The sequence below is a fragment of the Prosthecobacter algae genome (assembly GCF_039542385.1).
Classification (GTDB): Bacteria; Verrucomicrobiota; Verrucomicrobiia; order Verrucomicrobiales; family Verrucomicrobiaceae; genus Prosthecobacter; species Prosthecobacter algae.
In genome coordinates, this window is record NZ_BAABIA010000010.1 from 1 (window position 1) to 57157 (window position 57157).

Annotated in this window: 50 protein-coding genes and 1 tRNA gene (1 of these 51 cut by a window edge); 23 read left to right on the top strand and 28 right to left on the bottom strand. The window is 58.3% G+C overall.

Annotated features, from left to right (window positions below; genetic code table 11):
- On the top strand, window positions 1-328 hold a 328-nt coding region (locus ABEB25_RS20570), incomplete at its 5' end, for a hypothetical protein (RefSeq protein WP_345738324.1).
- 426 nt (window positions 329-754) lie between these two features.
- Here the strand turns inward: ABEB25_RS20570 and ABEB25_RS20575 are convergent.
- From ABEB25_RS20575 to carB, 3 genes are all read right to left on the bottom strand, one after another.
- A complete protein-coding gene (locus ABEB25_RS20575; RefSeq protein WP_345738325.1) occupies window positions 755-1762 on the bottom strand; it encodes a DUF262 domain-containing protein in 1008 nt (335 codons plus the stop codon).
- Window positions 1759-2382, bottom strand: coding sequence for a hypothetical protein (locus tag ABEB25_RS20580; RefSeq protein ID WP_345738326.1), 624 nt, complete (start codon window positions 2380-2382; stop codon window positions 1759-1761). The genes ABEB25_RS20575 and ABEB25_RS20580 overlap by 4 nt, the downstream gene beginning before the upstream one ends.
- A 73-nt stretch (window positions 2383-2455) precedes the next feature.
- Window positions 2456-5785 (bottom strand): carbamoyl-phosphate synthase large subunit, encoded by a 3330-nt coding sequence (carB, locus tag ABEB25_RS20585; protein ID WP_345738327.1) that lies wholly within the window; start codon window positions 5783-5785, stop codon window positions 2456-2458.
- An 844-nt stretch (window positions 5786-6629) separates the two neighbouring features.
- On the opposite strand from carB, the gene ABEB25_RS20590 reads away from it, so the two are divergent.
- The gene (locus ABEB25_RS20590) at window positions 6630-7169 is read left to right on the top strand and encodes a Uma2 family endonuclease (RefSeq protein WP_345738328.1); all 540 of its coding nucleotides are present in this window, start codon (window positions 6630-6632) and stop codon (window positions 7167-7169) included.
- Window positions 7170-7756: 587 nt separating this feature from the next.
- Here the strand turns inward: ABEB25_RS20590 and ABEB25_RS20595 are convergent.
- The gene (locus tag ABEB25_RS20595; protein WP_345738329.1) at window positions 7757-8584 is read right to left on the bottom strand and encodes a hypothetical protein; all 828 of its coding nucleotides are present in this window, start codon (window positions 8582-8584) and stop codon (window positions 7757-7759) included.
- A gap of 117 nt (window positions 8585-8701) precedes the next feature.
- Here ABEB25_RS20595 and ABEB25_RS20600 point away from each other — a divergent pair, with 117 nt between their 5' ends.
- Window positions 8702-9589: an EamA family transporter gene (locus ABEB25_RS20600; RefSeq protein WP_345738330.1), complete on the top strand. Its 888-nt coding sequence runs from the start codon at window positions 8702-8704 to the stop codon at window positions 9587-9589.
- A 264-nt stretch (window positions 9590-9853) separates the two neighbouring features.
- On the opposite strand, the gene ABEB25_RS20605 is transcribed toward ABEB25_RS20600, so the two are convergent.
- Entirely contained in the window at window positions 9854-10912 is a 1059-nt protein-coding gene (locus tag ABEB25_RS20605) for an OmpA family protein (RefSeq protein ID WP_345738332.1), read from the bottom strand.
- A 324-nt stretch (window positions 10913-11236) separates the two neighbouring features.
- Here ABEB25_RS20605 and ABEB25_RS20610 point away from each other — a divergent pair, with 324 nt between their 5' ends.
- Window positions 11237-13810, top strand: a complete 2574-nt coding sequence (locus ABEB25_RS20610; protein ID WP_345738333.1) for a beta strand repeat-containing protein — start codon at window positions 11237-11239, stop codon at window positions 13808-13810.
- A gap of 112 nt (window positions 13811-13922) precedes the next feature.
- Here the strand turns inward: ABEB25_RS20610 and ABEB25_RS20615 are convergent, their stop codons facing one another.
- Window positions 13923-14945, bottom strand: coding sequence for a TIGR00266 family protein (locus ABEB25_RS20615; RefSeq protein ID WP_425572107.1), 1023 nt, complete (start codon window positions 14943-14945; stop codon window positions 13923-13925).
- Window positions 14946-15050: 105 nt separating this feature from the next.
- Window positions 15051-15455, bottom strand: coding sequence for a ComEA family DNA-binding protein (locus tag ABEB25_RS20625; protein WP_345738334.1), 405 nt, complete (start codon window positions 15453-15455; stop codon window positions 15051-15053).
- Window positions 15456-15717: 262 nt separating this feature from the next.
- Between ABEB25_RS20625 and ABEB25_RS20630 the strand changes: the two genes are divergently transcribed.
- A complete protein-coding gene (locus tag ABEB25_RS20630; RefSeq protein WP_345738335.1) occupies window positions 15718-16584 on the top strand; it encodes a carbon-nitrogen hydrolase in 867 nt (288 codons plus the stop codon).
- A complete protein-coding gene (locus ABEB25_RS20635) occupies window positions 16577-17623 on the top strand; it encodes an agmatine deiminase family protein (protein ID WP_345738336.1) in 1047 nt (348 codons plus the stop codon). Before ABEB25_RS20630 ends, ABEB25_RS20635 begins: the two co-directional genes overlap by 8 nt.
- A gap of 6 nt (window positions 17624-17629) precedes the next feature.
- Here ABEB25_RS20635 and ABEB25_RS20640 read toward each other — a convergent pair whose 3' ends face one another.
- The 11 genes from ABEB25_RS20640 to ABEB25_RS20690 form a co-directional block, all read right to left on the bottom strand.
- A complete protein-coding gene (locus tag ABEB25_RS20640) occupies window positions 17630-19684 on the bottom strand; it encodes an FAD-dependent monooxygenase (RefSeq protein ID WP_345738337.1) in 2055 nt (684 codons plus the stop codon).
- Window positions 19685-19689: 5 nt separating this feature from the next.
- Complete coding sequence (locus ABEB25_RS20645) at window positions 19690-20838, bottom strand: type III polyketide synthase (protein WP_345738338.1); 1149 nt, start codon at window positions 20836-20838, stop codon at window positions 19690-19692.
- A gap of 5 nt (window positions 20839-20843) precedes the next feature.
- The gene (locus ABEB25_RS20650; protein ID WP_345738339.1) at window positions 20844-21278 is read right to left on the bottom strand and encodes a YceI family protein; all 435 of its coding nucleotides are present in this window, start codon (window positions 21276-21278) and stop codon (window positions 20844-20846) included.
- A gap of 671 nt (window positions 21279-21949) precedes the next feature.
- Window positions 21950-24907, bottom strand: a complete 2958-nt coding sequence (locus ABEB25_RS20655) for a putative Ig domain-containing protein (RefSeq protein WP_345738340.1) — start codon at window positions 24905-24907, stop codon at window positions 21950-21952.
- A gap of 38 nt (window positions 24908-24945) precedes the next feature.
- Window positions 24946-25173: a DUF4266 domain-containing protein gene (locus ABEB25_RS20660; protein ID WP_345738341.1), complete on the bottom strand. Its 228-nt coding sequence runs from the start codon at window positions 25171-25173 to the stop codon at window positions 24946-24948.
- A 21-nt stretch (window positions 25174-25194) separates the two neighbouring features.
- Window positions 25195-25683 carry a TlpA family protein disulfide reductase gene (locus ABEB25_RS20665; protein WP_345738342.1) on the bottom strand — a complete coding sequence of 163 codons (489 nt, stop codon included), beginning with the start codon at window positions 25681-25683 and terminating at the stop codon, window positions 25195-25197.
- Between the two features lie 27 nt (window positions 25684-25710).
- Window positions 25711-26688, bottom strand: a complete 978-nt coding sequence (locus ABEB25_RS20670) for an FAD:protein FMN transferase (RefSeq protein ID WP_345738343.1) — start codon at window positions 26686-26688, stop codon at window positions 25711-25713.
- A gap of 7 nt (window positions 26689-26695) precedes the next feature.
- Window positions 26696-27853: a DUF3570 domain-containing protein gene (locus tag ABEB25_RS20675; RefSeq protein WP_345738344.1), complete on the bottom strand. Its 1158-nt coding sequence runs from the start codon at window positions 27851-27853 to the stop codon at window positions 26696-26698.
- Between the two features lie 90 nt (window positions 27854-27943).
- Window positions 27944-31129, bottom strand: a complete 3186-nt coding sequence (locus tag ABEB25_RS20680) for an efflux RND transporter permease subunit (protein WP_345738345.1) — start codon at window positions 31127-31129, stop codon at window positions 27944-27946.
- Window positions 31130-31274: 145 nt separating this feature from the next.
- Window positions 31275-32546, bottom strand: a complete 1272-nt coding sequence (locus tag ABEB25_RS20685; protein ID WP_345738346.1) for a TolC family protein — start codon at window positions 32544-32546, stop codon at window positions 31275-31277.
- Between the two features lie 171 nt (window positions 32547-32717).
- Entirely contained in the window at window positions 32718-33200 is a 483-nt protein-coding gene (locus tag ABEB25_RS20690; RefSeq protein WP_345738347.1) for a hypothetical protein, read from the bottom strand.
- 168 nt (window positions 33201-33368) lie between these two features.
- Between ABEB25_RS20690 and ABEB25_RS20695 the strand changes: the two genes are divergently transcribed.
- Genes ABEB25_RS20695 through ABEB25_RS20705 form a run of 3 tightly spaced genes read left to right on the top strand, consistent with a single transcriptional unit; the run spans window position 33369 to window position 36017 of the window.
- On the top strand, window positions 33369-34394 hold the full coding sequence (locus tag ABEB25_RS20695; RefSeq protein ID WP_345738348.1) for an alpha/beta hydrolase family protein: 1026 nt from the start codon (window positions 33369-33371) through the stop codon (window positions 34392-34394).
- A 42-nt stretch (window positions 34395-34436) separates the two neighbouring features.
- On the top strand, window positions 34437-35099 hold the full coding sequence (locus ABEB25_RS20700) for an HAD family hydrolase (protein WP_345738349.1): 663 nt from the start codon (window positions 34437-34439) through the stop codon (window positions 35097-35099).
- A 39-nt stretch (window positions 35100-35138) separates the two neighbouring features.
- Window positions 35139-36017: a L,D-transpeptidase gene (locus ABEB25_RS20705; protein ID WP_345738350.1), complete on the top strand. Its 879-nt coding sequence runs from the start codon at window positions 35139-35141 to the stop codon at window positions 36015-36017.
- A gap of 101 nt (window positions 36018-36118) precedes the next feature.
- Here the strand turns inward: ABEB25_RS20705 and ABEB25_RS20710 are convergent, their stop codons facing one another.
- Window positions 36119-36595, bottom strand: a complete 477-nt coding sequence (locus ABEB25_RS20710; RefSeq protein WP_345738351.1) for a cupin domain-containing protein — start codon at window positions 36593-36595, stop codon at window positions 36119-36121.
- Between the two features lie 173 nt (window positions 36596-36768).
- Between ABEB25_RS20710 and ABEB25_RS20715 the strand changes: the two genes are divergently transcribed.
- From ABEB25_RS20715 to ABEB25_RS20745, 7 genes are read left to right on the top strand one after another with little or no spacing between them, the layout of a single operon-like run.
- Window positions 36769-37224, top strand: coding sequence for a Fur family transcriptional regulator (locus ABEB25_RS20715; RefSeq protein WP_345738352.1), 456 nt, complete (start codon window positions 36769-36771; stop codon window positions 37222-37224).
- 21 nt (window positions 37225-37245) lie between these two features.
- Window positions 37246-38004: a Fe-S cluster assembly ATPase SufC gene (sufC, locus tag ABEB25_RS20720; protein ID WP_345738353.1), complete on the top strand. Its 759-nt coding sequence runs from the start codon at window positions 37246-37248 to the stop codon at window positions 38002-38004.
- Window positions 38005-38024: 20 nt separating this feature from the next.
- Window positions 38025-38492 carry a type II toxin-antitoxin system VapC family toxin gene (locus tag ABEB25_RS20725; protein WP_345738354.1) on the top strand — a complete coding sequence of 156 codons (468 nt, stop codon included), beginning with the start codon at window positions 38025-38027 and terminating at the stop codon, window positions 38490-38492.
- 12 nt (window positions 38493-38504) lie between these two features.
- Complete coding sequence (locus ABEB25_RS20730) at window positions 38505-38756, top strand: hypothetical protein (RefSeq protein ID WP_345738355.1); 252 nt, start codon at window positions 38505-38507, stop codon at window positions 38754-38756.
- Window positions 38757-38776: 20 nt separating this feature from the next.
- Window positions 38777-40195, top strand: a complete 1419-nt coding sequence (gene sufB / locus ABEB25_RS20735; protein ID WP_345738356.1) for a Fe-S cluster assembly protein SufB — start codon at window positions 38777-38779, stop codon at window positions 40193-40195.
- Between the two features lie 58 nt (window positions 40196-40253).
- Complete coding sequence (gene sufD, locus ABEB25_RS20740) at window positions 40254-41612, top strand: Fe-S cluster assembly protein SufD (RefSeq protein ID WP_345738357.1); 1359 nt, start codon at window positions 40254-40256, stop codon at window positions 41610-41612.
- Between the two features lie 29 nt (window positions 41613-41641).
- On the top strand, window positions 41642-42574 hold the full coding sequence (locus ABEB25_RS20745; RefSeq protein ID WP_345738358.1) for an endonuclease/exonuclease/phosphatase family protein: 933 nt from the start codon (window positions 41642-41644) through the stop codon (window positions 42572-42574).
- A 57-nt stretch (window positions 42575-42631) separates the two neighbouring features.
- On the opposite strand, the gene ABEB25_RS20750 is transcribed toward ABEB25_RS20745, so the two are convergent.
- Window positions 42632-43180 carry a ribonuclease H-like domain-containing protein gene (locus ABEB25_RS20750; RefSeq protein WP_345738359.1) on the bottom strand — a complete coding sequence of 183 codons (549 nt, stop codon included), beginning with the start codon at window positions 43178-43180 and terminating at the stop codon, window positions 42632-42634.
- Window positions 43181-43185: 5 nt separating this feature from the next.
- Complete coding sequence (gene infA, locus ABEB25_RS20755; protein WP_343075876.1) at window positions 43186-43383, bottom strand: translation initiation factor IF-1; 198 nt, start codon at window positions 43381-43383, stop codon at window positions 43186-43188.
- 306 nt (window positions 43384-43689) lie between these two features.
- Between infA and ABEB25_RS20760 the strand changes: the two genes are divergently transcribed.
- From ABEB25_RS20760 to aroC, 3 genes are all read left to right on the top strand, one after another.
- Window positions 43690-43764 (top strand) — tRNA-His (locus ABEB25_RS20760).
- A gap of 67 nt (window positions 43765-43831) precedes the next feature.
- Window positions 43832-44593, top strand: a complete 762-nt coding sequence (gene rnc, locus ABEB25_RS20765) for a ribonuclease III (RefSeq protein WP_345738360.1) — start codon at window positions 43832-43834, stop codon at window positions 44591-44593.
- Between the two features lie 270 nt (window positions 44594-44863).
- The gene (gene aroC, locus ABEB25_RS20770) at window positions 44864-45943 is read left to right on the top strand and encodes a chorismate synthase (protein WP_345738361.1); all 1080 of its coding nucleotides are present in this window, start codon (window positions 44864-44866) and stop codon (window positions 45941-45943) included.
- 68 nt (window positions 45944-46011) lie between these two features.
- On the opposite strand, the gene msrA is transcribed toward aroC, so the two are convergent.
- The gene (gene msrA / locus ABEB25_RS20775) at window positions 46012-46635 is read right to left on the bottom strand and encodes a peptide-methionine (S)-S-oxide reductase MsrA (protein WP_345738362.1); all 624 of its coding nucleotides are present in this window, start codon (window positions 46633-46635) and stop codon (window positions 46012-46014) included.
- A gap of 175 nt (window positions 46636-46810) precedes the next feature.
- Between msrA and ABEB25_RS20780 the strand changes: the two genes are divergently transcribed.
- Entirely contained in the window at window positions 46811-48226 is a 1416-nt protein-coding gene (locus ABEB25_RS20780; RefSeq protein WP_345738363.1) for a sulfatase-like hydrolase/transferase, read from the top strand.
- A 7-nt stretch (window positions 48227-48233) separates the two neighbouring features.
- Here ABEB25_RS20780 and ABEB25_RS20785 read toward each other — a convergent pair whose 3' ends face one another.
- Window positions 48234-48986, bottom strand: a complete 753-nt coding sequence (locus tag ABEB25_RS20785; protein WP_345738364.1) for a phosphodiester glycosidase family protein — start codon at window positions 48984-48986, stop codon at window positions 48234-48236.
- Window positions 48987-49072: 86 nt separating this feature from the next.
- Between ABEB25_RS20785 and ABEB25_RS20790 the strand changes: the two genes are divergently transcribed.
- On the top strand, window positions 49073-49558 hold the full coding sequence (locus tag ABEB25_RS20790) for a DUF3592 domain-containing protein (RefSeq protein WP_345738365.1): 486 nt from the start codon (window positions 49073-49075) through the stop codon (window positions 49556-49558).
- A gap of 47 nt (window positions 49559-49605) precedes the next feature.
- Here ABEB25_RS20790 and ABEB25_RS20795 read toward each other — a convergent pair whose 3' ends face one another.
- From ABEB25_RS20795 to ABEB25_RS20810, 4 genes are read right to left on the bottom strand one after another with little or no spacing between them, the layout of a single operon-like run.
- Window positions 49606-50091: a hypothetical protein gene (locus ABEB25_RS20795; RefSeq protein ID WP_345738366.1), complete on the bottom strand. Its 486-nt coding sequence runs from the start codon at window positions 50089-50091 to the stop codon at window positions 49606-49608.
- A 50-nt stretch (window positions 50092-50141) separates the two neighbouring features.
- Entirely contained in the window at window positions 50142-52004 is a 1863-nt protein-coding gene (gene mnmG, locus ABEB25_RS20800; RefSeq protein ID WP_345738367.1) for a tRNA uridine-5-carboxymethylaminomethyl(34) synthesis enzyme MnmG, read from the bottom strand.
- A gap of 46 nt (window positions 52005-52050) precedes the next feature.
- Window positions 52051-52452, bottom strand: a complete 402-nt coding sequence (locus ABEB25_RS20805; RefSeq protein ID WP_345738368.1) for a hypothetical protein — start codon at window positions 52450-52452, stop codon at window positions 52051-52053.
- Window positions 52453-52475: 23 nt separating this feature from the next.
- A complete protein-coding gene (locus ABEB25_RS20810; protein WP_345738369.1) occupies window positions 52476-52784 on the bottom strand; it encodes a hypothetical protein in 309 nt (102 codons plus the stop codon).
- Window positions 52785-53297: 513 nt separating this feature from the next.
- Here ABEB25_RS20810 and pdhA point away from each other — a divergent pair.
- Both pdhA and ABEB25_RS20820 read left to right on the top strand, forming a co-directional pair.
- The gene (pdhA, locus tag ABEB25_RS20815; protein ID WP_345738370.1) at window positions 53298-54374 is read left to right on the top strand and encodes a pyruvate dehydrogenase (acetyl-transferring) E1 component subunit alpha; all 1077 of its coding nucleotides are present in this window, start codon (window positions 53298-53300) and stop codon (window positions 54372-54374) included.
- Window positions 54375-54557: 183 nt separating this feature from the next.
- Entirely contained in the window at window positions 54558-56102 is a 1545-nt protein-coding gene (locus ABEB25_RS20820) for a Gfo/Idh/MocA family protein (protein ID WP_345738371.1), read from the top strand.
- 456 nt (window positions 56103-56558) lie between these two features.
- Here ABEB25_RS20820 and ABEB25_RS20825 read toward each other — a convergent pair whose 3' ends face one another.
- Window positions 56559-57157: the 3' portion of a hypothetical protein gene (locus ABEB25_RS20825; RefSeq protein ID WP_345738372.1), read on the bottom strand. Its footprint extends 7 nt past the window's final position; the window shows 599 of its 606 coding nt (coding positions 8-606); its start codon lies off the right edge, out of view; its stop codon occupies window positions 56559-56561.

Below are 57157 nucleotides of genomic sequence, written 5' to 3' on the forward strand. Positions count from 1 at the left end.
TCACGCCCAAAGCCTGGGCAGCCGAACAAAGATCTCTACACCAAGCGCAGGCAAAGAACTGCGTGGCCTCACTGTAGCAGACAAACACTGTCAACCTCCAAGGGACGGGTCCTCGTTTGACGGATACAAACTTCTGGCAGAAGCCTTCGTGGCAGAGTTCGACTCCCCCCTCATCTTTAGCAATCAGAGCCGGGGTTCCGCGCCCTACCATTGGGGCAGTTCCCGGGGAAATGTCACCGACGCGGAACGAGGCTACACCTGGGAGTACTTCGTGTGCTGCATGGATCAAAAACGCATCGGATTTGTGTTCTCCCTCAACAACGAATGAATATCGTTCTCCCATCTACTCATCACCGGCAAACGCCTTTTGAATAGCATCCAACTTCACAGCATCGGGCTCGCAGTCTCCAGCGATGATCCGAAAGCGTGAAATCCAGCGTTGGCCGGACTCTATTTGAAAGGGTTCCTCCACCATTGGGATGAAGCAGAAATATGTCATTGCGTCATGCAGCCGAACGTGTTGAGCATACCGGAAGTTGCTGGGATTCGCGATCAGGGTGATAAGACAGGCTCAAAAATCGGCTGGTTACCGTTGACGTGGGCAAGCTCGACTCGGAAACCAACCACCTCCTCCTTCATCACCTCCAGCACTTTTTCGTGGCATATCTTGGCCGCGCCAAACTCCAGAAGTTCAACGTCTCCACTTCAAACGTGGCCTTCTTCCGGCTGTATGCCACCGTTTTTAGTTTTAACCTTAAAGGCCCAGAATATGTGCGCGAAAGAATTGTGATCGCGTTACACGAGCAGCCCTACCATGCGTCGCTTGATACATGTATGAGTAATATTGGCTAAAAGCGGAGTGTGAATTATTCTTGTTGGCCAGAATGTTTGCCTCTAGATCAAGCAGTTTGCTTCGGAAGTCTTCGAGCTCTGGAAGCTGATCTAAATAAAGAGTGGTTTCCACAACTAGAGTGAAAAAATTGGACTTTCTGAACCAAATAGAGTCAAGGGGTAATGAAAGCGAGGTGATCGTCTCAAATACTTTCTTTATCTTTGTCACAACACTATCACACGAAGGATAAACTTCGTTATACTTCGCAACCATGGGCTCCACTTCACGATCTTGAGCAAAATAGCCTCCATTTTCGATCGTCGCCATCACAAGGAGTATAAAGTGCAGATCGGCCATTCTAGTGAACTCCGATTCACGAAACACACCAAACTTTTCAAGGTCTGTGGTCTCAAGAATAGTTTTTGCAGCGGTGATAAAACTGCCGTCATAGACGGCGTTGTGGATTTCAACATTCTCGAGCTTAAATTTGGTCAGATTAATCCGCCGAAAAATCTCTCGGACGGTTTCATCGCTAACCCGACCTATATCTCGCATCACTACTTGGTAAGAAAGAAATTCTTGTTTTTGTTCAACGCTCAAATCTTTATATGGCGAGATCGACGTGTAGGGGCGATCAGGAAGCTCTGGGTTTCCGTCAATGTATCGTTTAATTGTTGTTAGACGCTGCTGTCCATCAATGACATGGCGCGTGGTAGTGAGTTCTTGAACATTAACTTCCCCCTCGCAAACATATATTTCCGGAAATGGATAACCTCGCAAAATAGTGTCAATAAACTCTTCTTGATGGGCGAGAGTCCAAACAAACCGTCTTTGAAAATCTGGACGTAATATCAGCCGGTTGGCCGCAACACTTTGATAAATGTCTGCGATTGTCGGGTTAGTGACGGACGGCTTAATTTGGGAGCTCATGGCTTTAGTTCGGACAATGTTAGGGTTTCGCGGACTGATTGAATTCCACTGATCGTATAAAGTTCAAGATGACGATAAGATCTGAAAACCCCTCCATTTACTTTATAGTTCCCGACCTCTGATCTTTCGTAAGATATAGATTTAAAAAATTCAAACCACCCGTTTTTTGCCAAGCTTACTTGAAATGAAGTCGGAAGCTTATCAGGTCGAATCCATCCCAGAACTGAATACTCGAGAAATTGATGATACATCTGTTGTTCATGCTCAGTGATACTACGACGAGCTCTGCGTAGCTGCATTTGATAAGATCTCGCAATCTCGATGAATTCCTCGAACAACTTCTCAGATACCAATGCCACATCAATATCTGAATCGAGACTGAACATCGTATTCTTGTGAGGGCTAAAACCAAGCTGGCCTGAACCAGTGATTAGAACCTCATGAAAGGAGATGCCAAAATTCTGGGCGATCCGGCTTCGAAAATCAAAAAAGTCGTTCTCCCTGCCTTCGAACACATGGGGAGTTCCGTGCAAGACGGTTTTTCGACAAAAGTTTGCGATCTCAACGGGTGAATTTATAGCCGCCAGCGTCGTTTTGAACTGTTCGAGTGTGATACGCATGTGTTGGAGCGAATGGTTCAATCATCGGTCTTCACTCGCAGAGCTAATTACTAATTGTGATCTTCGGTTCGTTTTACTGATGATACTCCTGCAGCGCGCGGACTTCGACATCGGCGGCTTGGAGGGACTTGATGGCGCGCATGGCGGCATCGGCGCCACGGAGGGTGGTCATGATGGGGATGCGGTTCTGCATGGCGGCGGTGCGGATCTTGATCTCGTCCTCGCGGGGGTTTTTGCCCGAGGGGGTGTTGATCACGAGGGCCATGTCCTTGTTCTTCATGAGATCAATGACGTTCGGGCGCTGGCCGCTGGCGAGCTTCGGCAGGATGTTGACATCGGTACCGGCGTCTTTGATGACCTGGCCAGTGCCGGCGGTGGCGTAGAGGGTGAAGCCGAGATCGGCGTAACCTTTGGCGATGCGGGCGACGTTGGCGCGGTCGGTTTCCTTGACGCTGATGAAGACGTTGCCTTTAGTCGGCAGGGTGCCGCCGGCGGCCATCTGGCTTTTGGCAAAGGCGAGGCCCATGTCCATGTCGATGCCCATGACTTCGCCGGTGGATTTCATCTCAGGCCCAAGAGCGATGTCCACGCCCTGGAACTTGCTGAAGGGGAAGACGGCTTCTTTGACGCTGAAGTGCTTCGGATGAACTTCTTCGGTGAAGCCCAGTTCCTTGAGGGTCTTGCCAGCCATGATTTTGGCGGCGAGCTTTGGCAGCGGGACGCCGATGGCCTTGCTGACGAAGGGGGCGGTGCGGGAGGCACGTGGGTTGACCTCGATGACGTAGAGGTCGTCGCCTTTGACGGCGAGCTGCATGTTCATCAGGCCGCGCACGCCGAGGGCTTTGGCCAGCTTTTTAGCGGCATCGCGGATGCGGTCCTGCATTTCGGCACTGAGGCTGAAGGGAGGGATGACGCAGGCGCTGTCGCCGGAGTGGATGCCGGCCTCTTCGATGTGCTCCATGATGGCACCGATGACGGTGGTCTCACCATCGCTGATGCAGTCCACGTCCACCTCGGTGGCGTCTTCCAGGAAGCGGTCCACCAGCACGGGGCGGTCGGGCGTGGCCTCGACGGCGTTCTTCATGTAGTGGGTCAGTTCGGCATCGCTATAGACGATCTGCATAGCGCGGCCACCGAGCACGAAGCTGGGGCGCACGAGGCTGGGGTAACCGATGCGGGCGGTGATGGCCAACGCCTCTTCCAGGGAGGTGGCGGTGCCGCTAGCGGCCTGGTGCAGGCCGAGTTCATCGAGGAGGGCGGCGAAGAGCTTGCGGTCTTCGGCGAGCTCGATGTTTTTCGGGCTGGTGCCGATGATGCGGACGCCGTTTTCTTCCAGGCCTTTGGCGAGGTTCAGCGGGGTCTGGCCGCCGAACTGGACGATGACGCCGAGCACCTGGTCGTTGCGGTTTTCGCGCTCGTAGATGTTCAGCACGTCTTCCAGGGTCAGAGGCTCAAAGTAGAGCTTGTCGCTGGTGTCGTAGTCGGTGGAAACGGTCTCCGGATTGGAGTTGACCATGATGGTCTCATAACCCAGCTCGCGCAGCGCAAAGGAGGCATGGACGCAGCAGTAGTCGAACTCAATGCCCTGGCCGATGCGGTTCGGCCCACCACCCAGGATCATGACCTTCTTGCGGTCATTGTCGCGGACTTCGTCCTCGGTGCCGTAGGTGGAGTAATAATAAGGCGTCTGCGCTTCGAACTCCGCCGCGCAGGTGTCCACGAGACGGTAGGTGGGGATGATGCCCAAATTCTTCCTCGCGGAGCGAACCTGATTGGCGTCTGCAGGCGAAAACATCTTGCCTATTTGGACATCGGAGAAACCAAGTTTTTTGGCTCTCTTTAGTGCAATACGAAGTGGCTCAATGAGAGAGTCGCCTTCCCCAATGGACTCTTCATCTTTGCGATTGGCTACTTCCCACATGAGGTCACAAGGGGTCATCAAACCACCATCGCTACGTTTCTTGAACAAATCTTCACCGAGTGTCTTCTGCTCCTTCACAATCTCCTCAATCTGCCGCAGGAACCAGCGGTCAATCTTGGTCAGTTCGAAGACCTTCTCGACATCCCAGCCAATGGCAAAGGCCTGGCCGAGGAAGAAGATGCGCTCGGCATTCGGCACCGTGAGTTTGGTGGTGAGGGTCTCTTCGTCCACCACGACATCGGCACCATCGCCGATCAAACCGAAGCGTTTGATTTCCAGGCTGCGCAGGGCCTTCTGAAGGGACTCCTTGAAGGTGCGGCCGATGGCCATGGCTTCGCCCACGGACTTCATCTGCGTGGTGAGGGTGGTATCGGCGCCGGGGAATTTTTCGAAGGTGAAACGCGGGATCTTGGTGACGACGTAGTCAATGGTCGGCTCGAAGGAGGCGGGGGTCTCGCGGGTGATGTCGTTCTTCAGCTCATCGAGAGTGTAACCGACGGCGAGTTTGGCGGCGATCTTGGCGATGGGGTAACCGGTGGCCTTGGAGGCGAGCGCGGAGGAGCGCGATACACGCGGGTTCATCTCGATGACGATCATTCGGCCCGTGTCCGGATGGATGGCGAACTGGATGTTGGATCCACCTGTCTCCACGCCGATCTCGCGGATGCAGGCGAAGGAGGCATCGCGCATGATCTGGTACTCACGGTCCGTCAGGGTCTGGATGGGGGCGACGGTGATGGAGTCGCCCGTGTGGACGCCCATGGGGTCCAGGTTTTCGATGGAGCAGATGATGACGCAGTTGTCTGCCTTGTCCCGCATCACTTCCATTTCGAACTCTTTCCAGCCGAGCAGGGACTCTTCGATGAGCACTTCGCTGACGGGGGAGAGGTCCAGGCCGCGCCCGGTGATGTATTCGAATTCTTCCTTGTTATACGCGATGCCACCGCCAGTGCCGCCCAGGGTGTAGGCGGGGCGGATGATGAGGGGCAGGGTGCCGATCTCTTCAGCGATTTTGCGGGCTTCCTCAATGGTGTGGGCGACGCCGGACTGCGGCAGGTCCAGCCCGATGGCGAGCATGGCGTTCTTGAACTTGAGGCGGTCTTCGCCTTTTTCGATGGCGTCCGGCTTAGCGCCGATCATGCGCACGCCGTGTTTTTCCAGCACACCGGAGTGGTGCAGGGACATGGCGGTGTTCAGCGCGGTCTGGCCGCCCAGAGTCGGGAGAAGGACATCGGGCTTTTCCTTGATGATGATCTTCTCGACGATCTCCGGGGTGATCGGCTCGATGTAGGTCCGGAAGGCGAATTCCGGATCGGTCATGATGGTGGCCGGGTTGGAATTGATCAAAACGACCTCGTAGCCTTCCTCGCGCAGCGCTTTGCAGGCCTGGACGCCTGAATAGTCGAACTCACAGCCCTGGCCGATGACGATGGGGCCGGAACCGATGACGAGGATGCGTTTGATGGAGGGATCTTTGGGCATGGAGGCGGAGGGCGGAGAGAGAAGAGAAAGCTTAGGTTGGGGCTTTCAAGGCTGCCACAGGGGGAGGCGGCGGTTCCGGGAACCGCTCATCTTTGCGGCGGCAGCCGGGAAAGCGCGGCATCTTGCACAGAGCCAGCGCGCTGTAAAGGGCGGAGGCGGAAGATGTGGCGTTCGAGCAGCATTAAATGACGAAGGTGGGCGGTGCGGTGTGCGAGAAAGGAGGGGCAGGGATGGGGGATGGGGAGAGATGCGAATTTTTCCCCATTTGGGGATTTTTGAGGTTAATGCACTGAAAATCAGGGTTTTAGGATGGGGATGATTTTCCCCATGAGATCCCCATTGCCTCCCCATGGGGAAGGAATGGGGAGATTTAAGACGCCGAGGCCAGGATCGGCGGGCCTGGAACGGGGCCATGGTCCTCGATGGAGAGGGAGAACGCGGTACCGGAAACGCGGGCGTGCCAGGCCGTGAGCGAACGGAGACGCCAGGGAGGACCGGGGTGAGAGGCACAGCGACAATATCCGGGAAGTGGGAGGGGGGCGCAAGCGACGGGAAGGCGACTTTGGGGATTTTTGAGGGGGGTGGGCAAAAGGGGACGGGAGTGTCTCGCCCTTACAGGGCTCGCTGAGAGAGGGGCGCACGTGGGTGGTCTTCCCAGGGCGTTGCCCTGGGCTTTGTTGTCTCGCCCCGCTGGGGCTGGGGGGAGGCGACTCCATCGGTTGAAGTCAGCGAAGGTTCATCCAGGTGCATTGGTGTTTGTTCCGCTGGGGCTGGGGGGAAGTTTTTGGGTGTCTGGCAGGTTGCCGGAGACACGGAAATGTGGCATGAGTGATGCCTGGAAGCCATGAGTGCGCTACTGAACCTCCCCACGATCAAGGACCAGACGGCCTTCAATCTGGACCGCTGGGATCAACTGGCCCGTGATGAAGAGGTGCGCAAGCTGCCTGGGCGAGTGGAGACGGACCGCTTTGGAAGGACGATCATGTATAACTATGCGGAATACTCACACGGGAGCCGCCAGGGCGATGTCTGGGGCCATCTGAGGCATTTATTACCTGACGGTCATCCTTCCGTTGAATGTCCCATTTCCACCACGGACGGGATTAAGGTGGCGGACGTGGCGTGGGTTTCAAAAAAGCGGCTGCTGAAGATTGGAGGTCGCACGGCTTTGTCGGGGGCACCGGAGATCTGTGTGGAGGTGATTTCGCCCGGCAATACGCGGGGAGAAATCGAGGAGAAACGCCGTCTTTATTTCGAGGCGGGGGCGAAGGAGGTGTGGATCTGCGACAAGAGGGGGAAGATGATCTTTTTCCTCAAGGAGGCCCCAGCGGTGGCGGCGAAGACATCCAAATTGTGTCCGGAGATGCCGAAGACGGTGGCGTGAGGGAAGGGAGGCGGGGAGTGCCTCGCCCTTACAGGGCTGGTTGGGAGCCCGGCGCACGTGGGTGGTTTTCCCAGGGCGTTGCCCTGGGCTTTGTTGTCATGCCCCGCTTGGGGCTGGGAGAGAGTTCGTTGGCAGGCGGGCGGGGAACACCTTGAGAAACCATGACATTGTGCGGACGTTGTCTTTTCTACTGCGCCTCCTCACCTGGGCCTGATGCCATCCTGACCAAGCAACGCGCCGAATACGAGGCGGGGTTTTACCGAGCTAAAGCTCTGGGGTACTTTGGCTCTGTCCATTTTCCCGCTGGGCCATTCTAACGATCTGTTTTCTGAGGGTCTCGGACTTTCTGCGGCGGTGGGTGGGGGACGTGGAGTGTGTCGCCCTTTCAGGGCTCGTTGGGAGGGGCAGGAATTATGGTCTTACCCAGGGCGTTGCCCTGGGCTGTGTTGTCACGCCCCGCTGGGGCTGAGGGAGTTTCTCAGCGGCAAGGCCTGCACAGTTTATCCATGGGCTATGTTGTTTCGCCCCGCTGGGGCTGGGGGAGTTTCTCAGCGGCTAGGGCTGCGCCAGTGTGCTGAAACACGGGGCTACTTCGGCGGGCCCAGCTTTCTGAACACACTGCGGAGTTGCTCCACGGTGCCGATGGCGAGGGTGACTTCGTATTCGAAGATGAGGCCGGGCTTGAGGGCGAAGGTCTGGAGGGGGGCGAGGTAGGAGCAGTCGCCGGCATTGCCGTTGCGCACGCGGTAGGTGGTGGCCTCCTTGACATGGGGCAAATGCAGGCCGAGGCCGGAATCCTTGGCATTGACCCAGGCGATCCAGGGTTCGGGGCCGAGGGTGATGATTTCATTGGGGAAGCCAGGCTGCTGGCGCTGGAGGCTGGCGTCTTTTCCCACGAAGACGAGGGTATCGAGGGCGGGTTTCACAAAGAGGGCGGGGAGTTCCTGGTGATAGGGCCGGTGGGTCTTTTCCCCGGTGTAGGCCATTTTAAATCTGAGACGGGCGAGGCCGCCTTCCAGCCGCAGCCATTGTTCCAGAGTCACTTCGGGGAGGAGCTTGCCGGTGGCCCAGTGGCGGGGGGTGGTTTTGGCGTAGAGCTCGTCCTTGGTCTCGCGGCTTTCGAGGAGCTGGGCAGGTTCGTTGCGCCAACTGCCGCCCTGGACGGGATTGTAGCGCCAGGGTTTGCCGTTCCAGTCGCTGCCGTCGGGGTCGCCATAGTAGGACTGCTGGACGTAGCGGCCCACGTCGTAGGCATTGAGCAGATTGTCAGACGAGTGCGAGTGGGAAAACCAGCCGATGCAGGCCCCGGCGGAGAGGTTGATGCCCAGGCGTACCTGGCCATTGTCCAGATAGACCCATTTTTCCTGCGCGGGGGCGAGGGTGGCCAAAAGGCAGAGAGCGAGGAGGAGGCGCATGAGGAAAGGAGACGTGGGTCAAGCTAGGCGCAAGGACGGAGCGGGGACGTCTCAATCGTATGAGCATCGGTGACCCTCGCTCCTTGAGTGCGCGGCAGGGCCGTGTTATCGCTGGGGGTGCCTCCAACCTTAGCCACGATCATTTACCCCCTCATTGCCGCCCTTGTTTATGCCTTCGGGGCCTTGGTGCTAAAGCGATCCAGCGAGCTGGGGGTGGGGCTGTGGCGGACGACGTTTGTGGCGAATTTCATCGTGGCAGGCCTGTTTTCCCTGCTGTGGCTGCTGGGCGGGCCGCCGATCGAGAAGGAGCTGCTGTGGCAGCCGGGGGTGATCGCGATGTGCCTGTTTGTGGGGCAGATTTCGCAGTTCATCGCCCTGGAGAAGGGGGATGTATCGGTGGCGGTGCCGGTCTTTGGCCTGAAGGTGATTCTGGTGGCCTTTTTGACGCCGTTCATCATCGGTGAGGCGGTGGGTCTGAAGCTGTGGGGCGCAGCGCTGCTGAGTGTGATCGGCATTTCGTTTCTGAACAAGAAGGACCAGGGCAAACGGCCCCGTGGGCTGGGCATTACGCTGATTGCGGGTGGCGTGGGGGCGATCAGTTTTGCGGTGTTTGACGTGCTGGTGCAGAAGTGGGGCCCGCACTGGGGTGTGGGGCGGCTTTTGCCCTGCATTTTCTGGATCAATGCGCTGCTTTCCTGCGGGCTGGTCTTCCGCTTTTCCGCGCCGCTGAGCGCCATCCCGAAGCAGGCCTGGGGCTGGCTGACGGGCGGCTCCCTGCTGCTGGGCACGCAGAGCATCATCTTCGTGAGCACCCTGGCGGTGTATGGCAAGGCGACCTCCGCAAACATCATGTATGCCTCACGCGGGCTGCTGAGCGTGGCGCTGGTGTGGATGATCGGGCACTGGTTTGCCAATACGGAGCGGAATCTCGGCGCAGGCATTCTGCGCTGGCGGCTGGCAGGGGCGCTGATGATGATGAGCGCGATCGTGCTGGTGGTGGTGTGACCGAGGGGCCGGTGTGGCGATATCGTTTGTTAGGCGAAGGGATGAGGATGGATGTTTGACCTTTTTGTTAGCCTGAAATCCGGATCTCTTTTAGCCAGATCAATGAGCCTTTACCGGGAGACTTGAGGGTGGGCGGAGGTTCAGGGGCCGGGACTTGGCAAGTCCCGCTCCTTGGGGGGGTGAAGGGGAAGCTCGGGGCTTCAGACCCTGCGGCCAGACCATCCCGCGTGCGGGACGCAGGCAGCTACAAGACGTGGAGCGGCTTCAGTTCCACTTCACGAGTTCGACGCGGCGATTTTTGCTGCGGCCGTCTTCGCTGGCATTGGGAGCGGCGGGGCTGGCAAAGCTGCAGCCGAAGGGGAAGAGGCGCTGGGAGGAGATGCCGTAGCGACTGGTGAGGGCCTCCACCACGGCGGCGGCGCGGCGGTTGGAGAGGTCGCGGTTGAATTCGAACTCGCCGACATTGTCGGTATGGCCGACGATGAGGAGCTTGATAGAGCCGTCTTGGGTCATGAGCTTTTGAACCTCGGCCAGGGTGGTGTCGGACTCGGGCTTGAGGGTGGCCTTGTTGGTATCAAAGTAGATGCCGTAAAGGGCGACACGACCCGTGGTGGTGATCTGTTTTTCCATCTCGTCGGCCTTGACCATGACCATACGGTTTTGCAGCGCCTTGGTCTCGATGACGTCCACACGGGCGACGACGGTTCCGGCGAGGATGCCTTTTTCAGGGTCCTTCCAGGAGTCGGTGACGGCCGCGGCAAAGATGGTGACATAGACATCTCCAGCGCCGCCTTCGCCGGTCTTTTTCAGGGCGGTGTAACGGAAGTCATCGGCCCCGGGCAGGGTGTATTCCTGAAGGCCGTAGTCCTTTTCCGTCTGGTAAACGGCGGCGGCAAAACGGCCGTATCCATTGTCCAGGGTATTGGCTTCTTCCTGGGGTTTGCCATTGCTGGTGCCTTCGAAGAGGACTTCGAAGCCTTTTTCTTTCAGATCGGCCTGGTAGGAGCGCAGGCACTCGAGGGTGCTGGCATCGGCAGGCTCGCGGTAAAACAAAGTCGTGCGGGCACCTTCGGCCTCGATCTTTTTCCACTCTTTGGTCTTTTGCTCGCCGTAGTCAAAGATCACGGGCCCGAGGGCGACCTGGTGGGAATCGAACTTTTTGGTGGCGTAGTGGAGGATGATGGAACCCTCGATGCGCTTGAGCAGGGGGTGATCCTTCGCGCCCTCTTTGTCACGGGTGAATTCTGGGCTGATCTGGGCCTGGGCCAGACCCGAGACAAGGCCGCAAGCGACCACCAACGCCAACGAAAGAGAGGTCTTCATGTGAGAGGGCAATAAAGCGGTGGCGAGGGGGATGTCGAGATGAGTAAGTTTTTATAGTTCCAGGGCTGACTGAAACCTCCGGCTGGGAAAAGTGAAGCCGGGCTACGGGAAGCGGGCGCTTGAAAAGCCCGCCTGAACTTGGGGTGCCTATCAGCGGTTTCTTTATGTCGCCCCTATTTTTTCGCCCGGCGCTGGATTGCGCTGTGCAGGTGTGTATGATTCCCGTTCCCCCAACCCCCCCTCGCATTGTCCCCCCAACATTGCCCGGCAGCGTGCGCACCCCTGCGCCGATGTTTGGCGTGTGCCATCCCCCCTCTTGGCAGCATGCAACCGTCTCCATCCCCCACGTCCTTCTTTTTTCGCCCTCAGCTTCGTGCCCAGAAGCAGCCCCTCATTCTGAGGTGGCTGTCCTGTTTTCTGGCGGCCAGTCTGGGAGCAGCGACTTTGCAGTATGACAGCGATGGCACGGGCCCCATCACCGATGGCAATGCCAGCGGGTGGAATACGACGGCGACCAACAAGCCCTGGTACGACAGCGCCAGCATGACCTATCTGGCGTGGCCGAACACGAATGCGGACATCGCGGTCTTTGGCGGCGGCACTTCTGGAACGGCGGGCTCGGTGGCGGTGGGAAGTGTGATCGCCAACGGCATCATTTTTAACGCGCCCTTTGCCGGCAGCTACACGCTGAGCGGGGGAACCATCACGCTGGATGGAACAACGCCGACGATCACAGCGAATGTGAATGCGAGCATCACCTCTGCCCTGGCAGGCACGGTGGGCCTAACCAAAAATGGGACGGGCGTTTTGACTCTTTCAGGTGGGGCCGCGAATAACTATGGCGGCGGTACCTCTGTGCTGGCAGGGAACCTGACGATGGCGAAAACCGCCGGCATCAATGCCGTGGGCGGGGATGTGATCATCAATGGAGGAACGCTCATCTGGGGCGGAGCCAACCAGGTGCCGGATACGGTAAGCGTGACGCTGATCAGCGGTGGATTGCAAATCACCGGCAACACGGAAACGATCGCCAACCTCACGATCCAGGGCGGCAACAGCAATGCGAACACTTCCTCCAACGGCGGCCTTTTCACCATCACCAACACGCTGGCTATCAATGGCGCGGGCAGCCTGGGTTTAAACAGTGCTGGGCAATGGACCGTGAACAAGGCGGACTTTACCGGAGCAATAAGCGGAGTCTTCGGCATGACGGGGAATAGCAACACCCGCATCACCCAACTGAACATCGGCAGCGGTGGACTCATCCTCTCCGGGCAGAATCTAGCGATCAATAAAGGATCCACGGCTGCCGCGCTGGGAAGTGAGATCGTTTTTAATGGCGGCGTCACGGCCAGTGGCACCAACAACTTTAATACGGGCGGCACCTTTGGAGCATCCCGCGTGAGCCTGCCCATCATCAGCACCTGGGACATCACCGCAGGCACTACGAATATCAATGTGGCCACCATTGGCGTGGGGGGGCTCATTAAAACAGGTGTGGGAAACCTCGCCCTGACTGGCGCTGAAGCCAATACGCACACAGGGATGACGACGGTCTCAGGCGGCAGCCTGCTGTTAGGTAAAACCGCCGGAGTGAACGCTATCGCAGGCGACATCACCGTGGCCACAGGGGGCATCCTGGACTGGAATACGGCGAACCAGTTGGCCGATACCACTCACATTTTCCTCACCGGGGGCTCGCTGAAATTCGACAACCTGACGGAGACCTTTGCCAATCTGACCCAGACGGCGGGTACGGTGAACATCGGTGGCAATACGAACTCCGGCATCGTCAATATCACCGGCCTGCTGAGAGTCTCTGGAGGCAGCACCCTCAACCTCAACAGCGGTGCTGTGTGGACGGTGGGGGCGGCGGATTTCACGGGCTTCTCGGGCACGGTGGTTTCGCTCAACGGCAACAGCACGACGGGCCTGAACCAATTCATCATTGGCAGTGGCGGGCTGATCTTAACGGGGCAATCCATTAACCTGGCCAAAGGCACTGCGGTCGGGGCCTTTGGCAGTGAGCTGGCCATCCAAGGCAATGTCACGGCCAGTGGTACCAATTCCATCAATGCTGGAGCCAACACCGTCGGCGTCTCGCAGGTGAACCTGGGCGCGGCGGACCGCACCTGGAACATCACGAGTGGCACGACCTCCAGTAACTCCAGCGTGGTGAGCAGTGGCGGTGGTATCGTCAAAACGGGCAATGGCATCCTGGCCCTGAATGCGGCGAATACTTACACCGGCAATACGACCATCAATGGCGGTACAGTGCGCCTCGGAGCCTCCGGCAGCGTGGACAACTCGCCCGTGATCACGGTGGCGGCGGGGGCGACGTTTGATGGGGTGGCGGTGACGGGCGGTTACTCTGTCAAAAGCGGCCAGTTGCTTCAGGGCGGTGGCAGCGTGGCGGGAGCGTCCACGATCGCCAGCGGGGCGACGCTGGCCCCTGGGACCGTGAGCGGTGACTTCCTGCAGCGGCTCAGCTTTTCCAGCTCGCTGATCCTGGCGAGTGGCTCGCAAACACGGCTGCAGCTTTCCAGCAACAGCAGCGACTATGACCAGGTTTTTGTCACGGGTACTTTCACCCAGCAGACAGGCGGCCAGATCATCGTGGAGCCAGGCGACTTCGTGCCGGTGCTGGGGCAGAGCTTCAATCTTTTCGACTGGGGCACTCTGGGCTCCCTTTCGACCAATCTGGGCAGCAACTACCGCGATGGCAGCGATGACGACGCGACGGACCTGAACCTGCCCGACATTTCTGGCAGCGGGTACTTCTGGGACATCAGCCAGTTTGCGAGCAGCGGCATCATCATTGTGGCGATTCCCGAGCCTTCACGACTGCTGCTGCTGGGGTTTGCAGGGCTGGCCCTGCTGGGCCGTCGCCGTCGTTAACCGAGACTGTTTCAAAGGTTTCTCTGGGCTGTATCAACCATAACCAACAGTCAACAAACGCGACCGCCTGCCCGTGTCGAGAAGACCGGACAGGCGGGTTTTTTGTAAAGCATCACTGCCCGTCAAACATGCGGCCGATACCGCCGAGGACGGAGCCTTCACCGGTGGCCTTGCCGCCTGCGGAAGGGGCATTGGCGAGGATGCGGTCCGCCAGACGGGAGAAGGGCAGGCTTTGCAGCCAGACGGTGCCGTGACCCGTGAGGGTGGTGAGGAAGAGACCTTCGCCACCGAAGAACATGCTCTTCAAATTGCCCGCGCGCTCGATGTCATAGCTGATACCCTGAGTGAATGCGACGAGGCAGCCGGTATCCACACGCAGGGTTTCCCCGCGCATTTCTTTTTTGATGATGGTGCCGCCTGCATGGATGAAGGCCATGCCATCGCCTTTGAGACGCTGGAGGATGAATCCCTCCCCGCCGAAGAGACCCGCGCCGAAGCGTTTTTGGAAAGCGATGCCGACGGAGGTGCCATAGGCGGCGCAGAGAAAGGCATCCTTTTCACAGAGGATCTCGCCACCGTAGTCGGTGAGTTTCAGCGGGATGATTTTGCCCGGATAAGGGGCGGCAAAAGCCACGCGCTTTTTCCCGGCGTGAGCGCGGTTGGTGAAGTGGGTCATGAAGATGGACTCCCCGGTGAGCATGCGTTTGCCCACGGTTTTAAGGATGCCCATGAGACCACCGCTGGTGGCGGCAGAACCATCCCCCATCTTGGTTTCGAAGACGATGCCGTCCTCCATGTAGTTCATGCCGCCAGCTTCGGCGATGACGGTTTCGCCGGGGTCCAGTTCGACCTCGACGATCTGCATCTCATTGCCGTGGATCTCATAGTCCACATCATGGGCACGCATGCCACTGCTGCCCGAGATGGGCGGTGGACCTGGGATAGGAGGGGGGCCACCGACGGCACCGCGAAACAGGGCAGGGAGGGCCTGCTCTGCCCGGCTCCACTGGGCCTGGCCTTCGGTCCAGACGAGGGTCTCGGGACGGACGGCCCCGGAGGCGGCGAGGGATTGCAACTGTTCTTCAGTGACCTGATGGCGCTGACCTTCTGAATCGACGTAAAACCAAGGGTTCATAGGGGAATGGAACGGGATGGGCAGTATGAGCCCACGGCAGCCGAAGTGATGGGAACCCGGATGCCGTGGAGGTCTGGAAAATGAATCGCCGTTGCGAGGCGGCGATTACTCTTTGGCGGCTTTTTTGTCAGCCGTGCCGGTCTTTTTCTTGGTGACGACCTTGTGTTCGGCTGCGTTCTTTTTTTCCACCGGGAAGCCTGCCTTGGCATGGGCGACGATTTCCGCGAGAGTGGCATCGCCGATTCCATCCACTTTCACGAGGTCCACCGGATCTGCGATGGGGCGTGCTTTGACGATGCTTTTGGCGCGGGCTTCACCGATGCCGGGCAGGGATTGCAGGGCTTTGTCATCCCCCTTGTTCAGCAGGTCCAGCAGCTTGGTCTTCTGGAGGGGAGTCAGCGTTTTCGCCACGGCCTGAGCTTTGGCGGAGGGGGCGTCAACTTTGGCTTCTGCCTTCGCAGCAACCTTCTTTTTGGCAGGGGCCTCAGCCGCCTTAACAGAGAATGACATTCCAAGAAGCAACAGCACAGCGAACAAGTATTTCATAAGCGGATGGAGAATTTAACCGACTTCACGCTAGGTGATCGGCCTTGGATTGACCAGTGAAAATTGGGTGCTACACGAAAGCGGCACCTGGATGTCTTTTGACAGGAACCGATGTGATGAGAGACTGCCACCTGTCCGTGTAGGGCCGCATCAAACTTCTGGCGATTTCCAAAGGTTCCATATCTTCACTTGCACGGCATCAACATCTCTCAATCCTCCGCCCCCCATGTCCATTGTCACCCTCGGCCTCATTCAAGGCACCACGTTCGCCAGCCAGGCCGAAAGCCTGGCCCGCCACGAGGCCCTGATCCGTGACGCCGCGGGCAAGGGAGCGCAGATCATCTGCCTGCAGGAACTGTTCAATATCCCGTACTTCTGCACCCGGCAGGACACGGCCCTGTTTGACCTGGCGGAGCCGATGCCCGGGCCGACGACGGATCGCCTGGCGGTGCTGGCCAAGGAGCTGGGCGTGGTGATCATCGTGCCGCTGTTTGAGAAACGCGGTCCCGGCCTGTATCACAACACGGTGGCCGTGCTGGATGCCGATGGCTCTTTCCTGGGCAAGTACCGGAAGATGCACATCCCGCAGGATCCGGGCTTTGAAGAGAAGTTTTATTTCACCCCGGGTGACCTCGGCTACAAAGTCTGGGACACGAAGTTTGGCCGCATCGGCGTGCTGATCTGCTGGGACCAGTGGTACCCTGAGGCGGCGCGCCTGACGGCGCTGGCCGGTGCGCAGATTCTTTTTTACCCCACCGCGATCGGCTGGCTGAGCAGTGAGAAGGCCGAACTGGGCAGTGCCCAGCATTGCGCCTGGGAAACTGTGCAGCGCGGACATGCGGTGGCCAATGGCTGCTATGTCGCAGCGGTGAACCGCACTGGATTCCAGGATGACACGGAATTCTGGGGCCAAAGCTTTGTGGCGAATCCTTATGGCGAGATCGTCGCCAAGGGGTCCGTCGAACATGAAGAAGTGGTGATTGTGACGTGCAATCTCCAGGCGGTGGAGGATTTCCGGCGGATATGGCCGTTTTTCCGTGATCGCCGCATTGACACTTACGCCCCTCTGACCAAACGCTACCTTGATGAGTAAAGGATACCCGCAGAACTACCACCTTCCCGCCGAATTCGAAACGCAGGAAGCCATCTGGCTATCATGGCCCTCCAACAAGGAGAGTTGTCCCAAGACCTATCTCAAACTTCAGGATAAGTTTGGAGAGATCGCCGCCAACCTGACCCGCTACCAGCGTGTGCGCATCAATGCGCCTGAGATGATGCACATGAGCATCCGCCTCAGCATCGCTGATAACGAAGGCGCGCTGAACATGGTGGACCTCTACGATCACAACACCAACGATGTCTGGTGCCGTGATCATGGACCGATCTTCATCAAGCACAATGAAACCGGCGAGGTGGCCATCACCGACTGGAATTTCAATGCCTGGGGCGGCAAGTTCCCTTACGAGCTGGACAACACCATCCCTGAAAAGGCGGCTGAGGTGCTGAAGATGCAGCGCTTCACCTCTGACTTCACCCTGGAAGGCGGCGCCATCGAAACCAATGGCAAAGGCCTGCTCCTGACCACCGAAGCTGTGCTGCTGAATCCGAACCGCAATGGCGGCAAGGCGCGCACGAAGGCGGAGATGGAGAAGGAGCTGAAGGGCATGCTGGGCGTGAAGGACATCGTCTGGTTCAAAGCTGGCATCGAAGGTGACGATACCGACGGTCATGTGGATGATATCGTGCGATTCGTCCGTGAAGACGCGGTGATCTGCATGGTGGAAACCAAGGAGAACGACCCGAACTTCAAGGTGCTGAAGCAGATCCGCGAGCAACTGGATGACGTGCGCACCGCCGATGGCAGCAAGCTGGAGATCATCGAGATCGAAATGCCGAACGCCATTGAGGCCAAGGACTGGCGCCTGAGTCGCCTGCCGGCCAGCTACGCGAACTTCATGCTGCTGAACAACGCCGTCATGGTCCCCATCTTCGGTCAGAAGAAAAAGGACGCCATCGCGGAAGACAAGATCGCCGAGTGTTTCCCAGGTCGCGAGATCATCTCCGTGACTGCCAAAGATCTGGTGATGGAAGGCGGTGCTCTGCACTGCATCGCCATGCATCAGCCGAAGTAAAACGCATCAACAAACGGGTTCCTTTTGGAAAGCCAGCCTGGTTTCAGGCTGGCTTTTTTGCGCCGCCGCCACGGCTGCCAATTGGCGGGCTACAAAGGCAGATTTGGAAGCCCGGTTGAAAGGAATCGTCATCATCGCGAACCAAGGCCCTACGATGCGTGCCAAAGGCCCTTGAAGGATAAGGTGCCGCAGCAGGGCATCTCTCACCCAGGAAAGCGCGTGACCACGCCAGGTGCCAAGCCCCATGCCCATGGCAGCCCGTTTGGCCGCTGTGTTGGAGGCCTGACGGCGGCAGCGATCATACTCCGCCAACCAAGTGGCGGCTGGCTGGTCATGCCGAAGAATGGCATGCAACATCAGCGCGGCAAACTCCGCATCGGCAAAGCCTGTGTTCATGCCCTGACCGCCGATGGGGCTCATGACGTGGGCAGCATCTCCACAAAGGATGAAACGGCCATCGTAGAGCTGCTCGCAGTCCAGCCGCCAGGGCGAGAAGCTGCTTTGATTCAACTGATCTTCCGGCGCAATGACCTGACCGGAACGCAAGCGCACGATTTCGCTGATGAAACCCGCCGGGGGGGCTGCCTCAGGCTGGCGGGTCTGCACGATCCAGCGCCGCAGGCCGCCCGGCAGGGGGAAACTTTCCACCGCACCCTGAGCGGTGAAATAGAGGTGCGCCTCCTCACCCAGGGAGGTGCGATCGACAAAATCTCCCATGATAAAATGATGCCCATAGTCATGCCGCGTGGTGCGCAGGCGCAGGAGATCACGCACGCGGCTGCGGTGCCCATCACAACCCACCGCATAGGCTGCGCGCAAGGTCGTGAGGCCGCCCGCTTCCTCCTTCACGGTCACAGAGACTTCGTGGTCCGTTTGATCCAGCCCCACCACCTCAACCCCACGCTGGAGGGTGACCGATGGATAGGTGGCCAGTTTCTCCGCCAAAAGAGCCATGCTGATCTGCTGCGGCAAAGACAGCACGAAAGGGTAAGGACCGGGGATCTCCCGGAACGAAGCGATGCCTGTGGGACCACTCTGGCCATGGACATGGCAGTCGCGGATGGGCAGCCCATGCTGAATGAAGGCCTGATCCAGCCCCAGCTCTGCCAGGATGGCGAGCGTGGGCGGGGTGATGCCGATGGCCTGTGAATGCGTGGGCAGGGCGGTGCGGCGCTCCAGCACCCGCACCCGCACACCACGCGCCCCCAGCAGGCAGCCCAAGGCCATGCCGATGGGCCCACCGCCGATGAGGATGACCTCGGCATCGTAAGCCTGTGAAGGGGGCTGAGAGGGAGAACTCATGCGGTGACGCTGGCGGCCAGGGAACCAATACGGCACCCGGGCCTGATAGCGAGCATACGCCTGCCCATAAAAACGCAGGTAACGTTTCTCCTTCCAAAGGGGTGCCCCGACGCAGTACCCGGTCCAGGCCAGAGCAATGATGAGGTGGTCTGGCGTCCACACAGGTGCCGTCCACAGGATGAGGGTGAAGGCGGAATAAATGGGCTGGCGGCTGTAGCGAAACAGGCCTGTGCGGGTGAAGGGCCGATACACGGGTGCCTGCCCGCGCCAGACGGAGCGCCAGCCGATGCTGCCGATCTGCACGTCCAGCCCTGCATCGCTCATGGACTTGGCCAGCAACACCCAGGATAGACCATAAAGGACACTCAAAGTCCCTTTGAGCCAGCCTTCGGGCGCAGCCCAGAGCACTTCCGAAGAAGACCAGAACAGGAAAGTCACCAGCAACTGCAAGGAGGCCAACCCTGCAAAGATGGTGGTGGAAAGCTCCCGCCCCAGGCCCAGTGGGGCTAGGCGTGCCATCCAGCGGCGACCTTTATCCGATAACAGCAGAGAGTGCCCTAGACCAAACTGGAGCACCAAGAGCACATCATCCAGCGCAGCCGCCCAGCCATGCAGATGCAGCAGGCTGAAATGCAGCCCCTGATACAGGCTGACGAACATGACCCCGACAGAGGCCAGGAACAATGAATGACTGATGAGCCCATAAAGCAGCGCCACCCGGCGCTGCGCTGGGGTGTAAGAGACAGGTGCTGTGGCCATGGGAGCTAGGCTTGCATGCTTTCCGCCGTCGGCCGGCTGACGGCGGCCCGGCAGCCAATGCGCTCCAGCAGAGCCGTCTCCACCGTGAGCCCTGGCCCAAAAGCCATCGCACACAAAGTAGCATGATCGGTTTCCGCTGAGTCGAGCATCTCCTTCAGCACAAACAGGATGGTGGCGCTGCTCATGTTTCCATAGTCCCGCAGGATGGTGCGTGAGGCCTCCAGGGCATCGGGCCGCAGGGCCAGGCTTTCCTGCACTTTGTCAAGGATGGAGCGCCCGCCCGGATGCACGGCCCATTCGTCCATGGAATCCACCTTGCAGCCCTGGCGGCCCAGGATGCCATTGAGCAACTGGCGGATGTTTCCCCCAATGATGTCGGGCACGTAGCTGGAGAGGACGATGTTAAATCCCTCGTTGCCGATTTCCCAGGCCATCTCGGACTCACTGGAGGGAACGAGGGCCGACTCAAAACCCCGAAGCAGATAAGCAGGCTTTTTATCTATCGGTAGCCGTGCGCTAACGACCGCTGCTGCCGCACCATCCGCGAACAAAGAGTTCGCCAAAATGCTGTCGTGATGATCATTGATCTGCATGTGCAGGGTGCAGAGTTCCAGGCAGATGACGAGCACCACGGCCTGTGGATCTGCCTCGCAAAACTGCGCGGCCATGCGCATGGCAGGGAAGGCCGCGTAGCAGCCCATGAAACCCAGGGTATAGCGCTGCACGTTTTCACGCAGGCCTAGTTCCCGGATGACGTGGTAGTCCGGCCCCGGATTCGCAAAGCCCGTGCAGGAGGTGTAGATGATGTGGGTGACGTCCTGCTTCTCAAACCCGGGTGTATCCGCCAAGGCCCGGCGGGCCACATCCACGGAGAGTTCCCGCGCACAGTGCGTGTAAACACGGTTACGCTCCGCCGTGCCTGGCGGAATGAGGCGCCCTTCCGCATCACTGCGATACAGGCTGGCCTCCGCTCCCATAACGAAATCTCCCGTCACGCTGTGACGTGTCTCAATGCCGCTGCGGTTGTAGATGGCGTGGATGAGACGCTTGGTTTTCGGATCTACGGCCCAGTCCTTGAGGCGGTCGCGAGTGTAGGCCTGGCTGTAGGTGTAAGCCGGATTGCCGGTGGCGATGTGATGAATGTAAGCAGGCATGGAAATCAGGGCTGGGTGAGGGTGACGCTGGCATGTACCTTCACGGCATCGCCCACGCGGATGAATAGCAGAACCGACGGCACCTCGATGCCGCTGGCCTTGAGAGATACGTCGAAGTCCAGGTCAAAGGTGGCTTTCTTGCCCACAAGCTTCCATTGGCTGATGCGACCCTGGACGCTCTGCTCTTTGCCCAGAAGCTTCAGCTTCATCGGTAAAGTCGCCGGTGTCTTACCATCCTGAGAGACTTCACTCACAGCGGCATCAATCTCGGCTATGATCCACGGATGCTCCGTGACCTTCATGGCCTTGCGCATGTTTTCATCGCGCTTCGGCTCGGCTGTGTCCATGGCCTTCGCCGCGACGGTGACCTTGGCCGAAATCTGCGTGGGAGCACCTGCAGCATCTGAAGCCACGAGGGTGGTAAAAGGCTGGGCAGCCACTTGACCTGCCCAGTCATGAAGAGTGGAAGTACCGGAAAAGGTGATGGCGGCAGAGCCTGACCAATTTGCACGGCTTTGCGCGAATGCTGGATACGCCAGACAAAAAGTGAAGAACAAACAACAATGTAAAAGCATGACAGAAGGAATGAATAAAAAGATGGCTATATGAGATGTGAATAGAACATGGTTAGGGTGCTTCCCAGCACAGCCCGTGCCTTATCTCAAATCGATACAAAGCCACCGATGCAGACGCGCTCCTCGAATCCGCTCGTCACCTTTACCTGGCCAGACTTGCAAAGCCTGCCCAAGACACATGCCCTGTCTGAATGATGGCACGTCAAAAGCGCTGAAGTCCACAGCCATTCCCTCAGTCCCTATCTCTTGCTCCTGGCTGAGTGTGTCTAAAACCTCCGTCACAAGTTCTGGCAAGGTCGCCTGCTTCCCCTGGTCTGCCAGAGCAGACGCCTCCGCGACCAAGGCAAAGAGCGCGAGGAAGAGCCAGAACCATTTTCGAGAGAGAGCCATGTCATGAAAGCAGGCCCACATGAACGGTGTAGCACCCGCTTTCTTTGTGACAGTGAGTGGCTGCGAATGCTCAATCCCAACTGAGGATATTTGATTCGTTATCATTTGTTAGGATTGAGTCTCGACTAGCCTTTGCGAGAAGCCCCTTAAGGCACTTCTTGCAGCAGACTGAATGCTCCAGAGAGAATCGGGGTGGTGGTCGCTTTTTGATTAGCCTGGGGGATCTGAGGCAGCAGGAAGTAACCCACCGCTTTCACAGAACCATCCGCCAGACGCACCACCTGTCCCACGAACGGAACTTTTGCCCGCGTAAGGAGTGGGCTGGTCTCGACCAAGGTGAAGCTGCCACTGACCTTGCCTGTGCCCGGGGTGATCGTGAGCGCCACCTTGCCCGGATTTTCGGTGATGATCGGCAGCACGACTTTGTTCGCCGCCGTGAAGGTGAACTGAAGCCTCGGATCCGTCGCGGAGAAGGCCAAGCCACCCCCGGTTAAATCCAAAGTCACATTTCCCACCGCAGGCAGGCCCAAAATGGCTTTGGTCTTGCTGGTTACAGCCAAGTAGGCACCTGCTGCCGTGAGTGGCACATCCCCAAAAGAGGCAGGATAAGTGCGAGACACCGTGGTCGGTTTAAACCAACTCAAGGCACCGCGGATGACATTGTCCTCAGAGCCCGCATCCTGGAGGTCCAGCAGCAGTTCGCCCTGGAGGCTACCTAACTTTTTATAAAGCGGTGTGTAAACTCCGAACTGCCCCTGCGAGCTGAGAAAGCTACTACCCATGATGGTCTCTCCATCTGCTGTTTTCCCCAGCAGTATCAGAGTGCCTGCGGGGGTGACACTGAAGGTGGCAAACCCTGTGCCATGAGGGATGGTGGGTGAGCTCCGATCCGTCGCTTCCTGAAGGTCCAAGGCCAGACTGTAATAGCCCACAAAAGGGGTCGCGGGCTGGTCTCTCACATGCCAGGCATTGCGCCAGCCATTCACCATCGCAGCGCCGAGCTGGCCAGTCACTTCACCTGTGCCAGCTTGGAGATTCAGGGTGAGTGTCTGCCCACCTAGAACCACCGAGACATGGGGCGCGGAGGCATTCAAGAAACCCTTCGCTGAGTAGGCCATTCCTGCTGCCGCAGCACCACTGGTGGGGAGCGCCCCGGTGAGCTTTAGCGTGTAAGCTCCAAGTGAGGTGGTGGTGAGGGAGAAGGTGCCTCCAAGACCTTTGTTGGTCGCCGCTTCACGCTTGATCAAACCCGTGAAGTTCCCGACCTGATGCGTGTCCAAAGCATTCACCACCCAGGGTGCCACCACCACCGCACTCACCCCACCCGCATTGCTAGCACGCACTTGCACATCATAGCGCCCCGGCACGGTGGCACGGCCTTTGATGACTCCCGTGCTAGCCACAAAGGTGAGACCTTTGGGCAGCCCTGTGATGGCAAAAGTTTTGGGGTAGTTTGAAGCTGTCACGGTCTGATTGACCAAGGCACCCAGGGTGGTGGGAGAAAACACCACCGGATCCACGATCGGTGCCAGATAAGTGGCAGAAACGGGCAGCGTCAGCGCTTTCACAAGAACGACCGGACTGCCATCCGTCAAACGCACCGTGAAGGTGGCGCTGCCTGACGCCGTGGGTGTACCAGAGAGCACGCCTGCTGAGCTGAGCGTGATGCCTGCAGGCGGTGCGCCCGAGGCGATCTCCCAGGTGTAGGGTCCGGTGCCGCCGGTATGCAGCAAGCTGTGAGAAAAAGCCACCCCTTTAACTGCCGTGGGCAATGAAGCCGTGCGAATGACGAGATCCGTCAAGGTCAGTGTGAACACTTTGGTAGCGACACGGGCCGCCGCGTCTTCTACCTCCACGGTAAAGCTGCTGCTGCTGGAAGATTGCGGCGTGCCAGATAGCAGCCCCTGTTCACTCAAGGTCAGGCCTGCGGGCAAGACGCCTTCACTGACGCGCCAGGTGTAGGGGCCTGTGCCACCGATGACGCTCATAGAGGTGCTGTAGAGACTGCCCACGAAACCTGTGGCCAAAGGTGAAGCCGTCAAAATCGTGGGCTCCGCCGGAGCCGTAACGGATACCGTGGCTGTGCTGGAATCCACTCCAGCAGGCAAGGCGGTGTTACTGATCCTGACCCAGTAGCTGGTGGTGGCAAGCAAGCTCGGCGTGGTGAAGGAGGCGGCATTGGTGCCGACGGGTGTGGTGATGACTCCGCTCACTCCTTGATACCACTGATAAGTCAGGGGGCCATCCCCGGAGGCTACGACGGAAAGGGTCGTGCTTTGCCCGCTGTTGATCTGTGTTGAAACGGGTTGCTCCACGATGGCCGCTGGCTGCAGCACGGTGACAGTGGCGGTGTTTGACTGGACTCCCGCGGGGTTCGCCGCATTGCTCACTCTGACCCAGTAACTCTTCGTCGCGGTGAGATTCGGGGTGGTGAAACTCGCCGCATTCGTGCCTACCGGCTGGGTGGTGACTCCACTGGCCCCTTCATACCATTGATAGGTGAGCGGCGCCCCACCGGTTGCCGTAACGGTCAGGGTGGCAGTGCTGCCGCTGCTGATGGAAGTCGAGGCCGGGTGCGTGCCAATGGCAGCGCCTGCACCGGCCGAGACTTGCAGGGTAAAGCTGGCCTGCGCAGATCGCCCGCTGAAGTTGGAGTTTTCCCACCCTCGAATGGTGATCACGTGGTTGCCTGTCTGCGTCGTGGTCCCGGTCAGCGTGGTCGTTTTACTTCGTGAATTGGCCAATGTCAGACCATTCGGCAGTGTACCGCTGGAAACGGACCACGACTGAGGAGTATGCCCGCCACCACCCACGACCTGAAACACACCCGCGAGATTGGTCCCTGCCGTCACCGGCACCGTGGCAGAGCCTGCCGCTGGGGCCACTTGGCTGACAGAGGTGGCCCCTGCCACACTGTCAAAGGCCCCCAGCCCGACAACGGTGGTAATGACAAACTTCGTCGTATCCACAAACGCCGCCGAAGTGAGCAGCTTGGCCTCTGGAAAAAGCATCTGCACAATGGGCGAACGCTGAAACAGCAGCAGCAGCGAGCTGTACCTGGAAAAGGGTTTCTTGAACTTCTCGATCACGGAAAAGAGATTCATAAGACTAGGATGTTTGAAGGGAAAAAGATCTGTCAGGGTTAATTGCAGCCGCAGCCGCCACCGCCCACCCCACCGCCGCCAAAACTGGCCTCGCGAGAAAAGTAGGCATGATTGGTCATCGCTAGAAACAGCGTGTCGCGCTCTGGACTCATCAAAGGATTGGCGAGATTCCCCCGCTCAAACGGCCTCACGCGCACCAGGTGGCTGGAGCAACTGCTCAATGTGGCGGCCACAGTGACCGCTAGGAAAAGTAAGCTAGGTTTCATTCTGGATCAGGAAGGTGAGGTTTATTGAGCGAGCAGTTCCTCGATCTCTTTCACGTATTCGGCTTCCGTCTTTGCGCCCTTGAAGCCCTTATGGATGTGGCGGATTTTCCCATCTCGCCCGACGAGGTAGCTGGTGGGCATGGTGGGCGGATTAAAAAAAGCGGCCGCCTTCTGCTGAGTATCATGGACCAGGGTGAAACCCACGGGGTTCTTCGCCGCAAAGGCCTGGTACTTTTCCGCCTCTTCATCGACACCGATGCCGATGATGACGAGACCTTTCTTGGCATAGGTATCATGGAGGCGAGACATCGTGGAAAACGAGGCTTTGCATGGCGCGCACCAGGAGGCCCAGAAATCCACCAAGACGACTTTTCCTGCTGTCTTGGGCAGGGCTGCGCTGGGCAATAAACCTTTGAGATCCGGCAGGGCCGAGCCTGTGGCGGGTTCGCCTGCAAAGCTCATGGTTAGGCCGAGGCAGAGTGTGGTAATGAGGGTAACGATGTATTTCATAGGGTGACTAAGGTTGGGTGTTTTGAGTTAAGCGGACTGAACTTGATACTGACGAAAATGACGGGTGGCGGTGACTCCCTGCTCCCCCTGAAGGCAGGCCTCCACACCGGGGGCGTTTTCAGCGAACTGGAGGCCCTCCTTTTGCCCCAGCACAAAGACACAGGTGGAGTAAATGCCGGCGATGAGTGAAGTGGGTGCCACCACCGTCACGGCACGCAGTCCATGACGGACAGGCCACCCCGTGCGGCGGTCTAAGATATGGCCATAACGCACGCCTTCGTGCTCAAAGCGCCGGGCATAGTCACCCGAGGCACACACGGCATATCCTGAGACGGCGAGACCGCCAATGCAGCGGTCCGTCTGCACGCCATCCTGAATGCCCACATGCCAGAACGGATGCTGCCCATTCCCGCCCAGAGCCAGGATGTCGCGCCCCAGATCCACCAGGATATCCACGATCCCATGACGGCGAGCGATGGCGATGACTTGATCCACCGCGTGCTCTTTGCCAAAACCTCCGAAGTCCAGGCCCATGCCAGCTCTGGGGAGGTAGATCTTGCCAGGCTTGCGCTCCACTTCTTTCCAGTTGGACAATGCCAGGGCCTGCTGCACTTCAGCCTCCAGTGGCAGCCGCTCATGCACTTTTTTCCAATCCCAGAGCTGGATCAGCGGCAGCATGGCGGGATCGAGCAAACCTTCGGTTAGGCGGTGCATGGCCTCACCCATGTCGAGCATTTGCTCCATCTCGGCATCGATTTCGACCCACCGCTGCCCGGCTCCCTGGTTGATGCGCGAAAGCAGCGAATCTGGGCGAAAGCGAGAAAACTTGGCTTCAAATTCGCCTAACCAACCCAGCGCTTCCGCTAGGAACTTCAAGGCCGCTTTCTGGTCCTCGCAGCGGAACTGGATGACGCAGGCGGTGCCCATCGCCTTGAAGGCAAGGCTGCGCACGCCTCGGCTATCTGGAGGGATGACGGCAGGTGTCACGGGTGCGGGTTTCGACATGATCGTTTTAAAATTGGATGCTCACACCAAAGGTCCAGATATTGGCCGTGGGATAGGCCGCTGTAGGGGCTTGGTTAGCGCCCCAGCCACTCATGTCGTAATGCTCATAGGCTGCGGAAAGGGCGATGTTTTCCGTCAGCCGATAGCGTGTCTTGATGCCCAGGCTCAGTGTGTTCATCGAGGAGAGACGGTAGTCTGCCGAATAGTGCGGTCCCTTTCCCGCAGGGTATTCTTCAGGGTTGGCGTTGGGTACCTCATCCAGGGTGTTCTGGAAAAAATCCGCTGCGTTCTGGCGATAATATCGACAGAAGGGCGTCACCTCCAGCTTGTCCCACAGTCCTTGCCGCCACTCCACCTGAAGGCTCTGCGAGAATACCCCGTAGTCATCCTGAGAAAGGCGCAGCGTGGCATCCAGTGCCGCCTGCACTTTGTCGAAGTAATGCGTGCCCTGCATTTGCAAAACACCCCGCAGTCGGCTGTCTGGCCGGTTTTCACGGTACAAATTCACCGTGGGAATGTCGATCGTCCCACCGGCGCCGTCAGGCAGTGAAACGATGTCCGTCCGCTGGATGGCTTTATACGGGTCGTTCAGATAACCTTCGCTGTACCCCACGGTGAGATTGGCGGCCAAGATGGTGTTTTTATCCAGCAACTGGGTGATGCCCATGAAAAGGTCGTAGCTTCGTTTGGTCTGATCTTCGAGGCCAAAGACCTTCACCGAATCGTCCAAATAATTGAAGCCAAAAGCCAAGGTGGTATTTTTCTGATTCAGCTCCCAGCGGTCGCTCAAAGACAATCCATGCGAAAGATAGTCACTCTCTTTGCTGCGAGAAAACTCAAGCTCCACGCGGTGATCGCCGATCTGCTGAGACAACGCACCGAGGATGCCATTGCGCACATCTTCCAGGTCTGCCAAGAAAGGCTGCACCCCCCCAGGAAGGGCACCTGTGGGTGAGGCTCCACTGATGGCATCCGAGAGAAACTGGTAACGAAAGCTGGTCTGCTCCGTGAAGTGCATCTCTCCGCGAAAATACCAGGACTCAACACTGATGCGTCCGTTGGACTCATCGTAAATTTGGTAACTGGTATCGAACTTTAGGCGCTCAGCCGCCTCCACTGCCAAGGAAGGCAAAAGCAAGGGCGCCAAAGCGAGTGGTTTTCTCATGCCAGGCCTCCGGAAAAAGACCTTCCAAGAGGAATCTGGCGATGCAGAAGGGGGAGTACACATGGTTAGAATAAATAAGGTGTATCTGACTCACGGCGCATGGACCAGAGATAACGCGAGCACCTCAGCAGGCTGTGTGGAATGACGGGCTGCGAGCTCGTCCTTCATTCCCCAGCGGTAAAGGATCGGCAGCAGAAATAAGGTGAGGAAAGTGCTACTGACGATGCCGCCGATCACCACCGTCGCGAGGGGCCTCTGCACCTCGGCACCCGCTCCCTCACTCAAGGCCATCGGGATAAATCCCAGGCTAGCCACCAGGGCCGTCATGAGCACGGGACGCAGTCTTTGCAGGCTGCCTTCCGTCACGGCAACTTCTGCGCTGCGGCCTTCATTGCGCAATTGATTGAAGCAACTGATCAACACGACGCCATTCAATACCGCCACACCACACAATGCGATGAACCCGATAGCCGCACTGATGCTGAAGGGTAAGTCCCGCAACCATAAAGCCAAGACACCGCCCGTGATCGCAAGAGGGATACCCGTGTAGATGATAAGCGTCTGCATCACGCTTTTAAAAGTGGCGTGAATGAGCACAAAGATCAGCACCAGAGCCAGGGGAACCACAATGGCCAGCCGTGCACGGGCCTCCTGCAAATGCTCAAACTGCCCCCCGAAATCAATCCGGTAACCCTCTGGTATCTGCATCGTTTCGGCGATTTTTTGACGGGCTAAGGTGACATAGGCCTCCGAGTCGGTGCCGCCTGCCAAGTCCACATTCAGACCCACCCGGCGGTGGCCATCTTCACGCCCGATGGCATCCACTTGAGGCACCTCCACAAAGCTGGCCAAGCGCCCCAGCGTGATCAAGCCACCGTCCTGCGTGCGCACAGGCAGGGCCTTCATCACTTCTGGGTTATTGCGCAGGGATTCTGGGAGTCGAACCACGATGCTACGACGGCGATTATTCTCCATGAGCATGCCTGCGGTATGCCCCGCCATGGCGGTGGTGATGGCCGCATTCACTTCCGCTGCCTCAACATTGAATTTCAGCATCGCGGCACGGTCCACCTGGATCTCCAGCACGGGCACCCTCCCTTGTGTCTCAAACTCCGCATTGTTCGTGCCGGGCAATCCCTCAAGCAGCGCCTTCACCTGCCCGCCGATCTTTTCCATCATGTCGTAGTCGTCGCCAAAAATGCGCACCGCCAGATCCGCTCGGGAACCTTCCAGCATCTCATTGAAACGCATTTGGATAGGCTGGGCAAAATCATAATCTTGTTCAGGCACCTCCTTGGCCAGTTCCTCACGAATGAGCTCCGCCAAACGGTCTCGGCTCACTGGCTGCCCATTTTCCTGCCGCCATTCAGACTGCGATTTGTAAAAGACGTAGAGATCATATTCTCCGGGGGACATCGGGTCCGTGGCCACTTCGCTGGTGCCCACGCGGGCGAAGGTGCGGGTGACTTCAGGCACCTTGTTGATGAGGTATTGCTGTGTTTTGATGCAACGCTCCAGGGAAGTTTTCAGGCTGGTATTTGCAGGCTGGTAAACCATGGCCGTCCAAGATCCTTCATTGAGGGTAGGGACGAACTCCTGCTTTAAGCTCATGAATAACAGGCCCGTGGTCCCCAAGAGCACCAAAACGGCAGCCACCACTCCCCAGCGCGTTTTCCAGGCCAGCCCCAGCAGCGGTGCGTAGGCGGCCTTGGCTCCGCGCATGAGGAAGTTATCCTTCTCTGAGATATTGCCTCTGAGCAGCAGGGAGCAAAGCGCAGGCATGAGCGTCAAGGACAATACTAAAGCGCCCCCCAGAGCCAGCATCACTGTGATGGCCATGGGGTGAAACATTTTCCCCTCGATTCCGGTCAATGCCAGAATAGGCAAGTAAACCAGAGTGATGATGAGCACGCCAAAAAACATGGGGCTCCCCACCTGCTGCCCTGCCTCCCTCACAGCAGCCAGGCGCTCCTTCGCCGTCAATTTCCGGCCCAAGGCGTGTTGCTTTTCTCCCAGCACGCGCACGATGTTTTCCACCATCACGACGGCCCCATCAATGATGAGACCGAAATCCACTGCTCCTAATGACATCAGGTTTCCGGAGACTCCTCCAAAGGTCATGCCGATGAGCGCGAATAGAAACGACAGTGGAATAGCAAGCGCGACGATGAGTGCCGCGCGCCAGTTGCCTAACAAAAGAAGCAACACACCGATGACGAGAATGGCCCCTTCAAACAGGTTGTGCTTCACTGTGTCAATCGTGCGGTCCACCACTTCACTGCGTGCGTACTGAATGCGCAGCTCCAGACCTGGAGGAAGTTTCTTTTGCAATTCGGCCAGTTTCTCCTCCACCCGTTTGCTGATGATGCGGCTGTTTTCCCCCACCAGCATCATCACCGTCCCCAGCACAGCTTCCTCCCCATTTTCGACCGCACAGCCCGTGCGCACATTGCTGCCAATACTCACCTCTGCGAGATCCTTCACTCGTATGGGCTCCACCCCCGCCGCGAACTTGACGGGTAGGTTGGCAATGTCCTCAGCACTGGCCACCTTCGTCACACCGCGAATGAGCATGCGGTCTGTGCCACGCTCAATCACGCCCCCGCCGGCATTGTCCACATTCTGGCCGATGATGGCTGCCAACTCACTGAAGGTTAAACCCGCTTGTGCCAGCGATTCAGGCTTGGGCAAGACCACCAACTGCCTTTCATAACCGCCACTGCTGTTGATCTCCGCCACACCCGGCACGGTGCGGAGGAAAGGCTTCACAATGTAATCATGGGCCTCACGTAGATCCATGAGCTGGCGTTCCCGGGATTGCTTCCGACCCGGGGCATCCTTTTGATAATCCAGCGTGTAGTAGAGGATCTCGCCTAAACCCGTGCTGATGGGCGACATCTGCGGACTGAGTCCCGGTGGTAATTCGACCTGCACCAAACGCTCACTGACGAGCTGCCGCGCCCGAAAGATGTCTGTGCCATCTCGAAAGACCAGGGTGACCTGTGAAAGGCCTGACTTCGTGAGCGAGCGAAACTCTTCCACTCCTTGGATACCAGCGAGAGCCAACTCCAAAGGATAAGTGACGAGTTTCTCCGTCTCCTCCGGTGCCAGCCCCGGCACAGCCGTATTCACCTGGACCTGAGTGTTGGTGATGTCTGGTACGGCATCTACGGGCAGATGCAGCGCGGAAAAGATTCCCGCAGCCAAGAGCAGCAAGGCCCCCATGATGACGAGAAAGCGATTTTTGAGTGAGAATTCGAGAATGGAAGTGATCATAACTCCAGGGAAGGAAAGGACGTTCAGGGAACTCAGTTAAACTGGGAGGAACCGGGGAAGGGGCTTTGGAGAGTGCGCTTCAGCGTGGCTTGTGTTTCATGCCCGAAATCATCCAAATTTTGCATGATCTTTTGTTAGGTAAAAATCAGCCTTCTTTGGCCACACGTAGAGGCTCCATTTTCTGTCCCAAGGGTGCCCCGGTCAGCCGCTCCACCTCCATGCGGTGTTTCCAGGCATTGCGTCGCCCTTCGATCAAAGCGTCCATGGCATCCAGGTAGCCTCGCTGCATCTCGACATAAGTCGCAGCCGGCACGGCTCCCAGACGAAAGTGTCGGTCTGCCTCGATTGCAGCCTCTTGGAACTGTTTTTCACTCTCTGGACGCCAATGGTCCAGGGCTGCTAACTCCGCCAGATAGGCCGAGCGTGCGATGGCGAGGTCTCTTTCCAGATCCCTGAGCGTGGCCAGCAAGAGTGCCTCCGCCTGGAGCGTGCGCGCCTGTTCGGTCGCTACATTTCCTTTGTTCTTATTCCAGAGAGGCAGGGGAATGGAAAAAGCAAACCCACCTTCCACCTGGGTTCCCCCCGCATGCTGGCCCGCCATGTAAGGACCAAAGCTGATGTTCCCCCAGCGCTCGGACTTGGTCAGGTCCACCTTCAGCCCCTGCTTCGCCACTTGCAGGCGCTTTTGTTGAAGGTCGAAATTACTCCCGGCCGCTTGCTCCTTCAGTTTCTCAAGCGCTGGCACCTGGGGGAAAAGAGTGGACGGATCTACGAGGGCCAGAGCCGCCTCGGGTGGGCGACCACACAGGACATTGAGCGCCGTGCTGGACTCCTGCGCTTGCTTGGACGCATCGGTCAGCGTGCGATCGCTCGTCAACAAGGCGGCCTCCAGGATCCGCCTTTCCAGCAGAGCACTCACAGAGCCCGCATCCCGCTGCACGAGAACTTCGATCAAGGCCTCCAGCCTCTCTCTCACAGACCGTGCCGCCTGCTCTTTGCGCTGAAGCAGCACCACATCACCACTCAAAGCCCGCACTTGGTTCACCAACTGGGATTTGAACTGCTGTAGACCTAGCTCAGCCAGGGTGATGTCCCGCTCGGCAATGGCTTTGCGCAACGCCATGCGACCTGGAAAATCAAACACTTGAGCGATCTGTGCGCGCCAAACCAGCCCTTCCTTTTGACTAGCGAGGCTCATCCCTCCTAGCTCCATGGAAAGCTCTGGATTGACCCGCTGCGCCGCAGACTGACGCCCTCCGCGGGCTGCTGCGATCTCCGCTTCGTAGAAGCGAACTTCGGGGTTTTTTTGCAGGGCCTCAGCGGCGAGGTCGTTTGACGTCAAAAGAGAAGTGCGAGCATGAACGGTGGATGCCGTGGCCAGCAGCCACAGGCCCATGTGCAGAAACAAATTTTTCATGAGGAACGCGGGCAGAAAGTGAAACCGGGCAGCGGCCGGACAGGCTGCGGGCATGGAGTTCCCATGCAGTGGCCCCGAAATTCGGCCACGGTGATACCGGCGAGAGAGATGCCTAACAGGACGTATGTAAAACATCAGGCCATGAGGCCTGTGCGGACGTCATGCATTTCCTCAAATCAGTAGCTGCACCGTGGCCAGCAGCGGCTGACTCACAGGCATGAATTTCTCGGTTGAGAAAGTGATAGGAAGCGGATCGTGCCGCTCCGAAGAAGGAATCCAAATGACCAGGGAGGCTGTGGCTGTGTAATTCAGTGCAGGCGCACTTTTAACGGACAGTTCTGACAGGTCGCGGGCCGAAGTGATGCTGCCTTTGACATGAGCGGAGACTAGGCTGTGATCCCCGAACTGATCTGAAGCACTCATGCTGACAAGCACACGAGCCAAATTTTCCGAATGATCTTCGAGATTGGGTGTGTAATGCCCAGCATCGTGTCGCAAGACGAGCTGGGTGCCATTTTCAGACTCCTGCACCTGCACGCGATGGCTTCCATCCAGATTCGCCATCATCACCATCACCGCGGGCATGATCGCCGTCCCCGTGATGGCGTAGGCCATCAGCAAGAAGCTGGCGAGAATGCGATGGGACAGTTTCATGAATATAACTACTTAGTTATCTAACAACAAATAACGCAAGCTGGCAATGGCTTGTTGCAAGATGATCAAAAGATAATGTTAGGCTGAAGTTGATACTCACTCGCAACCTCTCATGCAAGGCCGCAGGTCGAGGCTTGAAGGCCTCATTCTTCTGGCCACCTTGACGGCATGCATCGACTTGCTGTTCTCTGCCTTGTCTTCTTATTTATTGCGCTATCGCAGGCCCAATCCCAGCTTCCGGGCTGGCAGGCGGAGGTGCGGGAGATTCAGATTGCCAGCACGGCAGATCAGTCTTTGCAGCCTGCCCTGACGTGGTCGCCCACGACTGTGGAAGCGCGCCCGCTTTTGGTGGGCCTGCATACCTGGAGCGGGGACTACCGACAGGCCGCGAACGGACGTGTGTATGCCCAGTGGTGCATGGACCAGGGCTGGCACTTTGTGTACCCGAACTTTCGCGGGCCGAACAGCACGCCTGCCGCCATGGGCAGCGACCTAGCAGTGCAGGATGTGGCGGATGCGGTGGCGCATCTGCAAAAAAGCGAGCGTGTGGATGCCAGACGCATCTACCTCATCGGCGTCAGCGGCGGCGGCCACATGGCCATGCAGATGGCAGGCAGGCACCCGGAGATTTGGGCCGGTGTCTCCGCTTGGTGCGGCATCAGTGACATCGCGGCTTGGCACACGGAGCATCTGAAAAACGGCATGCCGGACAACTATGCACGCCACATTGAACTGGCGCTGGGCGGTGCACCCACAGGAACGCTGCTGGCCGAGGCGGCGAGGCGATCCCCGCTGACTCACTTGGCCCGGGCCAAAGGCGTGCCGCTGGACCTGAACCATGGCATTCACGACGGGAGGCTGGGCAGTGTGCCGTTTCGGCATAGTTTGTTAGCCTTTAATCAGACCGCCGCTGCGCCCCTGCCAGTGGCGGAGATCCTGGCCTACTATGAGACCCAGCAACGGCCCACAGGCTGGCCCGCGCCGGAGGTGGACCCGCTGTATGGACCGAAGCCGGTGCTCTTCCGCCAAATTTCCGGCAGCACGCGGGTGACGCTTTTTGAGGGCGGGCATGAGATTCTGTACACACCTTCGCTGAACTGGCTGGCGCTGCAGCAGAAAGGGCAGCCTGCGGTGTGGACAGTGGCCAAACCGATGCCCGTGGGCGGTGCGGCGGATACGAAGTCCGGCCTCTGAGAGTCCTTGAAGTGGCGGGCATCCCGCGCCATCACAGAGACCATGCTGAAAGCCTTCATCTTCGACCTCGACGGCACCCTCATTGATTCCCTGGCGGACATTGCGGCGTCCATCAACCGCATGCTGGAGGCCCGCGGTTATCCTGCCTGCAAGGATGCGGGTATCTTCAAACAGATGGTGGGAGACGGGATGGAAAAGCTCGTCGAGCGCGCCTTGCCCGAGGCGGCCCGGAGCGAGGAGCTGATCCGAATCTGCACGGAGGAGTACCGGGCTTTTTATGACCTGCACTGGCAGGAGCAGACGCTGCCTTACCCACAGATCCTGGAAGTCCTTGCCGCTCTGAAAGCTAAGGGGCTGAAGCTGGGCGTCATCTCCAACAAGGCTCATCGCTTCACCGTGCCGATGACAGAGCATTTCTTTGGTACGGACTGTTTTGAACTCATCCTGGGGCAGCGTGCCGAGGTGCCGCGCAAGCCGGATCCCGCAGGTGCCTACGAGGCGGCGGCCAGCCTGGGCCTGCGCCCCGAAGAGTGCGCCTATGTGGGTGACTCGGGCATTGACATGGCCTTTGCCAAAAGCTCCGGCATGGTGGGCATCGGTGTGGATTGGGGCTTCCGTTCCGTGGAAGAACTGAGGGAACATGGAGCCGTGCATGTGATCTCCAAACCGGGCGAATTGCTCGAAATCGGCGACAAATCACGCTGAGCCTTGAGTGCGGCTGCGGGTGCGAGTAATGTGCGCATCATGGTCTCCACCCGCTTTCTGCGAATCGCTGCCCAGACCTCTGTGCTGGCAGCTTCTTTTTGGCTATCCTCTTGTAAAACACCGACGGCCCCTCCGCCCCCGGTCGAAGAACCTGCCAAGAAGCCCACGGGTCTCTATGAATGGCATGGAGAAGGCAAAAGCATCTCCTCCATCCGCATCAATGTGGATGAGCAGAAGGCCTATCTCTACAATGGCGACGACCAGATCGGCTGGACCTACGTGGCTACGGGCATCACGAGCTTTCCCACCCCGACGGGCCAGTTCAAGATCATGGAAAAGATCGCCGACAAGGTCTCCAACCTTTATGGCAAAGGCTACGATGCCAATGGCAAGCTGGTGAACTCCGACTTTAAACAAGGGCGGGACCTGCTGCCTCCCGGTGGCCGTTTTGAAGCGGCCAAGATGACCTACTTCATGCGCCTGACAGGTGATGGCGTGGGCATGCACATCGGCCCTATTCCGCGCCCAGGTCGCCGCGCCTCCCACGGCTGCATCCGCCTGCCATCGAAGTTTGCCGGCACGATCTTCAAAAATGTTTCCGTAGGCACTCCAGTGACCATCGAGGGCAGCGGCCCGGACTATGCGACCTACATGAAGCAGTCGAACGCCAAGGCCAAGGCCAACGCGGCGAAGCTGGCAGCCTCCAAGAAAAAGGCGGAGGAAGCCGCCGTCAAAGCGGCTGAGGCGACCAGTCTGGCTCCCGATGATCCGAATGGCCCTGGGCCCCAGGCCACTCCTGCAGGCACTCCAGCACCGGGCACTTCCGTGATCACGACCCTCCCTGCCACACCTGCGGCACCAGCCCCAGCCACTCCCACGGAGGAAGTGAAGCCTGCCCAGCCCGCCCCCCAGCAGTAGGGCCCCGCCCCTTTAACAAAAAAGGCGCTACACAAGATGCAGCGCCTTTTTTGTGCCCGGGTCCAAGGGGAGCCAAGGATGAAGGTCCCCCCGCCAGACGGCTATTCTTCACCGGCAAAGTACTCCACCTCATTCATCTGGAAGCATTTCTTCTGCGGCTTCAGCAGCCACTTGCCGGATTCCGGGTAGTGAAGGATGTCGGCCTGCGGCTGGTCGGCGATGACCATAAAAGTGAGGTCTTCCTCGCTGTTATTGAGAATCTGATGGGCCTCTCCCGGTGGAAACACAAGGTAGTCACCAGCCTGGATGGCCTCCTGGCCCTTGGGTCCGCGCACCTGGCCAAAGCCCGACAGAATGTAATAGGCCTCCCACTGGGCGGAGTGCTCGTGGAAAGGAAAGTTCACCTTGCCGGGCGGCACGCGGTGGATCTCCACCTCAAACGGATGCCCGCCACCCCAGGTGCCGGTATCCTTGGGCCCACCCGCCGCCTGGCTGAGCGAACGCCGGCGAACGCCATACTTTCCCTGAGGTGAGTTTTGCGAGGTCCAGGGAAGGTCGTCAGATTGGATGCGGGTCATGGGGATACAGGGATGCACAGTGATGAGAAGCGACTGTTCTGGCAACCCCTGAAAGCCAGCAGGTAATGTTATGTGGGCTTTTTTAGCCCGGTTTTGTGCAATGATTCCGAATCCGCCCTTGAACTGTGGCCGTATCCCATACATTAGAATCATTCCAATTCTAATTCTAATCTATGGCGACTCCCTCCCCACGCTCTTCGTCGAAGCCCTCGGGCCTTGACTGCCGTCTGGCCGTGCTGGGCACCGATGCCCGGCTGACCCCGCATCGGCGTGAAGTTTTTCAGGCCTTGGCGGAATCCAACGATCACCCGACGGCCTACGACCTGTTTGCCAAGGTCAAAGAGCGCTCTCCCAGCATCTCGCTGGCCACGGTTTACAACTGCCTGGAGCACCTCACCAGCCACGGCCTCATCCGCCAGGTGCAGTTGGAGCGCGGCCAGTCCCGCTACTGCGCGAACCTGCATGAGCACGTCCACTTTCACTGCGAAAGCTGCGGCAAGGTCATCGATGCGCACCCAGCGGCTGACTTTGACCCTGCCAAATTCTGGAACCTGCCTGCGGGCACGAAAGTCAGCCGCATGGACATCGCCATTCACGGCACCTGCGAAGCCTGCTCCAGCAAAGCCTAATCCCTTTTTCAACACTCCCTCATGTCCCTCGAAATCAAAGACCTCCACGCCCAGATCCCCGGCCGCGAAATCCTCAAAGGCCTGAACCTCACGATCAATCCTGGTGAAGTACACGCCATCATGGGCCCGAACGGCTCCGGCAAAAGCACCCTGAGCAAGGTTCTCTGTGGCCACGAAGACTACGAAGTCACTGGCGGTGAAGTCCTGCTGGATGGCGAAAACATCCTGGACATGGCCGTGGATGCCCGCAGCCGCGCTGGCCTGTTTCTGGCCTTCCAGTATCCGCATGAAATCCCCGGCGTGAGCAACGCCAACTTCCTCCGCGCTGCCCTCAAGGCCCGCCTGCCAAAGGGTGAGGACATTGACGCCATCAAGTTTTACAAGCAGCTCTACACCCGCATGGACCAGCTTGAAATGGACCGCAGCTTCACCAGCCGCAGCGTCAATGAAGGCTTCTCCGGTGGTGAGAAGAAGCGCAACGAAATCCTCCAGCTCATGATGCTGGAGCCGAAGTACGCCATCCTCGACGAAACCGATTCCGGCCTCGACATTGACGCCCTCAAGGTCGTCTCCCGTGGCGTCAACGCCATGCGCAGCGAGAACCGCGGTTTCCTCGTCATCACTCACTACCAGCGCCTGTTGAACTACATCCAGCCCGACATCGTCCACGTGATGATTGATGGCCAGATCGTCCACACCGGCGGCAAGGAACTGGCCCTGAAGCTGGAAGAAAAAGGCTACGACTGGGTCAAGGAAGAACTGCTGGCTGCTGCTGTTTAACTCACGACTGACAAGACTGAATGAACCCCAGCGTTTACATCGAAACGACGATTCCGAGCTACCTCGTAGCGCGGCCGAGTCGTGATGTGGTACTCGCTGGCCATCAGGAAGCCACCAGAGAATTTTGGACTCTGCGAAAGCACCAATTCGACCTGTATATTTCAGCGCTAGTTATAGACGAAGCTGGGAGTGGCGAACCTGAAATGGCGGCAAAAAGACTGGAATGTCTTCGGGGTTTGAAAATCCTGAACTCCACGGACGAGTCAGACGCTCTAGCTCTGCTACTCGTCGCAAGGTTAGGACTTCCAAAAAAGGCTGAAGCTGACGCCTATCACATCGCCATCGCTGCAGTTTATTCGATGGATTTCTTACTCACCTGGAATTGCAAGCACATCCATAATTTGCATATGCAGCGCCGGATTGAGGAGACCTGTCGAAAGGCTGGTTTTGTGCCTCCGGTCATCGGCACACCTGATGAGCTCATTTAGAATCCGAACATCATGAGTACAACTATCGAAGACCCCATCGTTGCCGAAGTGCATGCAGCGCGTGAAGCCATCTTTGCCTCATGCGACTACGATCATGCCAAATTCGTAGCTCACATGCGTGAGTATGCAGGGCAACTCAAACGCGAAGGCTGGGTCTTCTCAGACCGACCCATTGTGCGTCGTCAGGAGACTACCTCATATTCGGAGGACCCCACTGAAAGCTTTGTGGTCCGCGAAGAGCCACCGCTGAACACTGATAACTGAACACCGAACACTTTCTTATTATGGTCACCGCCCCAGACAACGACATTTCCGACATCAAGGTCGATAGCGTGGGGGACTTCACGTTCCCTGAGCGCAATAAATACGACTCCGGCTTTGGCATCACCGAAAAGACGGTGGACTTCATTGCCGATGTCAAAAACGACCCGGACTGGATCCGTGAGTTCCGTCACAAGGCGCTCAAAATCTTCCAGAGCAAGCCGATGCCCACGCATTGGGCCACCAAGGATCTGGAGAACATCAAGTTCGACGAGTTCCGCTACTACCTTTCCGATGGCCAGAAGCCGAAGCGTTCCTGGGACGATGTGCCTGAGGATGTGAAGCGCACCTTTGACCGTCTGGGCATCCCGGAGCAGGAGCGCAAGTTCCTCGCCGGCGTGGAGGCTCAATATGACTCTGAGGCTGCCTACTCCAACATCAAGGCCGCCGTGGAAGAGCAGGGCGTCATCTTCGTCAACAGCACCGAAGGCCTGCACAAGCACCCTGAGATCTTCAAGAAGTGGTTCGGTAAGGTCATCCCAACGGGTGACAACAAATTCAGCGCCCTGAACAGCGCGGTGTTCTCCGGCGGTTCCTTCATTTACGTGCCTCCGGGCGTGAAAGTGAAGCACCCCCTGCAGGCTTATTTCCGCATCAACTCGGAGCAGTTTGGCCAGTTCGAGCGCACGCTCATCATCGCTGATGAAGGCGCGGAGCTGATGTACATGGAAGGCTGCACGGCCCCCAAGTTTGAAACCGCCACGCTGCACAGCGCTGTGGTGGAACTCGTGGCCATGAAGGGTGCGAAGATCCAGTACGTGACCGTGCAGAACTGGAGCAGCAACGTCTTCAACCTCGTCACCAAACGCGGCATCGCCCATGAAGATGCCGAGGTGCGCTGGATTGACTGCAACATCGGCAGCCGCCTGACCATGAAGTACCCGGGCGTCATCATGAAGGGCAAACGCGCCCGTGGGGAGGTCATCAGCATCGCCCTGGCCAACAGCGGTCAACACCAGGACACGGGTGCCAAGATGGTACACGCCGCTGACGACACGACGAGCAACGTCATCTCGAAGTCCATCTCCATCGGCGAAGGCCGCAGCACCTATCGTGGTCTGGTGCACATTCCCAAGCACCTCAAGGGCTGCAAGAACAACACCGAGTGCGACGCCCTGCTGATCAACAGCAACAGCCGCACCGATACGTACCCCGCCATCAGCGTGCGCGGCAACCAGCACTCCACGCAGCATGAAGCCAGCGTCAGCCAGGTGAGTGCGGACCAGATCTTTTACCTCATGCAGCGCGGCCTCAGCGAGGCTGAAGCCATGAGCCTGAGCGTGAACGGTTTCATCAACGACCTCGTGAAGGAATTCCCGATGGAATACAGCGTGGAACTGAAGCGCCTCATTGACCTCGAAATGGAAGGCAGCGTCGGCTGATGCTTTGACGCGTGGGCCTCCTCCCCGCTCACTCCCTCCTTCCCCGACCTCACGCCCCATGTCCGCCACTCTCGCTCCCACCCCCAAAAACTCTCCCGTTCCTGTGTCCGAAGCTCCTGATTCTCCTGCTCCCTCCGGCCTCGAAATCATTGCGCCAGTGCGTGATGAAACCTCGGCTCCTGGCTGGTTTCTCGCCCGTGCCGAAGCGGCCTGGGCCGAGTTCCAGAAGCTACCCGTGCCGAGCGTAAAGGATGAAAGCTGGCGCTATTCCAACGCCAAGAACATCGAGCTGGGCCTGCACAGCCCGGCCATCTCTGCCACGGAAGCGCAGAAGCAGCAGGCGCTGGCCGCCTCTGAAGGGCTGAAGGAACGCACGGCGCGTTTTGTCTTCGTGAACGATGAGCTCATCGAATCACAAACGGACGCGCTGCCAGCCGGCGTGGTGTGTGTGAGCTTTGCGGAAGCCCTGAAGTCTCATGGCGATGTGCTGAAGGAGCACTTCATGAAGCGGGAAATGACCCTTGGCTCGGCCAAATTTGCCGCGCTGCATCTGGCGCATGTGAAGGCTGGGACGGTGATCTTGGTGCCGAAGAATGTGGCCATCGAGAAGCCCATCGAAGTCTTCCATTGGGTGGTGGGCGATCACGCTGCCATCTTCCCCCACACCCTCATCGTCACGGGCGACAATGCCGAAGTCAGCGTGGTGGACCATTACCGTAGCCTGGATGGCGAAGGCGGCCTCAGCATCGCCATCGCCGACCTTGTCAGCGGCACGGGCAGCCGCATCACCTACGCGGCCTGCCAGGAGCTGGCGGATGATGCGCAGGCGCTGCATCTTTCCAGCATCGTCGCAGGCCGTGATTCCAATGTGAAGAGCTTTCAGGTGCAACTGGGTGCCGAGTTCAGCCGCAGTGAAACCGTCAGCGACCTCGTCGGCCAGGGTGCACGCAGCGACATGCTGAGCGTCTCCCTGCCCATTGGCGAACAGGTGGTGGACCAGCGTACGCTGCAGAACCACATGGCCCCGCATGCGACGAGCGACCTTCTTTACAAGAACGCCCTCTATGGCAAGTCCCGCAGCATCTTCAGCGGCCTGATCACGGTGGATGAAACCGCCCACTACACGGACGCCTACCAGACCTGCCGCAACCTGCTGAACAGTGACGAGGCGGAAGCCACCTCCCTGCCAGGCCTGGAGATCAATGCCGACCAGGTGAAGTGCAGCCACGGTGCCACCAGCGGCCCCATCAGCGATGAAGAGCTGTTTTACCTGAAAGCGCGCGGCATCAGCGACAATGAATCGCGCAAGCTGATCATCGAAGGTTTCCTCGCGGATGTGCTGAAGCGCTTTGGCAACAGCGAAGTGCTGGACACCCTGGTGGCCCGCATTGACGAGAAGCTGGAGCGCGCCGTCTAACGAAAAGTGCGGCTGTTTTCCAAGCACCCATGATTACCCGCCTGTTCAGGTATTCCCATCTGGCAGGCTGGGCCGCCTTGGTGCTGGGCATCGTTTTGCAATTCGGGCTGAAGGATCATCTCTTTGGCTTTCGGCTGCTGTTTTATGCGATGCCCAAACCCTGCCTGCTGGCCCTCGCGGTCATCCTTTTGGTTTGGCCCAAGGCAGGCCTGAAATCCCGGGGAATGGCCGCCCTGATGGTCCTGTCTTTGGGTGCTGCCTGGATGATGACTTCCTGGCGCACGGCCGCGCCGCAGGTCGCCCAGCGGAATGAAGCCACGGAGGTGCGCATCCTTTACTGGAATCTCTGTCGGCCCAAGGAACTGCACCAGGGCATGGTGGATCTGGTGAAGGAATTTCAACCGCATGTGGCCGCCTTTGTGGAGCCAGGCCGCAGCAAGATGGAGGACAACTGCCGCCGCTATGAAGCGATGCTGCCCGGCTACCAGGCTGCCTGGATGCCACGCGGCATTCTGTGGCTGTCCAAAGTACCCTCGCGCTACCGCGAGCGGGGCAAGTTGGAGGGGGCAGGGGCCTTTGCCCGCTTTGAGGTCAATGGCCTGGGACCCGCATTCCCGGTCGTTGTGGCCGATGTGCATCCGCATCCGCTGCACTGGCGCAAGGGCCAACTGGATGAGGCGCTGAGCCATGCACAGGGACGGACCGATGCGATCCTGGTCGGCGATTTTAACACTCCTCTGGAGTCCGCGCTGCTGGACGAGTACCGGAAACATTTCACCCATGCGCTGGAAGTGGCAGGGGAGGGCTTTAAGGAAACCTGGCCGCTGGGGCTGCCTCTGCTCAGTCTGGATCACTTTTGGTTAGGCCAGGAATGGGAAGTTGTGGAGGCCAAGAAAATCTGGCGTGTCACCAGCAGTGATCATGCCGCGCTGTGCGTGACGCTGCGGCGCAAGGCCAAGTGAAGCCGGGGTAGTTGTCCTGGACGAATTCAGAGGGCAGGCAGGAATGCCCGCCTCACGTCAGTCCACGGACCATTCCACAGCAACCTGCTGCTCGCGGCCGTTGCGGTCGTGGTATTTCACGAATCCATTCTTGGCCCCGTATTCATGCACGCACTTGGTCACCTTCACATCGAAGGCGCAGTATTCGGCGATTTCGGCCAGCTTGCCCTGTTGCCACCAACGGATGGCTTCGAGGCCATCGGCGGTTTTGCCGGTGCCCAGACTGGCGGCGGCGACGGCTTCGAGTTTGAGACGATGGCCGAGCTTTTTTTCCAAGTCCACAAGGAGGTCGAGATCGCAGACCTGCTCGCGGAAGTCGAAGATGGTATGGCCCATGAGCACTTCATAATCGAAGCTGACATGGTTAAAACCGACGACGAGATCCGCCCGCGTGAGCTGGTGGATCAGATCCGAGGTTTCATCTTCCTGGAAGATGCGGTACTCGCCCAGCTTGGTGCTATAAGTGACCGCGATGGAGATCCCCATCTTGTGCTTGTTCCCCCAGCCGCCCACGTCATTGGCGGTGCGGCGGGTTTCCAAGTCGAAATAGACGATGTCCCGGGCCATCGTGCTCAGAGACGATATACGATGCGCGCCTTGTCCATGTCGTAGGGCGACATTTCGATTTTGACGTTGTCACCGATGACCAGACGGATGAAGCGCTTGCGCATCTTGCCGGAAATGTGGGCGAGAACTTCGTGACCATTCTTCAGCTTCACGCGGAACATGGTGCCAGCGAGAACGGCAGAGATCACGCCATCGAGTTCGATCGCCTCTTCCTTCTGCTTGAGTTCATCTTCAGGCGGTGGCGGCGGTGGCGGACGGCGACCTGATCCACCACGCGGTGGACCGGATGGACGACGAGGCCCACCACGATTATTTGAACGGCGAGGAGGAGGCATAGATAACGCGACGTGGATCCTTCAGAAACCACGGAAGTGGTTAAAGTGCTTCGCGTGGGGGCCATTGACAACCTCTAATTTGTCTCGTTGTCGTCATTCTGCACTTCTTGAACTGAAAAAGTGCTGGCGCACGCCCAACACTGCATTATGTTCCACTTCGCTAGTTCTCAGATGGTGGTCGTAGCTCAATGGTAGAGCCCCAGATTGTGATTCTGGTTGTTGCGGGTTCGAGCCCCGTCGATCACCCCATCTCGCTGTTCACGTTGACAGCTTCTTTCTTTGCTGAAACTCGCCGCTTCATTATCCTCGTCTGCTCATGGAAGCTCTCGAATCTGCCCTCGGTTACACCTTTCGTGATTCCCAACTGCTGACCATGGCCCTGACGCATGGGAGCGTGGGCTACGAGGCGCAGCGCACGCAGGCCGACAATCAGCGTCTGGAATTCCTGGGGGATGCGGTGCTGCAACTGACGCTTTCGGAACTGCTCTATCATAGACTGCCACAGGCGGATGAGGGGACCCTTACCAAACTGCGTGCCCAGGTCGTCTCGGCGAAGGCGCTGTCCGCCATGGCGCGGCGGCTGAACCTGGGGCGTTTTCTCATCATGGGCCGTGGGGAGGATGCCAATGGCGGACGCCAACGGGAAAGCAGCCTGGCCGATGCCATGGAGGCCGTGACAGGGGCTCTCTATCTAGACGGGGGACTGCCCGAGGTGCAAAAGTTTGTACAAAGGCTGTTTCAGTCGGAGCTGGAGGCGCTGCTTCTCAATCCCAGCGATCAAAATCCGAAAGGCCAGTTGCAGGAGCTGATCCAGGCCGTGGGGCCCACACCGCCTCATTATCGCATCCTTGAAGAGAGCGGACCGGATCACGACAAATTCTTCCAGGCCAGTGTGCTGTGGATGGGGGCCGTTTTGGGGACTGGGACGGGACGAAGCAAGAAAGAAGCCGAGGTCGCGTCTGCCCGCGCGGCGTTGGCCTCCAGTGACCTGAAAGAGCAACTCAAGTCATTAGGAGATCTTAATTATAAAGCCACTAGAATTCCCATCACAGATTGTGAGAAGACTGGGCACAAGTGAGCGCAACTGTGAGAGCAAGACTCATAAGTGAGACTTGTTGATGCGGATGCACAACCTGTGCCCAATTTTGTGCCCAACCAAACTGCCTGTGGAACGTGCCTCTGAATTCGGAGGAACAGGCTTATTGCACTTATGCCCACCCTATACGGATAAGGAGGTTTAACGAAGCTTACCTTAGCCAATCATAGAGGCTGTGAAAAAGCGGCATAACTCTCTCCAATAGTTCCTTTGCTTGCACAGAGATGGAGGCTGCCCATCTTAACAGCCCTTATGTCCAGCAGCCTCGGCACTCTCTTCCGCATCAGCACTTGGGGTGAATCTCATGGTCCCGGTGTAGGCGTCGTCATTGATGGCTGCCCGCCTCGCATTCCGCTGACCGTGGAGGACATTCAGCAGGAGCTGGACCGTCGCCGCCCTGGCCAGAGCAAGATCGTGACGCCTCGCAAGGAAGATGACAAAGCGGAGATCCTTTCCGGTGTGTTGGATGGTGTAACGCTGGGCACTCCCATCGGCATCTTTGTCCGGAACACGGACCAGCGCCCTTCGGCTTACACGGAGATGGCGCAGGCCTACCGCCCCAGCCACGCCGACTACACTTACGATGCGAAGTATGGCATCCGGGCTGTTTCGGGTGGAGGCCGCTCCAGCGCCCGCGAGACCATCGGCCGTGTGGCAGCCGGGGCAATCGCCCGCAAGGTCCTCCAGCAGTCTCTAAAGGGCTACGAATGCCTGGCCTACGTGAAGACCATCCAGCATCTGGAAGCGAAAGTGCCGGAGAAACTGACTGCCGAGCTGATCGAGTCCAACATCGTCCGCACCTGCGATCCGGTAGCAGCGGAGAAAATGATCGAGCTGATCGAAAACGTGCGTAGCCAGGGCAACAGCGTGGGTGGGGTGGTGGAGTGCGTAGTTCGCGGTGTGCCCCCAGGTTTGGGAGAGCCGGTCTTTGACAAGCTGGAGGCCGATCTGGCCAAGGCGATGATGAGCCTGCCAGCGACGAAGGGTTTTGAAATTGGCAGCGGTTTTGCCGGCACACTGATGACGGGGCTGGAGCACAACGACGAATTCTACATGGATGGCAGCCAGGTGCGCACGCGCAGCAATCGCAGCGGCGGCATTCAGGGCGGCATCAGCAATGGTGAGGAGATCGTCTTCCGTGTGGCCTTTAAGCCGACAGCTACTGTGCTCCGCGAGCAGAAGACGGTGACGAATACGGGCGAGGAAACCACCCTCTCTGCCCGTGGTCGTCACGATGCCTGCGTGCTGCCACGTGCGGTGCCGATGGTCGAGGCGATGGTGCATCTGATCATTGCCGACCATTGGCTGCGTCAGCGTGCCCAGAATGGCTAAAAGAAAGCGGCTCACGGGGAATCCCATGAGCCGCTGAGAATGAAGTGGTCTAAAGGATTTCGTTTGGTCTATTCCTTGAACTTGCCTTCCTTGGCCAGTTTGGCGCGGAATTTGGAGACCTTGGGGCTGACGACGGCGCGGCAGTAACCCTGGCCTGGGTTATTGGCGAAGTAGTCCTGGTGGTAGTCCTCGGCAATGTAGAATTTCTTCAGGGGCACGATCTCTGTCACAATGGGCTGGTCCCAGTCTTTTTGGGCGGCCTTCATGGATTCCTCTGCAATCTTTTTCTGTTCGTCGTTCAGGTAATAGATGCCGGAGCGGTATTGGTCGCCCACGTCATTGCCTTGGCGGTTCAGCGTGGTGGGGTCATGAGCGATCCAGAAGTAGTCCACGATTTCTTTGTAGCTGATGACGGCAGGATCGAACTCGATCTGGATGACCTCGTTGTGCTTGGTGTCACCGGCGCAGACTTCTTTGTAGGTTGGGTTTTCTTTGATGCCGTTGCAGTAGCCGCTGACGACCGACTTCACGCCTTTGAGCATTTCATACTGGGCTTCGGTGCACCAGAAGCAGCCGCCGCCGAGGACGGCAAGTTCGGTTTTGCCTGAGGTGGCGGCAGGGGCGGGATCTGCGGCGATGGCAGGAGTGAGGGCGGTGGACATGGCGGCGAGAAGGGAGAGGAAGGTTTTCATGGTCGCTAAGAAAGGGAGGTATGGCGACTACTCATTGCGTTACGAGGGCCGTCAAACTTTCAGATGTGTGTGCTTTCGTGAGTTGGAGAATGGGAGGCGGGTTTTATTCCAGCGCAAGGCAGCCTCGACATCGGCGTTCCCAGTTCATACGCTTGGCGTAAACCCCTTCTGTGATATGAAAGCACTTCTTTTTGCCCTGCTGGCCACCGTCTCTGCCCATGCCATCACCACGGAGCCGCCGAACATCGTGCTGGTGATGGCGGATGATCAGGGCTGGGGTGACATGGCCTACAATGGCCACCCACACCTGAAGACGCCAAACTTCGATGCCATGGCCAAGGAGGGCATCCGTTTTGACAACTTCCATGCCGCTGCGCCGGTGTGCTCGCCCACTCGTGGCAGTGTGATGACGGGACGCACGCCGAACCGCTTTGGCTGCTTTTCCTGGGGCCATACGCTGAGGCCGCAGGAGGTCACCCTGCCGGAGGTGCTGAAGACGGCGGGCTACGTGACCGGGCACTATGGCAAGTGGCACCTCGGAGGCGTGCAGAAGGCGAGTCCGGTGAGCCCAGGCGCGAGTGGGTTTGATCACTGGGTCTCGGCCCCGAACTTTTTCGATCTGGATCCGGTGCTGAGCGACGAAGGCACCGCGAAGCAGTTCAAGGGGGACAGTTCGGATGTGACGGCAGAGCTGGCGATCCAGTTCATCCGGGAACGGTCTAACCAAAAGCAGCGATTCCTGGCGGTGGTCTGGTTTGGCTCCCCACACAGTCCGCACCAGGCTCTGGAAACTGATCGCGCTCTGTATGCGGACCAACCAAAAAAAGTGCAGGACTTTTACGGAGAGATCACGGCGATGGACCGCGCTTTTGGCCGCATTCGTCAGGAGCTGAAGACGCTGGACCTGGATGAGAACACGGTGCTTTGGTACTGCAGTGACAATGGGGCGCTGCCAAAGATCGGCTCCAGTGGTGGCCGCCGTGGCAACAAGGGGCAGGTCTATGAAGGGGGCCTGCTGGTGCCTGCGCTGCTGGAATGGCCTGCACTCTTCAAGGAGCCGAAAGTCATTACCGCCCCCTGCACCACCAGCGATATCTTCCCGACGGTTCTGGCCATGGCCAAGGTGGAACCGGCGAAGCTGCACCCCCTGGACGGGGTGAATCTTTTGCCTCTGCTGGAAGGCACGGAGAAAAAGCGAAGCCAGCCCATCGGCTTCTGGGATTCCAAAATCAAAGGCAAGCCAACCCCTTCGGAAAAATGGATGAATGATTTGTTAGGCGCGCAGGCCCGGGGAGAAGAACCCAATGATCCTGAGCGGTTGGCGGCAGATGCAGGAGTCATCGGTGAACCCGTACCGATCAACAAGTTCCCGGGTCACTCGGCCTGGATAGATGGGAACTGGAAGCTGCACCGTATCGAAGACGACAAAGGAGAGGTGGACTGGGAGCTCTATGATCTGAGCGCCGACCCCGATGAAAGCCGAGTGCTTTTTGCCGAGCAGCCCGAGCGCGTGCCGCAGATGCAGGAAGCCCTGCAGGACTGGCTGCAGAGCGTGGCGAAGAGCCTCAACGGAGAAGACTACAAGGAGTAGCTCAGACTCACTCCGTGACCACAAACATGCCTGCAAAGGTGTTCGGCGAGAACTTCGTGCCTGGGGCAGGGGAGGTGATCATCTGGGAGATGTCGCCATCCAGAAAGAGTGCGTCCTGACAGCCGAGGTGAAGGAAGAACCGGGAAAGCTGATGGAAGGTGACACGGCCTTTGGCGCGGTCTTCGCGATCGCTCATGACGAAGACGATTTCCTTGGAAGCTGTCACAATGCCCACTGCGCTGCGCTGGCGGCGGTTCGGTGAGTTCGCATTGAAAGCTGGGTGCATGACGCCCTTGCGGAGCAGGAGGGGGCCGGACTGGTTGGCGATCCGCGGTTGGATGTGGAGGCTGGCATACTCTGACGCTTCTGCAATGCCAGGGCCGTTCTGGTCATCAAGGTAGAAAACTCCATTGGGCTTGAGGAAGAAGTTTCCTTCGGCGTTCGCGAGATTCAGCGGAACCAGAGTTTTTGAAGCAATAATGGTTAGGCCACAGGGTTTCGGCCCGCGCTCATAGATCCCGGCATTGGTGGCGAAGAGGATCTTTTTGCCCTCTTGGCTGAGCTGCTTTTGCAGACCTCCGAAGTCGGAAAGGGGCTTGCCGGAATCATCCTGCCAGCGCAGATCCAGTTTGGACTGTTGGGTGAGCGGGACCCGATGCACCTGATACAGGCCGCCTTCATATTCGAGGGTTTCCGTCGCTAAAACGAGAGGCGCTCCAGTGAGGCCCAGCCAAAAGAGGAAGCGGGTGAAAATCTGCATGAGGGTAATGAAGCGGAGTAAAAAACTTTGTCACAGGGAACGCGTCTTGGCCAAATCAATTCAGCCTCATCTTGATCCTACTCTCCATGCGAAACGCGCTCTTCTCCTGCATCGCCATTTTTGTGTCGGGTTTTTTCATCTGGCTCGGCTGGGTCCATTACTCCAAAGGGAAAGCCAGTGAGAAGTGGCCGAAAGCTCAGGGAACCATCCTGGAATCGGAAGTGGCCGAAAGCCGGACGCGCGCAGGCTCCAGCTCACGGATGTATGAGGCCCATGTGCGCTACGAATACGAAGTGAACGGCCAGAAGATCAAAGGGGATCATGTGACGTTCATGGATGGCAGTTCTAGCAATCGCTCGGATGCAGCCAATGTGGTGAACCGGCTGCCCGTCGGGAAGGTGCTGCCTGTGCATTACAATCCAGCCAATCCCCATGAAGCCTGCCTTTTGAATGAGGTGGGCAAGATGCCGTGGCTGATGATGGGCGGTGGAGCCGTCGGACTATTGATGTCACTGAGGACCCTGATCTTTGGCAGTCAGGTGAGACGCCGCCGGGAGATCCGCTTTAGCTAAGCCTACGATACGAATTTGAGCGATGGCGGCGAGATGCTGGTTAAGGTTCATGGCATCCTAAAATCCGCAGAGACCCGACGACTTTTGTAATGGTTACCCGTTTCGACGGAACTGTAGTGCAGTTCATTTTCTGTGAGGTTGTGGATGCGATAGATATCCCACAATGAGGACTTCAAGGGAGGGGTGGAATGGATTGTAGCTGCGGATCCGATAGAAGTAGTGAATGCAGCATAGTATTTTCCACTGACTCCCCAAACACCGCTCTCGAACTGTTCGATTTTTCCTTCGACAGGATCGTCGACTTTAAAGGTGATGGTGAAATGACCATCTGCGGTTCGATGGATAATCCATTGCTTCCGTCCTCCATTTTTGGTGGGCTGATTTCCGTACCAATATCCAATCATCCACCTCAAACGCTGCTGCATAACTTCATCAGCTTCGGGTTTAAAAGCCGTAACAGCAGGACTGGATTTACAGCGCGTGAGGCCAACCATGGCTAAACCACAAAAAAGAGAGAGTATGAAACGAGGCATAGAGGCTTTAAAGAATTCCTATCCAGACGAGGCAGGGTCAAAACGATAGCTCACCCCTTTCTCAACATCACGGCCAGCAGCGCAATATCAGCCGGAGTGACGCCCTGGATGCGGGTTGCTTGGCCGAGGGTGGTAGGACGGATCTGGGAGAGGCGCATGTGGGCCTCTTTTTTCATGCCGTAGATCTTGGAGTAATCGAAGTTGGTCGGGATCTCTTTTTCGTCCATGCGGGCGGTCTTTTCGACCATTAGTTCCTGGCGTTGGACGTAGCCTTCGTACTTGAGGTCGTTTTCCAAGAGCTGCCAGATCTCGTCACTGAACTGCGAGCGGATGTCCTGGGGCAGGGAAGTGTGGTCGTTTTCCGTGCGCCGAATCCAGGCGTGCAGGCGCATGGAATCATGGCTGGTGGTCTGGGCGAAACGATGAGCTTCGGTCAGGCGGACCGCTTTTTGTTCGGTATGATCACGACGGAAATCATCCACCAAACCCAGGGCAGCGGCCCGAGGAGTGAGGCGAAGGTCGCAGTTATCCTGCCGCAGAAGCAGGCGATACTCGGCCCGAGAAGTGAAAAGGCGGTAGGGTTCGGTGGTGCCTTTGGTGACCAAATCATCCACGAGCACTCCCAAATAGGCTTCGCTACGGCCCAAAATCAGCGGCGGTTTGCCCTGGATTTTGAGGGCCGCGTTGGCCCCCGCCAGCAGTCCCTGACCGGCCGCTTCTTCATAACCGGAGGTGCCATTGATCTGCCCAGCGAAATATAGACCCCCCACACGTTTGGTTTCCAGGGTGGAAGAGAGCTGGGTAGGCGGGCAGTAATCGTACTCCACTGCGTAGCCAGGGCGGATGATTTCCGCCTTTTCCAGACCCACGATGGAGCGGATGAACTGGTGCTGCACCTCGTAGGGCAGGGAAGTGGAGACCCCGTTGATGTAAAATTCACGAGTGTGGCGACCCTCGGGTTCGAGGAAAACCTGGTGCCGATCCTTCTCCGCAAAGCGCACCACCTTGTCCTCAATGGAGGGACAGTAGCGCGGACCGACCCCTTCAATGCGCCCACAATACATCGGGGATTTGTCCAAATTGGCCCGGATAACGTCGTGAGTTTGGGGGTTGGTGTAGGTGATCCAGCAGGGAGTTTGTTCCACGTGGAACAATTTGGGCCCCCAATGGTTGAGGGTAAACAGGTCCCGCTCCTCTTCCACGACCCCCGAAAGGTAGCTGAAATGGGGGGCAGGAGTGTCTCCTGGCTGGACCTCGCACTTGGAGAAATCAATGCTGCGGCTATTGATCCGGCAGGGGGTTCCAGTCTTGAAGCGCTTCACTTCGAAGCCGAGGTGAAGGAGGCTGTCTGACAGGGTGGACATGCCGTCCCCCATGCGACCGCCGGACTGGTTTTGCAGACCCACATGCAGGAGTCCGCGCATGAAAGTGCCTGAGGAAATGATGACGGCAGAGGCCCGATAGACCATACCGAGGCTGGTGCGAATACCGACAACGACATCGTTTTCGACCAGGATTTCGGCGGCATTGCCCTGGTGCATGTCCAGGTTGGGCTGGTTTTCGATCAGCCATTTCATGCGAAACTGGTAGGCCTTCTTGTCGCACTGGGCCCGGGGGCTCTGCACGGAAGGACCCTTTTTGGCGTTAAGCATGCGGAACTGGATACCAGTGGCATCTGTGTTCAGGCCCATCACGCCGCCCAGGGCATCGATCTCGCGGACGACATGGCCCTTGGCCAAACCCCCGATAGCCGGGTTGCAGGACATCTGGGAAATGGTGTCCAGATTCTGGGTGAGGATGGCCGTCTGGCAACCCAATCGGGCAGCCGCCATGGCAGCCTCCACCCCGGCATGGCCTGCGCCGCAGACGATGACATCGTAGTGTTTGGGGTAGGTGTAGAGGCTCGTGGACATGGTCAGGGAAGGGGGTGGGCGCTGGTTTGGGCCGCCTTCCAATAGCTTAGCACAGCTCTAAAATTGTTCCATGTGGAACAAAAAGAGGTTGGTTTAGGAACTCTGGGCCATGGCCGAAAGGAAGATAAGGCTCACCGGAACCGAGATCAAAAGGGCCAAAAAGACCATGACTAAGGCGATGAAACCTTGGTAACCCCTCTCTTTTTTGCTCAGAGCGACGACGCTGTCCCGAGCAGCAAGGAGTAGCAAAGCGACGTGAACGAAAGCGGATGGCCACATATGAGGCGAGGAAACACGTCTGGCTGATACCTCCGGAAATCCCCAGTTTGGTTTTAAAAAGTGAAGCGAGTAGCAGCGCGGCCGCCCCGCTCAGCGGCCAGGTAAACCAAACTCGCAGCGTGGTGATCATTGCCCGTTCTGCGGGATTGTCAGAAGGGGTGGCGCTCATGCGAGAGGATCAGTGCATTGGTCTCAGAGAATCTGGCCTGAAATGGCGTCCGTTTCCAGGAAGATTTTCAGGGCTTCATCCGTCTCGACAGGGGCCTCTGGCTGGGTGACAAACATGGTGGAATTGATGATCCTGGGAGTGCCAGGGCTCGGGATGTTTAGCACTTCCGCGCCATGAAGGATGGCAAGACCGGGCAGGGGAGAGGCTGCTGGAAGCCAGCTGTTGTTGAGGATCACGATCCGGGTTTGGGCATCGTTCCAGCCGGGCACTTCCTGAGTATAGGCTTGCAAAGCCTCTCGCCCTTCCTCGGTGAACATGGGATAAAAACTCACGAGGTGACAGGCCCAGATCCGCAGCGCAGCGGGAGTAATCGGAAACGAGGAAACGGCTGGTGACCGCGCTGGGCTCATAACCGAGCATCAAAAAGGAGCAGGCCGGGCCACCGTCTAAATGCAGACGGGTGGTTTTCTTTTGGTCAAAACGACCCAGGGAATAGTAGGCCAAGGATTGGCCATAGGTGGTTTGAAACAGTCGGGACAACTGTTCTCTCAGCCACGCCATCGACCGCCGGAGTTGAAAGGAATCGACCTGGCCAGGCAGGCTGAGGCAGGCAAAACCAGGTTGAGATAGATCCTGGCGAAAGACTTTGGTCGCCACCCAGTCTGGCAGTGCCGAAGGCAGGGTTGCCTCCGCGTCGAGGTGAAGATGGCAGTCTTCAGGCTTCTAAAAAGCAGGCATCATCCATGCTACTTCGAAGGGAGTGGCTCTGTCCAGGTTCTGTTGGCTTCATCGGACTCCTGACTTGCTTCCCCCCTTCATCCGGCTAGTATCTTCTTCCCTCAACTATGGCCACTAAGACTGCTCCTTCCGCCAAATCTGCTGATGCACCGATCAATGCCAAACTGACTGCGGCAGACAAGATTGAACTGTATCGCAAGATGGTGCGGGTGCGTCGTTTTGAGCAGGTTTCCCTCCAGCATTATCAGGCCGGTCGCATGGGTGGTTTCCTCCACCTTTACATCGGCCAGGAATCTGTGGCGATTGGTTGTACTTCCCTGATGGGTGAAAACGATCATGTGATCACGGCTTATCGCGACCACGCCCACGCTCTCGGAGTCGGCATGTCCATGAATGAGTGCATGGCGGAACTTTTTGGCAAGGCCACCGGTTGCTCCAAAGGCAAGGGCGGCTCGATGCACTACTTTGCGCCGGATAAGAATTACTGGGGTGGCCACGGCATTGTCGCTGGGCAGACCCCTCTCGGCCTGGGCCTCGCTTATGGCCTCAAGTATCGTGGCCTCAAAGGCGCAGCGATGTGTTTTCTGGGCGACGGCGCTGTGAACCAGGGTGCATTCCATGAATCCCTGAACTTGGCGGCCCTTTGGGATCTGCCGGTCATTTACGTTATCGAAAACAACGGCTACTCCATGGGCACCAGCCAGGAGCGCTCCTCCGCCTACAATGAGAATCTGGCCAAGCGTGCCGAAGGTTATGGCATGGCCTGGGATTCATTCGTCGGTGAAGACCTCTACGACGTGCGCGCCCACGTGCAGGTGGCGATTGACCGCGCTCACAATGAGAGCAAGCCGACGATGCTGGAAATCGCCACCTATCGCTGGGAAGGCCATTCCGTGGCAGATGCGAACAAGCTCAAGTATCGCACCAAGGAAGAAGTGGAGAAGTACCAGAAGGAGCACGATCCGATTCAGGTCTGGAAGCGCAACCTCCTTTCGGAAGGTGTGGCGACGGAAGACGAGCTGAAGAAGATCGACCGCGAAGCTCAGGCAGAAGCAGAAGCTTCGGCAGAGTTCGCCAAGGTCAGCCCCTATCCGGAGCCTGAAGCCATCTTCGAAGACGTGTACTGGGAAGTGGACAACAAAACGGAAGCAGGTGCAACCGGACGCCACTTCTTCAACGATTGACACGCTTTTGGTTAGGCCGCAGGCGCTAAAGAATGCGCTTACTGCGGCCTTTGGCATAAAAGTATCCGATTCGGGCATCACGTCAGAAGAAAGGTTGCACCTTGTCTGTCGTATTGAGTAAGTTGTGATTTACCGCGACGTGCGGAGCGAATCCGCGTGCCCAAACCTAACCCTATCTTCGTCATGAACTCAGCAAACACCAGCCGCCGCACGTTCCTGCGCGGCACGATCGCCGGAGCTGCCGGCCTTGCCACTTTGCCCACCTGGGCGAAACCCCTCGGTGCCAACGGTGAAGTCCGTGTTGCCGTCATCGGCTTCAAATCCCGTGGTTCCGGCCACATCGGCAGCCTGCTGAAGATCCCAGGCGTGCGTCTGGTCGCCCTTTGCGATGTGGACAGCGAAGTGATGGCCAAGCAGGTGGCCGCCCTCGGCAAGCGTGAGACGCCGATCAAGGTGAAGCAGTACAAGGACTTCCGCGAGTGCTGCGCCGATCCGGACATTGATGCCGTGACCATCGCCACCCCGAACCACAGCCACACGCTGATCGCTCTGACTGCGATCGCCAATGGCAAGCATGTGTATGTCGAGAAGCCTGTCTCCCACAACATGTGGGAAGGCCGCAAGCTGGTGGACGCCGCCGCCATCGCCGAGAAAAAAGGCTTGGTGGTGCAGCACGGCATGCAGCGCCGTTCCGACCTCGGTTGGGCCTCCGCCATGGAGTACATCAAGAGCGGCCAGATCGGCAAGACCACCCTGAGCCGTGGCATCAATTACAAGGCCCGCAAGAGCATCGGCAAGCTGGATGCCCCAGTGCCTGCGAAGGACGTTTTTGCCGCCGGCACCTTCAAGGGTGTGGATGGCAAGGCCAGCCAGGGCGAGCTCGACTACAAACTCTGGTCTGCACCGCGCCCGATGCTGCCGGTGAACCGCTCCCAGTTCCACTATGACTGGCATTGGCAGTGGGCCTATGGCAATGGCGACATTGGCAACCAGGGACCACACCAGCTCGACGTCGCCCGCTGGGGCCTGGGCAATCCTTCCGTTCTGCCGAAGCGTGTGATGAGCTTTGGTGGCCGCTGGGGCTACGATGACGATGGCGAGACGGCCAACAACCAGATGGCCTTCTATGACTATGCTGAAGGTGCGCCTCTGCTGTTCGACAACCGCGGTCTGCCGATGAAGGACATGAATTGGGCCAAGGGCGCAGAGCCCGTCTATCGCATCAATGGCAAGACCTCCGCCCCTCGTATCGGCAATGTCATCCATTGCGAAGGCGGCTTTGTTGCGGAGTCCAAGGCTTACGACAACGACGGCAAGGCGATCCATAAGTTTGAAAACTTCCAGGATGGTCCTGACCACATGCTGAACTTCATCAACTCGGTCCGCGCCGGCAAGCTGACGAAGGATGTGCTGCACGTCTCCCACGGCTACCATGCGGCAGCCCTGGCCCAGATGGCCAACATCTCCTACCGCCTCGGCAAGCAGATCTCCAACGACGAAGTCAAGGAGCGCCTCAGCAACAGCAAGGCCGCCCAGGAAACCTTCGATCACTTCGTGGAAAACCTGGTCGCCAACAAGATCGACATGAAGGCCGAGATGGCCCAGGTCGGCCCATGGCTGGACTTCGATCCTGTGGCTGAGAAGTTCACCGGTGAATTCGCTGAAGAAGCCAACAAGCTAGCCAATGGCGAATATGCCGCTGGCTTTGAATTGCCTGTGATCAGCTAAGTCTTACGAAGACATTCTTGAGAACGCGGAACCTGGAAACAGGTTCCGCGTTTTTTGTTAGGCGTTGGGCGTTTCTCCCGTTGGAGCCCTTCAATCCTTTTGTGATGCGCTCTGGACATGAGGAGGTGTGGAGCGGTGGAGTGGTTTTCGGCGTGTCGATCTGTCCTGGCATCTTTCCCAGACTGACGGCGGGACGCCGTCACACCTTGAACCGTTCGTGGTCGTTTGTGTGAGACCAAGAGCTTGTATGACGCGGGGGCAGACGACGATCGCTGGCATCCTTGCAGGATGCGACGGTGGGTGGGTATGATTTTGGCCTAACCAGGGGTGCGTTGGGGCTTTGTGTGTCCCGGGAAAGACGGGTAATCCGGCGGTGGGGTGGGTGGAGCTACCGGGTTTTATGCGCCGGACACACCCGTCCTACCTACGCAAAGCGGGCGAAGCGGGAGCTTGGGGTTACTGGACAAAGCTGCCGACGACCTTGGGCACCCCGCCTTTTTGGATGGCGAAGATCTCGGGACTGGCGGCGCGGGGATCGGTGCGAAAGCGGTCGGCGAGGTCGGGGGCGAATTCCTCGAGGGATTCGGGCTTGGCGGGGAAGACGAAGAGGGAGTGGCGATCCGGCAGGGCCACCCAGATTTCAGGGCCGAAGAGCTTTTCGAAAACGGCGGGCAGGGAAGGGGCGATGAGCAGGGAGGCGATGAGGGGCTGCTCGCTGCGATAGACGGCATACTGGGCTTTGCCAGCCGCGTCTTTGATGATGGTCGGCTTTAGGGCGGCCAGCCGCTTGTCGGCCACCTTTTTGGCCCGCTCCGCAAAGGTTTCGACGCTGAGGCCCAGCTTTTTGAAATCCTCAGCCGAGTAGGCCATGATGCCGGGAACATCGGTGAGTTCCTTGGCGGGGGTGAGCACGGTGAGTTCGGCACCTTCGGGCACGATGGAGAGGGCGCTGCGCATGACGACGGGCTCGGGCAGCAGCAGCAGTTCTTCCAGACGGCGTTCGGGCGTCTGGGCCATGAGGCCGCCGAGGAGGCAGAAAGCGGCGAGGAAGCAGT

Bases quoted from the DNA above. Each gene is read 5' to 3' on its own strand.
- ABEB25_RS20575 (WP_345738325.1), bottom strand. From the start codon at position 1,762: ATGAGCTCCCAAATTAAGCCGTCCGTCACTAACCCGACAATCGCAGAC.
- ABEB25_RS20580 (WP_345738326.1), bottom strand. From the start codon at position 2,382: ATGCGTATCACACTCGAACAGTTCAAAACGACGCTGGCGGCTATAAAT.
- carB (WP_345738327.1), bottom strand. From the start codon at position 5,785: ATGCCCAAAGATCCCTCCATCAAACGCATCCTCGTCATCGGTTCCGGC.
- ABEB25_RS20590 (WP_345738328.1), top strand. From the start codon at position 6,630: ATGAGTGCGCTACTGAACCTCCCCACGATCAAGGACCAGACGGCCTTC.
- ABEB25_RS20595 (WP_345738329.1), bottom strand. From the start codon at position 8,584: ATGCGCCTCCTCCTCGCTCTCTGCCTTTTGGCCACCCTCGCCCCCGCG.
- ABEB25_RS20605 (WP_345738332.1), bottom strand. From the start codon at position 10,912: ATGAAGACCTCTCTTTCGTTGGCGTTGGTGGTCGCTTGCGGCCTTGTC.
- ABEB25_RS20610 (WP_345738333.1), top strand. From the start codon at position 11,237: ATGCAACCGTCTCCATCCCCCACGTCCTTCTTTTTTCGCCCTCAGCTT.
- ABEB25_RS20615 (WP_425572107.1), bottom strand. From the start codon at position 14,945: ATGAACCCTTGGTTTTACGTCGATTCAGAAGGTCAGCGCCATCAGGTC.
- ABEB25_RS20625 (WP_345738334.1), bottom strand. From the start codon at position 15,455: ATGTCATTCTCTGTTAAGGCGGCTGAGGCCCCTGCCAAAAAGAAGGTT.
- ABEB25_RS20630 (WP_345738335.1), top strand. From the start codon at position 15,718: ATGTCCATTGTCACCCTCGGCCTCATTCAAGGCACCACGTTCGCCAGC.
- ABEB25_RS20635 (WP_345738336.1), top strand. From the start codon at position 16,577: ATGAGTAAAGGATACCCGCAGAACTACCACCTTCCCGCCGAATTCGAA.
- ABEB25_RS20640 (WP_345738337.1), bottom strand. From the start codon at position 19,684: ATGGCCACAGCACCTGTCTCTTACACCCCAGCGCAGCGCCGGGTGGCG.
- ABEB25_RS20645 (WP_345738338.1), bottom strand. From the start codon at position 20,838: ATGCCTGCTTACATTCATCACATCGCCACCGGCAATCCGGCTTACACC.
- ABEB25_RS20655 (WP_345738340.1), bottom strand. From the start codon at position 24,907: ATGAATCTCTTTTCCGTGATCGAGAAGTTCAAGAAACCCTTTTCCAGG.
- ABEB25_RS20660 (WP_345738341.1), bottom strand. From the start codon at position 25,173: ATGAAACCTAGCTTACTTTTCCTAGCGGTCACTGTGGCCGCCACATTG.
- ABEB25_RS20665 (WP_345738342.1), bottom strand. From the start codon at position 25,683: ATGAAATACATCGTTACCCTCATTACCACACTCTGCCTCGGCCTAACC.
- ABEB25_RS20670 (WP_345738343.1), bottom strand. From the start codon at position 26,688: ATGTCGAAACCCGCACCCGTGACACCTGCCGTCATCCCTCCAGATAGC.
- ABEB25_RS20675 (WP_345738344.1), bottom strand. From the start codon at position 27,853: ATGAGAAAACCACTCGCTTTGGCGCCCTTGCTTTTGCCTTCCTTGGCA.
- ABEB25_RS20680 (WP_345738345.1), bottom strand. From the start codon at position 31,129: ATGATCACTTCCATTCTCGAATTCTCACTCAAAAATCGCTTTCTCGTC.
- ABEB25_RS20685 (WP_345738346.1), bottom strand. From the start codon at position 32,546: ATGAAAAATTTGTTTCTGCACATGGGCCTGTGGCTGCTGGCCACGGCA.
- ABEB25_RS20690 (WP_345738347.1), bottom strand. From the start codon at position 33,200: ATGAAACTGTCCCATCGCATTCTCGCCAGCTTCTTGCTGATGGCCTAC.
- ABEB25_RS20695 (WP_345738348.1), top strand. From the start codon at position 33,369: ATGCATCGACTTGCTGTTCTCTGCCTTGTCTTCTTATTTATTGCGCTA.
- ABEB25_RS20700 (WP_345738349.1), top strand. From the start codon at position 34,437: ATGCTGAAAGCCTTCATCTTCGACCTCGACGGCACCCTCATTGATTCC.
- ABEB25_RS20705 (WP_345738350.1), top strand. From the start codon at position 35,139: ATGGTCTCCACCCGCTTTCTGCGAATCGCTGCCCAGACCTCTGTGCTG.
- ABEB25_RS20710 (WP_345738351.1), bottom strand. From the start codon at position 36,595: ATGACCCGCATCCAATCTGACGACCTTCCCTGGACCTCGCAAAACTCA.
- ABEB25_RS20715 (WP_345738352.1), top strand. From the start codon at position 36,769: ATGGCGACTCCCTCCCCACGCTCTTCGTCGAAGCCCTCGGGCCTTGAC.
- sufC (WP_345738353.1), top strand. From the start codon at position 37,246: ATGTCCCTCGAAATCAAAGACCTCCACGCCCAGATCCCCGGCCGCGAA.
- ABEB25_RS20725 (WP_345738354.1), top strand. From the start codon at position 38,025: ATGAACCCCAGCGTTTACATCGAAACGACGATTCCGAGCTACCTCGTA.
- ABEB25_RS20730 (WP_345738355.1), top strand. From the start codon at position 38,505: ATGAGTACAACTATCGAAGACCCCATCGTTGCCGAAGTGCATGCAGCG.
- sufB (WP_345738356.1), top strand. From the start codon at position 38,777: ATGGTCACCGCCCCAGACAACGACATTTCCGACATCAAGGTCGATAGC.
- sufD (WP_345738357.1), top strand. From the start codon at position 40,254: ATGTCCGCCACTCTCGCTCCCACCCCCAAAAACTCTCCCGTTCCTGTG.
- ABEB25_RS20745 (WP_345738358.1), top strand. From the start codon at position 41,642: ATGATTACCCGCCTGTTCAGGTATTCCCATCTGGCAGGCTGGGCCGCC.
- ABEB25_RS20750 (WP_345738359.1), bottom strand. From the start codon at position 43,180: ATGGCCCGGGACATCGTCTATTTCGACTTGGAAACCCGCCGCACCGCC.
- rnc (WP_345738360.1), top strand. From the start codon at position 43,832: ATGGAAGCTCTCGAATCTGCCCTCGGTTACACCTTTCGTGATTCCCAA.
- aroC (WP_345738361.1), top strand. From the start codon at position 44,864: ATGTCCAGCAGCCTCGGCACTCTCTTCCGCATCAGCACTTGGGGTGAA.
- msrA (WP_345738362.1), bottom strand. From the start codon at position 46,635: ATGAAAACCTTCCTCTCCCTTCTCGCCGCCATGTCCACCGCCCTCACT.
- ABEB25_RS20780 (WP_345738363.1), top strand. From the start codon at position 46,811: ATGAAAGCACTTCTTTTTGCCCTGCTGGCCACCGTCTCTGCCCATGCC.
- ABEB25_RS20785 (WP_345738364.1), bottom strand. From the start codon at position 48,986: ATGCAGATTTTCACCCGCTTCCTCTTTTGGCTGGGCCTCACTGGAGCG.
- ABEB25_RS20790 (WP_345738365.1), top strand. From the start codon at position 49,073: ATGCGAAACGCGCTCTTCTCCTGCATCGCCATTTTTGTGTCGGGTTTT.
- ABEB25_RS20795 (WP_345738366.1), bottom strand. From the start codon at position 50,091: ATGCCTCGTTTCATACTCTCTCTTTTTTGTGGTTTAGCCATGGTTGGC.
- mnmG (WP_345738367.1), bottom strand. From the start codon at position 52,004: ATGTCCACGAGCCTCTACACCTACCCCAAACACTACGATGTCATCGTC.
- ABEB25_RS20805 (WP_345738368.1), bottom strand. From the start codon at position 52,452: ATGAGCGCCACCCCTTCTGACAATCCCGCAGAACGGGCAATGATCACC.
- pdhA (WP_345738370.1), top strand. From the start codon at position 53,298: ATGGCCACTAAGACTGCTCCTTCCGCCAAATCTGCTGATGCACCGATC.
- ABEB25_RS20820 (WP_345738371.1), top strand. From the start codon at position 54,558: ATGAACTCAGCAAACACCAGCCGCCGCACGTTCCTGCGCGGCACGATC.